Here is a 54729-nt window from a genome sequence, read left to right as displayed (position 1 = left end):
TCGAAGGCGCATCGCAGACCATCGGTGCGCTTGCCGAGGAAACCGCCAGCATCGGCGCGGTGCTCGAAGTGATTCGCGGCATCGCCGAGCAGACCAATCTGCTCGCGCTCAACGCCGCCATCGAGGCCGCGCGCGCCGGTGAGCAGGGCCGCGGTTTCGCCGTGGTGGCCGACGAGGTACGGGCGCTGGCCGCGCGCACACAGGATTCGACCAAGGATATCCAAGCGCGCATCGAGCGCCTGCAGAGCGGCGTAGACAAGGCCGTACAGGCCATGCAGACCGGCAGTGACAAGGCGCGAGACAGTGTCGAGCGGGCATCCGGCGTCGATCAGGTGCTGGCGGAAACCTCCGTGTCGGTGCAGCGCATCAACGATATGGCCGCCCAGATCGCCACCGCGTGCGAGGAGCAGAGCAGCGTTACCGAGGAAATCGCGCGCAACATCACCGATATCCGTGACCTGTCCAACGAGGCGGCCACTTATTCCTCGCAGAGCATGCTCGCCAGTCAACAGCTGTCCGGGCTGTCGAAGACGCTGGCGGAACTGGTTGGCCGTTTCCGCACCTGAGGCCGGGCGCGCTGCCGTTACAGCGAGCCCCACAGCAGCCGACCCAGACCGCTGTCGTTCGGCAGCAGAAGCAGGCTGAGAATGAACACCAGCAGCAGTCCGGCGGCATAGCACAAGCTGCTCAGCCGGGAGCGTGCACGGGGCGGGCGCGACGCGGCAGGTGCTTTGCGGCCGGGGCTCGGCTGGCGCGACTGGGGTAGGTTGCAGGACATGCTCGGCTCGACAGTTATCTACCCACCGTCAACGCAGCAGGCATCGGAAGCGGCGCAGTAAAGCGCAAATAAAGGCATATTGCCACTATTGCGGCATCGTTATCGTACGCTTCGGCGCCACATGAAACATCAGGAAAAGCTCCGTACGTCGCCGGGCCGGTATCGCGAAATGACTCGACCATACTCAGAGGTCGATACCGCAAACGACCGGAGACCCCACCATGCCGACGCGCCGCCAGATCATTCAACGTACAGCCGTGGCCGCAGCGCTGCTGGCGCTCGGTCCGCTGGTGCCGTCGCTGGTGCGGGCAGCCGAGGCGCTGCGTCGACGCGAGATTCCCGCCACCGGCGAGATGCTGCCCGTTATCGGCCTTGGCACTTCGCGGACACATGACATAGGCCTGGATGATCCCGAGATGACGCGGCTGCTCGAGGTGCTGCGCGTGCTGCTCGATGGCCGCGCATCGCTGATCGATACCGCGCCGAGCTACGGCAATGCCGAGCGCGTCGTCGGTGAGCTGGTCGAGCGCCACGGCCAGCGCGACAAGGTCTTCATCGCCAGCAAGGTGTCCTCCAGCGGTCGCGGACGCGGCATGGCGCAGATCGAAGCGAGCTTCAAGGCGCTGCAGACCGACACCATCGACCTGATCCAGGTGCACAACCTGCAGGACACCCGCACCCAGCTCGGCCTGCTGCGCGAACTCAAGCAGGAGGGGCGGGTGCGCTACATCGGCGTGACCCATTATCTGGAGTCGGCCCACGACCGCCTGCTGGAGACGCTGAAGCAGGAGAAGGTCGACTTCGTGCAGTTCAACTATTCGGTGGGCGAGCGCAACGCCGAGAAGCAGCTGCTGCCGTACTGCGCCGACCACGGCATCGCCACGCTGATCAACCGGCCGTTTACCCGTGGCAACCTGCTGTCCAGGGTCAAGGACAAGCCGCTGCCGGCCTGGGCGGTGGAGATCGATGCCAGCTCCTGGGCGCAGCTGCTGCTCAAGTTCATCCTTGCCGAGCCGGCTGTAACTGCGGTCATACCGGCGACTTCCAACCCGCGCTACATGGCCGACAACCTGCTCGCCGGGCAGGGGCGGCTGCCGGATGCGCGACAGCGGCAGATGATCGTCGACGCCTTCCGCTGAGCGCCGAATGCCGACTTCGCTAGCCGCTCGCGGGGCCGCTCTGATCAATGCCCGCCCCGGGGAACTGCGTGCCGCGCTGGCCGGGTTCAGCCTGTTCTTCTGCCTGTTCTCTGGCTACTTCATGCTGCGGCCGATTCGCGAGTCTATGGGCATTCAGGGCGGCGTCGAGAACCTGCAGTGGCTGTTTACCGCGACCTTCATCGCCATGCTGGTGGCGGTGCCACTGTTCGCCTGGCTCAACTCGCGGGTCGCGCGCATCCATTACATCGACTGGGTGTACGGCTTCTTCTGCGTCAACCTGCTCGTGTTCGCGGGGCTGTTCTTCCTGCTCGGAGACAGCGTCTGGCTGGCGCGGGTGTTCTACGTGTGGATCTCGGTCTACAACCTGTTCGTGGTCTCGGTCGCCTGGAGCCTGATGGCCGATGTGTTCGACGCGCCACAGGCGCGCCGGCTGTTCGCCTTCATCGCTGCTGGTGCCAGCGTGGGCGGTCTGGTCGGACCGGCGACGAGCGCGCTGTTGGTCGGCGTACTCGGTCAGTTCGGGCTGATGCTGCTGGCGGCGCTTTTGCTGGTCGCCGCGGTCGCGCTCAAGCACTACCTGATGGTCTGGCGCGAGGAACGGGGTGCCGGCCGTCCCGGCGCCGAACATGCCGAAAGTCCACGGCGACCGGTAGCGGGCAATCCATTCAGTGGCCTGACGCGGGTGCTGGGCTCGGGCTATCTGCTCGGCATCGCGGCGTTCGTGCTGCTGCTGACGTCCGCCAGCACCTTTCTCTACTTCGAACAGGCAAGGCTGGTCGCCGAGCTGTTTCCGGATCGTGCCGAGCAGGTGCGGGTGTTCGGTGCGATCGATTTCGTGGTGCAGGCGGGCGCCTTGCTGTCGCAGCTGTTCATCACCGGGCGCATCGCGCAGCGGCTCGGCGTGCGGATTCTGCTGGCCGCCGTACCGGCGCTGGTCTGCCTCGGGTTCGTCGGCCTGGCCCTGGCGCCGACCTTTGCCGTGCTGGCCGCCGTGATGATCGTGCGTCGCGTCGGCGAATACGCCTTCGTCCGCCCGGGCCGCGAGATGCTCTTCGCGCCGCTGGATGCCGAGAGCAAGTACAAGGCGAAGAACTTCATCGACACCGTGGTCTATCGCGGCGGCGATGCCCTGAGCGGCTGGGCCAAGAGCCTGCTCGACAGTCTCGGACAGGGCGTCTGGCTGATCGCCCTGGTCGGCGCCGTGTGCGCGGCGGTCTGGGGTGTGCTTGGTTGGCTGCTCGGTGGTCGGGCTGACCGTGCTGGCGTCACACCAGAGCCCGCAACCGGACGAAGCAGCTGAACCTCGCCGACGCGCACGCCTCGAACCCTAGTAGGTACGTCATCTATCAGGAGTAGTCGTATGCAAGTGCAGGTCAATAGCAACCACATCCCTGGCAGCGTCGAGCTGCACGAGTGGGTCGGTACGACCGTTGAGGATCGGCTCGAGCGTTTCGACGACTTCCTCACTCGAGTGGAAGTCCATGTCAGCGATGAAAATGCGCAGAAGGCCGGCGCCGATGACAAGCGTTGCCAGATCGAGGCGCGGCCCAAGGGGCATCAGGCGGTGTCGGTGACGCACAAGGCCGAGTCGCTGCAGCTGGCGGTCGATGGCGCGGCGGACAAGATGCAGCACGCGCTGGAGCATCTGATGGGCAAGCTGGACACCCGCGTACTGTCCAGCGGCGAGTTGAATGATCCGCTGCTCGACGAGCAGCCTCAGGCCGTCAAGGATGCGATGCTCGAAGAGGAATTCCTGGAAAAGCAGGACGAGCTCGACAAGTGACCCCGTCGCCCCGGCCGCGGGTCGGGGCGTTTCCACCCGCTTCATTCTCTTTCTATCCCCCTGCTGCCAGGCATGCGTCTTGGCGGCCGGGCCCGTGTATCCGGTAGCCAGATGCAGATCATCCTCGTGCGGCACGGTAGACCCGACCACGGCGCAGCGCGCTGGAGCACGCCGGTTGGCATGAAAACCTGGGTCGAGCGCTACAACGCTGCCGAGGTCGTCGCCGCCGAGCGCCCGGACAGTCTGGTCGCGCTGGCAGGCTCGGTCGGCATCGTGGTTTGCAGCTCCCTGCAGCGCTGCATCGAATCGCGCTCGCATCTGGAATGCGACTGCTGTGAACTGCCTGATCCGCTGTTCGTCGAGCCGCACCTGCCGTATCCCGATTGGGGCCTGCCGCTGTTGCCGTCGCGCTTCTGGCGCCTGGCGTTTCGCACCGCCTGGTTTCTCGGCTTCGCCAGCCATACCGAGCACATCCGCGAATCCACCAGGCGTGCCAGCGCAGCGGCCGATCGGTTGATCGAGCTGGCCGAGGCCAATGAAAGCGTGTTGCTGATGGGGCACAAGATCATGAATGCGCTGATCGCCCGGCAACTTCGTCAGCGCGGCTGGCGTGGCCCCGCACTGCCGCTGCTCACCGGCTACTGGCAGCCGAGTCGCTACAGCAAGGGCTGAAGCCAAGCTAGAGCACTCCGTCCAGCTGCGTTCTGCCTCCCTTCGGTCGTTCGGCAACCGCTTTGGCTTGCCAGATGAAACGTTTCAGCTACCTTGAGCAGGAGTCATAACAACAAAGGGAACCCCCATGACCTGTTTGCAGCTTCTCCTCGGCCTGGGCATCTGCCTGGCCACCCCTGCCATGGCCTGGGAACAGGTGCTGATCGACCACGACAAGCCGGCGAAGAACTGGCGCATCACCAGCGAAGAGCTGGGCATCGACGCCCCGACGCCATTCTCGGTCAGCGTGCGTACCTTGCATGGCGGCCGGCAGGAAGGCGTCAGCCTGATCGAGATCGACAACGGCAGCATGCGCATGACCGTTGTGCCCACGCGCGGCATGAACGTGCTGGAAGCGGTGGCCGGCGAGGTACGCCTGGGCTGGGATTCGCCGGTGGATGAAGTGGTCAACCCGGCCTTTATCGAGCTCAACGGGCGCGGCGGGCTGGGCTGGCTCGAGGGCTTCAACGAGCTGGTCACCCGTTGCGGCTTCGAGTGGGTCGGCCACCCCGGCGAAGACAACGGCGAACTGCTCACGCTGCATGGCCGTGCGGCGAACATTCCGGCCTCGCGCGTGGTGCTGCAGATCGACGAGAAGCCGCCCTATGCCATTCGCTTGCGTGGCGAGCTGCAGGAGAAGGCCTTCAAGAAACTCGACTTCGCAATCCTCACCGAGCTCAGCACAGAGCCCGGCCGCACCGGATTCTCGTTGCACGACACGCTGACCAATCAGGGCGACTACGCAAAGGAATACCAGGTGCTGTACCACACCAATTTTGGCACGCCGCTGCTGGAGGAGGGCGCGCGCTTCGTGGCGCCGGTCAAGCAGGTCTCACCGTTCAACCCCCGCGCGGCGAAGGAGCTGAGCGACTGGCAGCGCTATCGCCGCCCGACCAGGGACTACGACGAGACGGTGTTCAACGTGGTGCCCTATGCGGACGAACAGGGCCAGACCCTGACCATGCTGCACAACCGCGCCGGCAATCTCGGCGTCAGTGTCGGCTTCAATACCGTCGAGCTACCGGTGTTCTCGCTGTGGAAGAACACCGATACCGAGAAGCAGGGCTACGTGACCGGCCTCGAACCGGGTACCAGCTTTTCCTACAATCGCCGCTATCAACGGCCGTTGGGATTGGTGCCGAAGATCGAGCCGGGTGAGCAGAAGCATTTTCGCGTGAGTTACGAGCTGCTGGTCAATAGCGCCGCAGTCGACGCCGCGCGCAAACGGATCGAAGCGGTACAGGCCGGTCGCGACACTGAAATTCGTGACGAGCCGCTGGTTGACCTGTCCAAGGACTAATACGTCTGCTGGACAGGTTTCGCGCGTTTTGGATCTCGTCGCAGCGATGCACCGTCGATACGGTGCCTCGCTTGCTCAGGATGGCTCTACGTCGGGCCTTTCAGGGCGACTGCGAGGCGTTCCTTGGGTCTGAAAGTTCCCTGGCTCCTGCAGCTATAGCAAAAGGCTTACAAGAGGCTGCGGCGTTCGACCCTTTTACCTACCAAGGCGTGTAATTAATCTATACCCACTCTGAAGCGCAGGACGCGCTCAGGATCAGGAAGATCGACCATCGCCAGGACGGCAATCGAAGGGAATTCGGAAAGGTCAGAAAAAACCCGCTTCGGCGGGTTTTTGCTTTTCTGACGGTTTCATATGCCGCTGGCGCTGAACGTCGACCGCGTATTTGCGACATTCAGAATTCGCACCATTATTTCCCGATCATGGGAAAAAGCCATCGCGTCAGATATTACGGACGAAAAAAGCCCCGCCGAAGCGGGGCTTTTTTGTATCAGGCGTCTTAGGAGACTTGAACCTGATCAGCCTGCATCCCTTTCTGGCCTTTGGTAGCCATGAAAGAGACCGCTTGGCCTTCGCTCAGGCTTTTGAAGCCTGTGCTTTCGATTGAACGATAATGAACGAACAGATCTTCGCTGCCATCGGTCGGCGTAATAAAGCCGAAACCTTTTTCATCGTTGAACCATTTGACTGTGCCATTTTGACGAGTAGACATGAGTATCTCCCAAGGTGTTTTAAGGCTGCAGCACTGAAGCATTCGGTGCCGAGACTGAGAAGCGAGAAGCAAAACGAACCGAGGAGATGAAACAGAGAAACATCATGCCGGGTGTCGAAGTGTTAATTGCGAAGCAGTGGGGGCGAATATACGTAGATTTAAATATATGTACAGCTTTTATTTGCGATTTAAATAAATTGGCTTCTTTAAGTAAGCCCGCGAACTCAAATATTTTGGGTTTAACTAGTTGTTAATCATCAATATTGTATGAGCTATGGGATCAAGAGAAATAATTCAACAAATGTTCCACGCTAATAATTCGTAGCGGGAGCATCGCTTGCCGACAAGCAGCGGGGGTGCGTGGCCGCGCAAAGGCGCCTTCTGTCCCGCCAGGCTGGTAAGCGCGACAGTGAAACGACACGTTCGTTTTAGCTATAGCGAAAGGCTTACAAGAATTCCGGTTTTTGGCTCTTCATTGCCTGCGGCCTGATGATTAATCTAAGCCCACTCTGAAGCGCAGGACGCGCTCAGGATCAGGATGATCGACCACCGCCAGGAAGGCAGCCGGAAGGATTCGGATAGGTCAGAAAGAACCCGCTTCGGCGGGTTTTTTGTTGCCCGCGCCATGCGCATCAAGCGCAGATCGGTGATTTTTAAGCGGCGGTGGATGGCCGGTCGGCAACGTCAGGCTTCGTCGAGCAGGCCGCGGATCTTGATCAGCAGGTCTGCACCTTCGAACGGCTTGAGTACCAGCTCCATGCGCTCATCGACAAAGCCTTCGCGACTGGATGCGCTCTCCGCATAGCCGGTCATCAGCACCACCGGCAGTGTCGGACGCTCGCGGCGTGCCCATTCCGCCAGCTGGCGACCGGAAAGACGGGGTAGCCCGACATCGCTCAGCAGCAGGTCAATCGACGGGTCGGCCTCGAGCAGAGACTGGGCGGTTTCCACGTCGCCCGCCTGGCTGCAGCGGTAGCCGGCTTCGATCAGCGTCTCGGCGATCAGCATGCGCACGCTGGGCATGTCTTCCACCACCAGCACGTGCTCGTGGCCGACCAGCCGCATCGAACTATCCGGCGCTGCGGCAGGCGTCGCTGCCTGTTCGCCGTTGGCGGCGGGCAGCAGGAGGGTGACTTCGGTTCCGGCGCCGAGCGTGCTGCGAATGCTCGCATCGCCACCCGACTGCAGGGCAAACCCGTAGATGCTCGATAGCCCCAGCCCTGTGCCGCGGCCCTGCGGCTTGGTGGTGAAAAAGGGATCGAAGACCTTGTCCAGCACGCCGGGATCGATACCCGTTCCGTCATCGCTCACGCACAGGCCGATGTAACGACCTGCGGCGAGTTCCGCCTTCTGGCCGCCATCCGAAGGGAACGTACTGATGCGGATATGCCCGCCTTCGGGCAACGCATCGCGGGCGTTGATCACCAGATTGAGCAGGGCGCTCTCGAACTGGCTGACGTCCACGCGCGCCACCGCGGGCTCGGCGGTGAAGTCGAAGGTCAGCGTGATGCGTTCGCCGATGGTGCGCCGCAGCAGGTCTTCCAGCGAGCGGATGCGTTCGTTGATATCCAGCGCCCGTGCATCCAGCGGCTGTTTGCGAGCGAATGCCAGCAGGCGATTGGTCAGCGACGCTGCGCTGCGCGCCGAGCTGAGCGAGGCATCGGCAAAGCGCAGCACGCTGTCGGCGCGGCCTTCGATGATGCGCTGCTTCATCAGCTCGATGCCGGTGATGATGCCGGTGAGCAGGTTGTTGAAGTCGTGTGCGATACCGCCAGTGAGTTTGCCCAGGGCGTCCATCTTCTGCGCCTGCAGCAGCTGCTCTTCGGTGCGCGCTCGCTCGGCGACCTCGTGGGCGAGCTGACTGGTGGTAGTCGCGATTTCCTGGCGCTGTGCGCGTTCACGCAGACGCTGTTCGGTTACATCCTCGACGAACACCAGGCCCAGGCCCTGTGCGCGGTACGGGGAAATCTGCCACTCGGTCTCGCGGGTATCGCCGTTGACCTGCATTTGCAGCGGCGTTTGCCAGCGCTCGCCGGCCTGAAGATGTGCGCTCAGCTCGGCGAGAATCGCGTCTTGGCCGGCGGCGAAACGTTGCGACAGGGGAGCCGTCGGGCCGACGGCTCCCACCAGCAGTTCAAACGCATGGTTGCACTCGTGCAGCTGCAGTTCGGCGTCGAGCACCGCGATGGGCGCGGCGACATGGAAGAAGATTTCCCGGAAGCGCGCCTCGCTGTCACGCAGTGCGCGCTCGGTATCGCGCACCCGCAGCAGGGTGCGCAGCGTCGCCAGCAGCACGTCGGGATCGACCGGGTGGATCAGGTAGGCATCGCCGCCGGCATCGAGGCCGGTGATGATGTCGTTGGTCTCGATGGAGGCGGCGGACACGTGAATCAGCGGCAGCAGGGCGGTGTTCGCATCGGCGCGCAGCTGGCGGGCGATGTCGAAGCCGCTCATGTCCGGCAGGTTGACGTCGAGGATCAGCGCGTCCGGCGCTGCGTTGGCCACCAGTTCCAGGCCTTCGCTGCCGGTGCCGGCTTCCAGCACCTGATAGCCATGGCGTTCCAGTACCCGGCGCATCGCATAGCGCGTCGGCGCGTTGTCGTCGACGATCAACAGACGGCTGTCACGCTCCATCGGAAGGCTCCGTATCAATCGCCAGAGGCAGAACTACATAGAACTCCGAGCCCTTGCCTGGTTCGCTTTCCACACCGACACGGCCGCCGAGCAGTTCGGCGAAACGCTTGCATAACGCCAGGCCGAGGCCGGTGCCGCGCAGGCGCTTCTGCAGCGGCGAGTCGACCTGGGCGAAATCTTCGAAAAGCCGGTCGTGCAGCTCGGGGGCAATGCCGATACCGGTGTCGCTGACGGCGAAGCGGACCTGCTGCGGGTTTTCCATCCGTGCCGACACGCGCACCACCCCCTGGGGCGTGAACTTTACCGCGTTGGAGATGAAGTTGCGCAGGATCTGCGCCAGCTTCTTGTCATCGGTATAGAGCCGCGGAATGCCTTCGGGCTCTTCGAAGATGAGGTCGATCGGCGAGCCCTCGACGATGGGGCGGAACATGCCGCGCAACGCCGAGAACAGGTCGAGCATGTCGAACCAGGCCGGGGAAATGCTGACGCGGCCGGCTTCGATCTTGGCCAGGTCGAGCAGATCATCGACCATCTCGCTCAGCTCGCTGGCGGCCGAGCTGACGAAACGCACCTGCGTGTGCTGTTCCGGGCTCAACGGGCCGTCCAGTTCGTCGCTGAGCAGGCGGGTGATGCTGAGGATCGAGCCGAGCGGCGTACGGAACTCGTGGCTCATGTACGACAGAAAGCGACTCTTCAGGTCCGAGGCCTGGCGCAGCTGCTCGGCCTGGGTGTCCAGCTCGGCATACAGCGCCAGTACACCCTGATTGGTTTCTTCCAGTTCGGCGCGCAGCGATTCATTCGCCCGGCGCAGCTGTTCGAGCTGGCCGGCGTCGCCGGTCTCGGGGGACGTCGGATCAGCCACGGGGAGCCTCCAGATTGAGTGCCAGCACGGTCACGTCGTCGCGACCGCGGCAGAAGTCGCGATGCAACAGTGCGGCGATGATGGCCGGGTGACGGTGAACGAGACCGGGGTAGTCGCGCAGATTCCAGCGTGTTTGCAGGCCATCGCTATAGAGCACCAGAAGCCGCGCCTCACCCAGCGGATAGTCGAAGACATGCGCCTTGCGAAAGCGCACGCCGACGATGCCAGGATGTGAGGCCAGGCCACGCGAGCCCTCGCTAGCGATCAGGCTGGCGCCGATATTGCCGATGCCGGCGAAATCCAGCGTCTGACGCTGGCCGTCGAAGTGCGCGATGGCTGCGGCGCCGCCACGAGTGCCGTTCATCGCCTGGTGCATATTGCTGAACAGGGCAAAGGGGGAATCCAGTGGGGATTCTGCAAACGCCACCGCGCCTGCCAGCGCGGCCTGTTGGGCAAGCTCGCCATGGCCGATGCCATCGATGACCAGGGCGCTGCAGCGCTGCCCATCGAAGGCCAGCTGCCAGGCGTCGCCGCAGGCTGTTTCGCCTGGATAGGGATGCTGGCTGACGCCGTAGCGCCACGGCGGCGGCTGCACGCCGCGAGGAAACAGCTGCGCCAGCACCACCGAGCCGCGGGCATCGGAATAGGCGTCGAACACCTGGGCCTGACGCGCCAGCGCGCCGAGCCCGATGCCCTGTGTGCCGCGGGTGGAAAAGCCGTCGGTCAGGCATTGATCGAGGTCGAAGCCCGGTCCGCGGTCGATCGCGATGATTTCGACGCCGCGCCCCTCTCGTCCAGGAATTACGCGCAGGTGCAGTTCGCCGCGCCCGGCGTGCTTGAGCAGGTTACTGCCCAGCTCGGTGGCGAGCAGGGCGACGCGCCCGGCATCGGTGGTGTCGAAGTCGTGCTGTTCGGCCAGCCGCTGGGCGACCCGGCGGGCGTGGCCGATCTGGCTGTTGTCTTCGATCAGCAGGACCTGGGTGACGCTTCCCTGAACGTTCATGTCCACCGCGTGATGGTGATTCGGGTGCCCGCGCCGACCGTGCTGTCGAGTTCGAACTCGTCAACCAGCCGCTTGGCGCCGGTCAGCCCCAGGCCGAGGCCGCTACCGGACGTCCAGCCGTCGGTCATGGCCAGCTTGATGTCGGCGATGCCCGGGCCTTCGTCGCGGAAGGTCAGGCGCACGCCGACCCGCGTGCCGTCCTCGATCAGCTGCCAATCCATGTCGCCACCGCCGCCGTAGACCACGGTGTTGCGCGCCAGCTCGCTGACCGCCGTGACCAGCTTGGTCTGGTCGATCAGGCGCATGGCGCATTCCTGGGTCAGCTTGCGTACGGTCTGCCGGGCCAGCACGACATCCTGCTCGAGGCGCACCGGCTGGCTGCCGCTGCTGCGCACGATCATTGCGCGGCCACGCGGGCGCGCAGCAGCTGCATGCCGCGCTCGACGTTCAGCGCGGTGCTGACGCCGGGCAGTTCGAGGCCGAGTTCGACCAGGGTGATGGCTACGGCGGGTTGCATGCCGACCACCACGGTCTCGGCATCCATGATCCGCGACAAGCCGGAGATGGTGCCGATCATGCGGCCGATGAAGGAGTCGACCATGTCCAGCGCGGAGATATCGATCAGCACGGCCTTTGCCGACGTCGCGCTGATGCGTTCGGCCAGGTCGTCCTGCAGGGTCATCGCCAGTTGGTCGTGCATGTCGACCTGGATGGTGACGAGCAGAAACTCGCCCATCCGCAGAATGGGTATGCGATCCATTAGACGGCCTTCGTCACGGTGAGGCCGGAACGGCGCAGGGCCAGGGCCAGGGCGTCGGCCAGGCTGGCCTTGGTGACGATGCCTTGCAGGTCCAGGCCCAGGTGCACGATGGTCTGCGCGATCTGTGGACGCACGCCGCTGATGATGCAGTCGGCACCCATCAGGCGAATCGCGGTGACCGTCTTCAGTAGATGCTGGGCAACCAGGGTGTCGACCGTCGGCACACCGGTGATATCGATGATGGCGATTTCCGAACCGGTATCGACGATGCGCTGCAGCAGCGATTCCATCACCACCTGGGTGCGCTGCGAGTCGAGGGTGCCGATCATCGGCAGGGCGAGCACGCCATCCCACAGTTTGACCACCGGAGTCGACAGCTCCAGCAGCTCTTCCTGCTGACGCTTGATCACCTCTTCGCGGGACTTCTGGAAGGTGCGTACGGTGTACAGCCCCAGGCTGTCGATCAGTTCGGATACCGCCCACAGCTGCTCGGCGAATACTGCCGGCTCATTGGCGTACTCGCTCTGCAGCAGGGCCATCAGCGGACGCTTGATGGCGAAGATGAAGCCCGCGGTCTGTTGCGAATCCATGCCAAGCAGTGCGCGGCTGCGCGAGAGTTTTTCCAGATACAGACGCATGCCGTCCCAGGCCGGACCGTTGATATCGGCCGAGCCGTCTGCCGTTCCGCTGATCAGCTGGCGGATGAAGTCGACGGTCTGCTGGGCCAGTTCTTCGGGCTTGACGTTGTGATAGCCGCCCAGATTCTGCAGGTCGGACTTCCAGCTGCTGAGCAGTTCGGCCTGATTGCGAGTGATGGTGTCGGTGGTACGTTGCAGCAGGGCCGCCATAGGTCTAGCTCCGGATTTGATTTGATCGTCCATGTTCACCATGGCGCATTAGCAAGAGTAGATATCCACCTTGCTGCGATGTTCCGCGCAGCCGGCCGCAGTCGCCTGCTTTCGGGAAATTCCCGACGGAAACGCTGGGAGATACTAGCAAATGGATATTAGCCAGGCGCGAGATTCGTTGCGCTCGATTCGCGCCTCAGCCAGGCGCCACGGCGTCGATCTGCTCGATCAGCCATTGCAGCGCCGAGTCGTTCTGTCGCTGTGCGACGCTGACGATATCCAGCGCGAAGGTGCCGAGATCGAACGGCAGATCGAAGGTTTGCAGCGGTAGCAGCGTGGCGAAATAGCGCGCCAACTGGGTCGGCAGTACGGCAGCGAGGTCGCTGCTGGCGACGATATGCGCGGCCTGCAGGTAGTTCGGCGTGGTGTAGACGACCTTGCGTTCAAGCCCTTGGGCTTCCAGCCACTGGTCGACCATGCCGCGGGTCTGGCCACCATGCACCCACAGGTGGCGCAGGCGCAGAAAGGCATCCAGATCCAGCCCCGCCGTCAGCAGCGGGTGGTCGCGCCGCACCGCCACCTGCAGCGTCTCGCTGGCCCAGCGACGTACGTGAAAGCGTGACGGCACCTCGAGAAAGCGCCCGAGCACCAGGTCGACCTCGCCGTTGTCCAGCGCTTCGACCGGCAGCGTCGGCGTCAGGTGCTGGATCGCCAGCTGGATGCCGGGTGCGTGCTCGGCCAGCCGCCGCATCAGCGCGGGCATGCAGATCAGCTCGACATAGTCGGTCACGGCGATGCGGAAACGCTGGTGGCTGCGCGCCGGATCGAAGGCTTCGCCGGCAATCAGGCTGTGCTCGATCTGCTGCAGCGCATGACGGATCGGTGCTTCCAGTGCCAGCGCCCTGGGTGTCGGCTGCATGGCTCGGCCGGCACGCACCAGCAGCGGGTCGTCTAGCAGTTCGCGCAGGCGGGCCAGGGCATTGCTGACCGCCGGCTGGCTTAACGACAGGCGTTCGGCGGCGCGCGAAACGTTGCGCTCGCGCAGCAGGGCATCCAGCACGCGGAGCAGGTTGAGGTCGAAGTTGTAGGTATTCATTTGGTGAATCCGAAACATCACAAGACTAAATTTCAAAAATAGTAGCGTCTTCGTCTATGGTTGGTCTCCAGTTTTTCCAGCCTTGCAACGAGGACAGCTGCAATGAGCCAAGACCGCTTCGATATCCAGACCGCCGCCGTGATCGGGGCGGGCACCATGGGCCGCGGCATCGTCATGAGCCTGGCCAACGCCGGCGTGCAGGTGCGCTGGCTGGACAACAACCCCGAGATGCTGGAACAGGCGCTGAGCGTGGTGGCTGACACCTACGCGCACAATGTGCGGCAGGGCCGGATCGACGAGACTCAAGCGGCGGCACGACGCGCCTGCGTCAGCAAGGCGGCCGGTTACCAGGCGCTGGCCGATGTGGATCTGGTGATCGAGGCGGTCTACGAGAATCTCGAACTCAAGCAGAACATCTTCCGCGAGTTGGACGGCATCGTGAAGCCGAGCGGCATTCTTGCCAGCAACACCTCGGCGCTGGATATCGACGCCATCGCTGCAGTCACCAATCGCCCCGAACAGGTCGTAGGCCTGCACTTTTTCAGCCCGGCGCACATCATGAAGCTGCTGGAGATCGTCCGCGGCGCGAAGACTTCCAAAGCGGTGCTCGAAGCATCCACCGCGCTCGGCAAGCGCATGGGCAAGGTCAGTGTGGTCGCCGGCAACTGCCCGGGCTTCATCGGCAACCGCATGCTCGCCACCTATGTGCGCGAGGCGCGGATGCTGCTGCTCGAAGGCGCCTATCCGCATCAGGTGGACGCCGCGCTGCAGGGCTTCGGTTTCGCCATGGGCCCGTTCCGCATGTACGACGTGGTCGGCATCGATCTGGAGTGGCGCGCCCGTGAACTGTCCGGCAAGGGCCAGGATGAGCCTGAGGTGCAGGTCGACAATCGTCTCTGCGAGCTGGGCCGCTTCGGGCAGAAATCGCGCATGGGCTACTACCGCTACGCCGAGGGCAGCCGTCAGGCCGAGCACGATCCGGAAGTGGATGCCCTGGTGCAGCGCGAGTCCGAGCGGCTCGGCTATGAGCGTCGTGAGATTGGCAGTGAGGAAATCCTCGAGCGCTGCCTGCTGGCACTCGTCAACGAAGGCGCGAAGATCCTCGAGGAAGGCATGGCCGAGTCCAGCGCCGATATCGACACCGTCTACCTCTACGGTTACGGCTTTCCTGCCGAAGTCGGTGGGCCGATGACCTGGGCCGATCGTCAGGGCCTGCCGGCCATTCGTGATCGCCTGAACGCCCTGGCTGAGCAGTACGGCGAGCACTGGAAGCCTGCCGAGCTGATCGACAGCCTGGCGACGCTCGGCGGCCGCTTCGTCGATTACAAGAAGGAGGCTTGAGCATGGAATACAAGGCCCCGCTGCGTGACATGCGCTTCGTGTTGCACGAACTGTTCGATGCCACCGGCCATTGTGAATTGCTGGGCAACGGCCTGGACCGCGAGCTGATCGACGGCGTACTGGAAGAGGCCGCCCGCTACACCGGCGGCGAAATCGCGCCGCTCAATCGCAACAGCGACGAAGAGGGCGTGACCCTGGAAAACGGCGAAGTCCGCACGCCACAGGGCTTCGTCGAGGCGTATCGACAGTACGTCGACAACGGCTGGGCGAGCATGACCGGGCCGACCGAATACGGTGGCCAGGGCTTCCCACAGCTGGTGGCCTGCAACTTCCACGAGATGCTGATGGGCGCTTCACTGTCCTTCCGCATCTATTCCGGCCTGACCGAAGGTGCGGTGCTCGCGCTGTACAAGCACGGCAGCGACGAGTTGAAAGATGCCTATCTGGAGAAGCTGGTCAGCGGCAGCTGGAGCGGCACCATGTGCCTGACCGAACCGCAGGCCGGCACCGATCTGGCGCTGTTGCGCACCCGCGCCGAACCCCAGGCGGACGGCAGCTACAAGGTCAGCGGCAGCAAGATCTTCATCTCCGGTGGTGAGCACGACATGAGCGAGAACATCGTGCACCTGGTGCTAGCGCGCCTGCCGGATGCGCCGGCCGGCGTGAAGGGCATCAGCCTGTTGCTTGTGCCCAAGTTCATCGCCAGCGCTGACGGTACGCCGGGCGAGCGTAACGCGCTGTCCTGCGGTGCCATCGAGCACAAGATGGGCATCAAGGGCGCCGCTACCTGCGTGATGAACTTCGATGACGCCACCGGTTGGATCGTTGGCGAGCCCAACCAGGGCCTGGCATGCATGTTCACCATGATGAACGACGCGCGGTTCCAGGTCGGTCTGCAGGGCCTGGGCATCGCCGAGCAGGCCTATCAGGGCTCGCTGGCCTATGCACGTGAGCGGCTGCAGTCGCGCGGTCTGGCCGGTGTTCAGCATCCGGACAAGGTGGCTGATCCGATCATTGTTCACCCGGATGTGCGGCGCATGCTGCTGACGCAGAAGACACTGGTCGAAGGCAGCCGGATGTTGGCGGCGTATTGCGCCCGGCAGCTGGACCTTGAACATGGCCATCCCGAACCGAGCTACCGCAAGGCCGCAAGCAAGCGCGCGGCGCTGCTGATTCCTATCGTCAAAGCCTTCTTCACTGACATGGGCCAGGAGGTCGCGAGCCTCGGCGTGCAGGTCTACGGCGGCCACGGTTATATCCGCGAGTGGGGCATGGAGCAGCTGATGCGCGACAGCCGCATCACTCAGCTGTACGAGGGCACCAACGGCATCCAGGCGCTCGACTACATCCGCCGCAAGTTGCTCGGCGATGGCGGCACTGAACTGTCAGCGCTGCAGGCCGAGTTCAGCGAGATTTGCGACCAGCAGGTTGACCGGCCAGCACTGCACGACATGGCCAGCAAGGTGCAGACACGTATCGGCGAATGGCGCGAGCTGACTGCCGAGATCATTGCTGCCACCGGGCGTGATCCGCAGGAGATTGGCGCGGTGTCGGTGGATTTCCTCCAGTACTCCGCCTATGTCTTGTTGGCCGGGTTGTGGCTGCAGGCCGCGGCGCGCGCGCAGGATGCGTTGGAGCAGGGTGCGGGTGAAGAGGCGTTCTATCAGGCCAAGCTGGCAAGTGCAGATTTCTACCTGCGCCGTGTACTGCCACGGGCGAGTGCGCATCGGGAAGCGATTCAGGGTGGGGCCGAATGTTTGATGGCGCTGCCGGAAAGCGACTTCGCGTTTTGAGCTAATCGATCACAGGAGGCACCGATGCATCCGTTCAGCTTTGCCACAACCGCTCAATTGATCTGCGAGCCTGGCTCGTCGCGCCGGCTGGCCAGCCTTTGCAAGGAGCGCGGGGCACGCTCGGTGCTGGTCGTGACTGATCCGGGCATCACCTGTTTCGGCCTGCTCAATGAGGTATTGCCGGGCTTCGAGGCGGAAGGGCTGCGAGTCGCCGTTTACGACCAGGTCATTGCTGATCCGCCAGAAAACATCGTGATGGCTGCGGTCGAGCAGGCTAAAGCGAGCGGTGCCGATCTGGTGATCGGCTTCGGCGGCGGCAGCTCGATGGATGTCGCCAAGCTGGTGGCATTGCTGGCGCATCCGGGCTGCGCGCAGTCGCTGCAGGACATCTACGGCGTCGGCAATGCCAAGGGCCAGCGCCTGCCGCTGATCCAGGTGCCGACCACTGCGGGCACCGGTTCCGAGGTTACGCAGATCGCGATCATCACCACTGGTGAGACGACCAAAATGGGCGTGGTCTCGCCCTTGCTGCTGCCTGATCTGGCGCTGCTCGATGCCGACCTCACCCTCGGCCTGCCTCCAGCGGTGACCGCGGCCACCGGTATCGACGCCATGGTGCACGCCATTGAGGCCTACACCAGCGCGCTCAAGAAAAACCCCATGTCCGACCTGCTGGCCCGCGAAGCGCTGCGCCTGCTGGCTGCTAACCTCGACGAGGCGGTGCACAACGGCAGCAACCGCGAGGCGCGCCAGGCCATGCTGCTCGGCGCGTGCCTGGCCGGGCAGGCGTTCGCCAATGCGCCAGTGGCGGCGGTGCATGCCTTGGCCTATCCGCTGGGAGGCAACTTTCATATTCCGCACGGGCTGTCGAATGCGCTGGTGCTGCCGCAGGTGCTGCGCTTCAACGTCAGCGCGGCGACCACTCATTACGGCGAGCTGGCGCCGATCATCCTCGGTGATCGTTTGCGCGCCGACGACCCGTCCACCTATGCCGAGCAGTTGATCGAGGAGTTCGAGCAGATGAGTGCGCGCGTTGGCCTGCCGACCCGGCTGCGCGATGCCGGCGTGCCGGAGGAGATGCTGCCGCAGCTGGCCAAGGAGGCGATGCTGCAGCAGCGCCTGCTGGTCAACAACCCGCGCGAAGTCACCGAAGCCGATGCGCTGGCGATCTATCAGGCGGCGTATTGAGCCCCCTTTTACTACTGCACGCGGAAACCACCCATGCCTGAGCAACCCAAGCACCTGCGCCACGATTACCGGCATTTTCAGCCGATCACCACGCGCTGGCACGACAACGATATCTATGGCCACGTGAACAACGTCGTCTATTACGGTTTCTTCGATACCGCGGTGAACAACTATCTGATCCAGCAGGGCGGGCTGGATATCCAGGGCGGTGAGATCGTCGGTTTCGTGGTCAGCTCCGCCTGCGACTACTTTGCGTCGATCGCTTATCCGGACGTCATCGAGGTCGGGCTGCGGGTGGCCAGGCTGGGCAACTCGTCGGTGCAATACGAGCTGGCAATCTTCCGCGAGGGTGAGCAGGAGGCCTGCGCCGCGGGTCGCTTCGTGCATGTCTTCGTTGAACGCGCAAGCAACCGTCCCACCGCCATTCCCGGGCGCTTGCGCGCCGCGCTGGAAGCCTTGAGTTAACCCGCTCGGCGCATCCAGCAGAAGCCCGTAAACGAGATCGCCCGAAGCGGCTGGGCTGGGCTGGGCCGGTCCGGGCGAGGCAGTGATGGCTGCGAGACGGCAATGCCTGCCGTCTGCGGCCCTCAGTGATGCTTGTGTTTGTGCTTGTAATGACCCTTGGCTTTGCCTGGATGGCCGTAGTAGCGGCGGTCATCCCGGTAGCGACGGTCACGCCGGTAGTCATCATCATCGTCGCCGTAGGCATTACCGATCGCGCCGCCAGCGCCGCCGCCCACGGCTGCGCCGATCAGCCCACCCGTGCTGCCACCGACCTGCTGGCCGATGACATTACCGCCAGCGGCGCCGAGGCCACCACCAATGGCCGCTTCGGTACGGCTGCGTTTGTCCGCACCGACCATGCCACCAGCCGCGCCGCCAACGCCGGCACCGATGGTGGCGCCGGTCGAGCCCCCCAGATGCTCTCCCACCACTGAACCCAGTGCACCGCCAAGCGCGCCGCCGACGGCGGCTTCGGTGTTGCTGCCGGCGAAGGCTGCCGCGCTGAGCAGACTGGTGGATAACAGGAAAATCGAGGCGTACTTCATGGTGTGATCCCGTATGTGGATTGCGCCGCGATCCTCACGCGCCGCTGCGCTTGCGGCAAGAGCGTTCCGATGAAATGCGTGATCCGGTTGGCGTTTGCTAACTATTTGATTTCGATAAGGAACAAGAGGATGTTTCGAATGGTCTCAAGTCGCTTGTGGGGCCTGAGCGCAGCGCCTTTACCCCCTCGGAATCAGCATCAGCCTTGCGCGCGCACCGCTGCGGCAGGGCTGTAGATCCGCGGCGGGCTGTGCTGTGGCAGGTGGATGAGGTTGAGGTTATGCCGCTGCGCCCACTGGGCGGCAAGGCCGGTGGGTGAAGACAGGCTTACCAGCGCTGGAATCCCGGCCCGCTGAACTTTCTGCACCAGCTCCAGGCTGCAGCGGCTGGTGACGATCGCCAGGCCGCCGGCCGCTGCACAGCCGGAGCGGGCCATGGCGCCGATCAGCTTGTCCAGCGCGTTATGCCGTCCGATATCCTCGCGGCCCAGGCGGATCTCGCCGTTGGCGTCCATGAACAATGCGGCGTGCACCGCCCCGCAGTCGCGCCCCAGCGGTTGAAACGCTTCGATTCGTTGACGCAGGTCCTGCAACCAGTGCGAGGGCGGCAGTGGTGCTGCCGGCATGATCGGCAGGCGCGGCAGTGCCTGCTCCAGCGCTTCGACCCCGCAGAGTCCGCAGCTGCTGTTGCCGGGTAGCTGGCGGCGTTGCTGCTTGAGGCGCCAGAACGCGCGGCTGGCGATGTCCAGCTCAGCGCGCCGGGCACTGCCGCTGCCGTGCAGGCGAATGTCGTAGATATCATCCAGCGACTCGACGAAGCCATTGGCCAGGCTGAAGCCAACCACGAAATCTTCCAGATCGGCCGGCGAGATCATCATCACCGCCTGGCTCAGCCCGTTGTAGGCGATCGCCAGCGCGCACTCCTCGGCAAGATCGACTGCGCATTGCGCGACATCGTCGATCGGCTGGTAGCAGTAGCGCTGGCTGGCGCCGGCAGGTGGTTGCGCGGCAGCGGCGACGCCGGCATTCAGGCGAGACGGGGCGTTCATCGGCAATTCGGTCCAGTTAGTCGCCTGTTTGGCAGGTTCGGTTGGTCAATTTCGGCGTCCATGGCCCCGATACTGGGTTGCTGCTCCTCGCCATAACCCGCTATGACTCGTCGCAGCGCCTTGTCTCGGCCATTTACATCCGAACCTGCCTCAACCCACTCACCGCACAGGCCACGAGGTCTGACGAGACCGGCGTTCTGCATCGCTGCAACTGCAGTGCATGCTCGCGGCCGGCGGATAGAGTTATGACCCCAGCCGGCCGCGGACGATTCACCGCTGGTCGCTATCCGCCAGCATGTCGCGTACGCGCTTGGCCAGCGCATCGAGGTTGAACGGCTTGCTGATCATGTCCATGCCCGGTTCGAGGAAGTCCGCGCTGGCGGCCTGCTTGGCATAGCCGGTCATGAACAGCACCGGCAGATCGGGGCGATGCTGGCGCGCAACATCCGCCAGTTGCCGGCCGTTCATGCCGGGCAGTCCGACATCGGTGACCAGCATGTCGATGGTGGGCGTGCTCTCAAGCAGGCGGATCGCCGCATTGCCGTCGGCGGCTTCCAGCGTCTGATAGCCGAGCATCTGTAGCACGTCGATGACTAGTAGGCGCACCGCCGGATCATCCTCGACCACCAGGACGGTTTCACCTTGCTGGGCCTGAAGCGGGCCGTCGTCTTCGCCGGCTGGCGCGACGCTGACGCCTTGGTCCTCGAATACGGGAAGGTACAGGCTGACCTGGGTGCCTTCGCCCGGTTCGCTGGCGATCTGGATATGGCCGCCGGCCTGCCGGGTGAAGCCGTAGACCATGGAAAGGCCGAGCCCGGTGCCCTGGCCGATGGGTTTGGTGGTGAAGAACGGTTCGAAGACGCTGGCCAGCACCTTGGGGCTCATGCCGCAGCCGCTGTCTGTCAGGCAGAGGATGACGTAGCGCCCGGCGGCCAGATCGCCCACATCGCCCTGCCTGTACAGTTCGACATTGCGAGTTTCCAGCAGCAGGGTGCCGCCGTCAGCCATGGCGTCGCGGGCGTTGATGACCAGGTTGAGCAGCGCGCTTTCCAGCTGGTTTTCGTCGCTGGAAACCGGCCACAGACCTTGCTGCAACTGATTGCGGATGTGGATGTGGCTGCCCAGCGTGCGGCTGAGCAGGTCGTGCATCGACTCGATCAGCTGGTTCAGCTCGACACGCTTGAGATTCAGCGGCTGGCGCCGGGCGAAGGCGAGCAGGCGGTGGGTCAGTGCCGCGGCGCGATTGGCCGAGGTGACCGCGGCATCGATGAAGCGCTGGGTTTCGCCGTGGCGGCCGGACTGGATGTAGCGCTGGATCAGGTCCAGGCCGCCGATGATGCCGGTCAGCATGTTGTTGAAGTCGTGGGCGATGCCGCCGGTCAGCTGGCCGACTGCTTCCATCTTCTGCGCCTGACGCAGCGCTTCCTGTGCCTGCTCGCGGCTGGCCATTTCCTTGAGCAGGCGTTCGTAGACTTCCGCCAGGGCCTGGGTGCGCTCCTGAATACGGCTTTCCAGTGTCTCGTTGAGTTCGCGCAGCGCCTGTTCGGCGCGCCAGCGCTCGGTGACATCCAGCGCCATGACGAAGAAGCCGAGCACGTTGCCCTGGCCGTCACGGCGCGGCAGGTAGTGCACCAGCATGCGTCGGGGCTGGCCGTCACGGTGCGGGCTATGGGCCTCGAAGGTCACGTCGCGGCCGGCGAGGGCATCACGGATGCTTGTCTGGCGCTCGGCATAGCCACGTTCACCGAGCACTTCGCGGGCAGTCTTGCCCAGCAGCCATTCGGTCGAGTGGCCGAACCAGTCGGAGTAGTAGCGGTTGTTGAAGCGAAAACGTTCCTCGGCGTCGACGTAGCCGATGAGCACCGGCAGTGCGTCGGTGACCATCTTCAACTCGGCTTCGCTCTGGCGCAGGGCATCTTCGCTGGCCTGCTGTCCGGTGATGTTCATCACTGCGCCGGGGAAGCGCTGTGGCCAGCCCTGCTCGTCGCAATGGCAGCGCCCGCGCGCCAGCGCCCAACGGGTGACGCCGTCGTCGCTGCGCAGCCTGTAGCGCTCGTCGAGCGTACCGCGCTCGACGATGCAGCGCTCCAGCGCGGCGCGCAGGCGTGGCACGTCGTCGGGATGGACATGATCGAAAAAGGCTTCGCTGCTCAGGCCGTTCGGCCCGGACTGGGCCACCGGCAGGATGCGGGAAAGCTCAGCTCCCGCCGGAATCTCGCTGGCCTGGATGGCCCAGTCCCAGATGCCGATCAGGTCGCTGGCCTCGAGTGCCAGCTGCAGGCGCTGTTCGCTGGCGCGGTGCACCTCGGCGCTGAGTTTGTAGTGCAGGGCGGTCTGCGACAGGCGGGTTTCGGTGCGCACGCGTTCGCTGGTCTCGCTGAGGCACAGCAGCAGACCGCCGATGCCGTGCGAGGCGTTGCGAATGGGGCTCAGGGCGAGGTCGAACCAGGCTTCCACCGGAGCGCCATCGCGTTCGATGACCAGTTGCTGATTGCGCAGTACCCGTGGCTCACCGCGGCGGGCAGTGTCGCAGGCCGGCTCCAGCAGGGCCCAGGTCGCGCCCCAGCGGTGGCAAGCGGGCTGGCCGAGTTCGGCCGGGTGGCGATCGCCGATCAGTGCGGCGTGGGCGTCGTTGTACAACTGCAGCGCCTGGTCGCCCCAGAGGATGCACATCGGCAGGGGTGCTTCGAGAATGGTGTCCAGCAGCAGCCGTAGCGAAGCCGGCCAGGCGTCAGGAGTTCCGAGCGCAGTCGCCCCCCAGTCATGCCGGCAGATTCGCTCACTCATCTCGCTGTGACTATGGGGCCAGAATTCGGCGCCTACTGCTGCCATGTTGCTTCCTATCGATCATCCGTGGGCGAACTACGAGCGGCAGGGCATGTGCTGCGCACCGCTGCGCTGTTTCGATGCGTGCCGGCCCGGGCTCGTCCTGAGCCGGTTCCCGCCGACGGCAACTGTTGCGTAGTGTAAAGCTTCCGGCTGCCCGAAGGCAGCGCCAGCCGTCACGCTGGACCGCCGTGCAGGCTGCGGATCAGGTCGAGGTAATCGTCAACCGCGGCGAATTCCTCGGTGTCCTTCGGTGCGCGGCGACTGTCCGGCTCGCGCACCGCCAGCAGATGCGCGATGCCGAAGCGCTGCGCACTACGCAGGATCGGCAGGCTATCGTCGATGAACAGTGCACGTGCGGGCTCGAACTCCAGATCCTGGCGCAGTGCGTGCCAGAACTGCGGCTCCTCCTTCGGATAGCCGTAGTCGTGGGAGCTGATCAGGCGGTCGAACCAGGGCGCCAGTTCGATCTTCTCCAGCTTCAGCGACAACGAGTCGCGGTGCGCATTGGTGATCAGCACCACGCGCTTGCCGGTCTGGCGCAACGCGGCGAGAAATTCGTCGGCATTTGGTCTAAGGGCGATCAGCTCGGCGATCTCGCGTTTCATGTCGCGGATCGGCAGGTTGAGTTCGCGGGTCCAGTAGTCCAGGCAATACCAGGTGAGTTTGCCGACGTGCTCGTTGAACAGTGGCGCCAGTTCCAGCTCGGCCATGGCGCGGCTGATGCCGTGCAGCTCGGCGTAGCGTTGCGGCAGCAGTTCGAGCCAGAAATGATTGTCGAAGTGGAGATCCAGCAGCGTGCCGTCCATGTCGAGCAGGACGGTATCGATGTCGGACCAGGGCAGGTTGGCGGTCATGTGCGGGCTCGCGTCAGCGGTGTATGGACGGGACGGCGTCGGTCAGCTGGTCGTAAAGCACTCACGGCCAGCGCAAAAAGCCGGGTTATGATAGCCGCTCGCGTTTCCAGGAGTTTCCCATGCGCCAGAAACCCACCGTGCTAGCCCGTGAGATCGTCGCCAGCAGCCGACTGTTCCGTGTCGAGGAGCTGCAGCTGCGTTTTTCCAATGGTGTCGAGCGCACCTATGAACGCCTGGTCGGCAAGGGCAGCGGTTACGGCGCGGTGATGATCGTGGCGCTGGCCGATGCGGAGAATGCACTGCTGGTCGAAGAATATTGCGGCGGCACCGACACCTATGAGCTGTCGCTGCCCAAGGGCCTGATCGAGCCGGGTGAAGACGTGCTCGAAGCGGCTAACCGCGAACTCAAGGAGGAGGCCGGCTTCGGCGCGCGCCGCCTGGAGCTGCTTACCGAGCTGTCGTTGTCGCCCGGTTACATGAGCCAGAAGATTCAGGTGGTGCTGGCGCGCGATCTGTATCCGGAGCAGCTGCCCGGCGACGAGCCGGAGCCGATGCGGCTCGACAAGGTCAACCTGCACGAACTGTCCAGTCTGGTGCAGCATCCGCAGTTCAGCGAGGGGCGCGCATTGGCCGCGTTGTACCTGGCCAAGGATCTGTTGACCCAGCGCGGAGAGTTCGGCCAATGAGTCATCCCTATCTGTCGTCGGTCATCGATCTGGTGCGTCAGGCGGGCGAGGCGATCCTGCCGCACTGGCGCAGCGAGCTGGATGTCCAGACCAAGACCGACGAATCGCCGGTGACCGTCGCTGATATGGCGGCGCATCAGGTGTTACTCGACGGCCTGCTGGCGCTGGATAGCGCCATCCCGGTGCTGTCCGAGGAGGATTGCGAGGTGCCGCTGAGCGAGCGCGCCGGCTGGACGCGCTGGTGGCTGGTTGACCCGCTGGATGGCACTAAGGAATTCATCGCCGGCAGCGAGGAGTTCACGGTCAACGTCGCGCTGATCGAAGCGGGTAAGGTGCGCTTCGGCGTGGTCGGCATTCCGGCATCCGGACGCTGTTACTACGGCGGCGAGGATTTCGGCGCCTGGCGCAGCGAAGTGTCCGGCGCGACTCAGCCGCTGCGCGTGCGCCAGCAGCCGGAGGAAGCGTTCACCGTGGTCGCCAGCCGGCGCCACAGCAGTCCGGCGCAGGAGCAGCTGTTGAGTCGTCTGGGCGAACGTTTCGGTGAGCTGGCGCTGGCGAATGTCGGCAGTTCGCTGAAATTCTGCCTGCTGGCCGAAGGTGCTGCGGATTGCTACCCGCGCCTGGCGCCGACCTCGCAGTGGGATACCGCTGCCGCGCAGGGGGTGCTGGAAGGTGCCGGTGGCGAGGTGCTGGATGTCAGTGGTGCGGCGCTGCGCTATGACGCGCGGGAAAGTTATCTGAACCCGTTTTTCCTGGCCCTGCCCAGAGGTGTCGACTGGCGCGAGTGGCTGATCGAGCTGGCCAACCGAGGCTGAATCCGAAGCGGCTGCCCAGCATCGCCTGATGCGGAACCGCCGCGGCAGCAGCGGTTGCAGGACTACTGCCTATTTGTGCAGAACGAACTGGCCGGTGAAGCGCACAGCGTCACGCCCGTCGGCGGCGAGGATGCGGCTTTGAAGTTCCAGGCGCGAACGGCCACGGCGGCGATAGATCGACTCGAAACGCTCCCAGGCTTCCGGAGTCGGCGCGGAGCAGATGGCCATGGCGTCGTCGACTACCGGTAGCGGGTACTCGATCTTGCCTTCGTGAATGACGATGTGCCCATCCTCAATTCCGGCTTCACGCAGTCGCAGATGCAGCCAACCCCAACCCGCCAGCACGGCAGCGCAGTACAGACTGCCGCCAAACATGCTGCTCTTGTGATTGATGTTCGGCTGCAGTGGTACCTGCAGGCGCAACTCGTGGTTTTCCCAGCGCTCGACACGCAGTCCCAGCGAGCGGGTCAGCGGAATGTCGTGGTGGAGGATGGCTTCCAGGTAGCGGCTATCGCGGCTCATGCCGGCAGGTTCCTAAACATTGCGAAGATACAGACAGACGCCAAGCATGACTCTTGAGTCACGGTTTGGCCAGTGCGTTCATGTCATTGCCCGGGCACGCCTAACCTCCGGCGAATCCGCGCCGGCATGGTCCGCATCGGTGCCGTATTGCCCCGAATCGATAGCAGTTGGTGCGCCGCTCAGCCTTAGGTTTTGCTGCGGTAGGCGCAATAGCCCGGGCGCGGGCCGATGCGCGGGTGGTTGCGGCAGGTGTCCGGACGCTTGGCATAGACCGTGCAAAGCCGGGTCTTGCGGTCCAGATAGAGACAGTCGCCATTGGCCAGGCGGGTCAGCGTGAAGATCTCGTGCTTGTGATTGAAGTGCTCGACGATGCCCGCCTTGCTCAGGCGCTTGGCGATGTTCTTTGCCGGCTCGTCACGCTCGAAGACATCGACCAGCTCCAGCCGGATCAGGTCGTCGATGCGTACCTCCACCGGCAGGGTGCAGCAGGTCGCATGGCAGTCGCGGCACAGGCCGGCGCTATAGCGCACCCAGGTTTCCAGGCGTTCCGGGTCGGCGGAGGCGATCAATCTTGTCTTCACGGGCAGTCTTCGGTGCGTTCGGGCGCGCGGATCATAACGAGTCGCGCGGCGATTGCCAGCGTCTTCCGACGGCGGCGACCGGACGGGCGGTAGCGCAGATGTAAAGGAAACCTGCAACGCTTTTTCTGGAATGTCGAATGGAGGTGAACGGGCATGGCTGCCGCGAGTCCCTCTTGTGTGTCTTCGCTAACCGAGGTCTGTCCATGACGCAGGAAACAGCCATTGCCACCGCCGAAGAAATTGCCGCTTTCCGTGAGCGAGTGTTGCGCAAGCTCACCTACTCGGTTGGCAAGGATCCGGAGAACGCCTCCGATTACGACTGGTTCCATGCGGTAGCCCTCGCTACCCGCGACAGCACCATCGACCGCTGGATGGATTGCACGCGCGAGGCTTACACCAGCGGGCAGAAGCGGGTGTATTACCTCTCTCTGGAGTTTCTCATCGGCCGCCTGCTGGTCGACAGCCTGAGCAACCTCGGCCTGTTCGACGTGGCGCGTGAAGCGCTCGCCGGGCTTGACGTGGATATCGAACGCATCCGCCTGCTGGAGCCTGACGCGGCGCTCGGCAATGGCGGCCTCGGCCGGCTCGCGGCCTGCTTCATGGAGAGCATGGCGACCCTCGGCGTGGTCTCCCATGGTTACGGCATCCGTTATGACCACGGCCTGTTCCGCCAGGCCATCGTCGATGGCTGGCAACACGAGCAGACCGAGACCTGGCTGGATTTCGGCAACCCCTGGGAGTTCGAGCGCTCCGAGGTGAAGTATCTGATCGGCTTCGGCGGCAACGTCACGGCGGCCACCAACGAGAAAGGCGAGGTCCAGCATTTCTGGCACTGGGCCGAAGGGGTACGGGCGATCGCCTATGACACCCCCATCGTCGGTTGGCGCGGCGCCGGGGTGAACACCCTGCGCCTGTGGCGTGCGCGGCCCGAGGCAGATTTCCATCTGGCGCGCTTCAACGCCGGTGACCATATCGGTGCAGCGGCCGAAGAGGCCCGCGCCGAAAGCATTTCACGGGTGCTCTATCCGGCCGACAGCACCGAGGCCGGGCAGGAGTTGCGCCTGCGCCAGGAGTATTTCTTCGTCGCCGCCTCGCTGCAGGACCTGCTGCGTCGCCACATCAAGCAGCGCGGTTCGCTGGACAGCCTGCCCGACTACACCGCCATCCAGCTCAACGACACCCACCCGGCGATTGCCGTGGCCGAGCTGATGCGCCTGCTGGTCGACGTCCATAGTTACGAGTGGCAGCACGCCTGGCGGCTGACCACGGCGACGCTGTCGTACACCAACCACACGCTGCTGCCAGAAGCGCTGGAAACCTGGCCGGTGGGCCTGATGGAGCGCCTGCTACCGCGGCACATGCAGATCATCTACCTGATCAATGCCTACCATCTCGACCAGCTGCGCGAGCGTGGCGTCCACGATGCCGAGCTGCTGCGCTCGGTATCGCTGATCGAGGAAGATCACGGTCGCCGGGTGCGCATGGGCAATCTGGCCTTCCTCGGTTCGCATAGCACCAATGGCGTATCCGGGCTGCACACCCAGCTGATGCGCAAGACCGTGTTCACCGATCTGCACAGCCTTTACCCGCAGCGGATCAACAGCAAGACCAACGGTATTACCTTCCGCCGCTGGCTCTACCAGGCCAATCCGCAGCTGACCCAGTTGCTGGTGGAGCATGTCGGCGAGGAGGTGCTCGATGAGCCGGAAACCCGCCTGCGCGAGCTCGAACCCTTTGCCGAACAGGCCGCGTTCCGCCAGCGTTTCGCCGAGCAGCGGCTGGCCAACAAGCGTCATCTGGCCAATGTGATCCAGGAGCGGCTGGGCATCAGCGTCGACCCGACCGCGCTGTTCGACGTGCACGTCAAACGCATCCACGAGTACAAGCGCCAGTTGCTCAACCTGCTGCACACCGTCGCGTTGTACCAGGCGATTCGCTCCGATCCGGGCGGCAACTGGGTGCCGCGGGTGAAGATCTTCGCCGGCAAGGCGGCGGCGAGCTATCACCAGGCCAAGCTGATCATCAAGCTGACCAACGACATCGCCAATACCATCAATGCCGACCCCACCGTGCGCGGCCTGCTCAAGGTGGTGTTCCTGCCCAACTACAACGTCAGCCTGGCCGAGGACATCATCCCGGCAGCGGACCTGTCGGAGCAGATTTCCACCGCCGGCCTGGAGGCTTCGGGTACCAGCAACATGAAGTTCGCCCTCAACGGGGCGCTGACCATCGGCACCCTGGACGGCGCCAATGTGGAGATGAGCGAGCAGATTGGCCTTGAGCACATGTTCATCTTCGGCCTCACCGCGCAACAGGTGAATGTGCGCAAGCAGGCCAACGAGTACAACGCCGAAGCCATCATCGGCGCGTCGCCGCGGCTCAGCGAAGTGCTCTCGGCGATTCGTGGCGGTGCCTTCTCGCCGGGTGATCCGGGCCGCTACACCGGGCTGGTGGATGGCATCAGCTGGCACGACACCTTCATGGTCTGCGCCGATTTCGAGGCTTACTGGCAGGCGCAGCTGGATGTCGAGGAGTGCTGGCGTGATCCGGCACGCTGGTGGCGTTCCTCCGTGCTGAACACCGCCCGCACCGGCTGGTTCTCGTCGGACCGCACCATTCGCGAGTACGCCCGGGAGATCTGGAAAGTGCTGTGATGGCCGGCGCGCCGGAGGGTCATCCGCCGGCGCGCAGCCACAAATGGCGAGGGTTGCCTACCGTGCTGGCAATCTGGCCGCCGCTTCGCTGAACTCTGCAGGGGGCGGACCTGTCTGAGGGGAGTTAGTTTTCCTACGGCCTGCTAAACTGCGCGGGTTTATCCTTCCTCCGGAGTCATTTCCATGTCACGCGTAACCCTCAGTCGCTACCTCATCGAGCAGACTCGCAGTAACAACACGCCTGCTGATCTGCGCTTTCTCATCGAGGTCGTGGCACGAGCGTGCAAGGAAATCAGCCACGCGGTATCCAAGGGCGCCCTCGGTGGCGTACTGGGTAGCGCCGACAGCGAGAACATCCAGGGAGAAGTGCAGAAGAAGCTCGACGTGCTCTCCAACGAAATCCTGCTGGAGGCCAACGAGTGGGGCGGTCACCTGGCCGGCATGGCGTCCGAGGAAATGGACAACGCCTACCAGATTCCCGGCAAGTACCCCAAGGGTGCCTATCTGCTGGTCTTCGATCCGCTGGATGGCTCGAGCAATATCGACGTCAACGTCTCGGTCGGCACCATCTTCTCCGTGCTGCGCTGCCCGGATGCCTGTTTCAGTCAGAACGACGCACTCGGCGAGGAAGCCTTCCTGCAGCCGGGGACCAAGCAGGTTGCCGCCGGCTACGCCATCTACGGCCCGCAGACCATGCTGATTCTGACTCTCGGCCACGGCGTGATGGGCTTCACCCTGGATCGTGAGCTGGGCAGCTTCGTGCTTACCCACGAGAACCTCAGCGTTCCGCAGAGCACCGCCGAATTCGCCATCAACATGTCCAACCAGCGCCACTGGGAAGAGCCGGTGCAGCGCTATGTCGGCGAGCTGCTGGCCGGCAAGGACGGCCCGCTGGGCAAGAACTACAACATGCGCTGGATCGCCTCGATGGTGGCCGACGTGCATCGCATCCTCACCCGCGGCGGCCTGTTCATGTACCCGCGTGACAACCGCGACCCTTCCATGGCCGGCAAGCTGCGCCTGATGTACGAGGCCAACCCGATGGCGATGATCGTCGAGCAGGCCGGCGGCGCCGCCACCAACGGTACGCAGCGCATCCTGGAAATTCAGCCGGAGTCCCTGCACCAGCGCGTGCCGGTGTTCCTCGGTTCGAAGGAAGAAGTCGAGCGCGTCACCGGCTACCACCAGGGCTGACCGATGCAGGCGCCCTGGCAGGACTTGCTCCACTGGTGGTTCGGCCAGGGCACCAGCGCCAGCGAGATCGCGGCTGAAAAGCAGCGACTCTGGTTTGGCTACCGCGCAGAACAGGACGACGAGGCGCGCCAGCGCTTCGGCGCACTGGTCGAACAGGCTCTGAACGGCGAGCTGCAGGGCTGGGCCGAATTGCCCGAGGGCTGGCTCGCACTGGTGCTGCTGCTCGATCAGCTGCCGCGCATGATCCATCGCAACACGCCGAAGGCTTTCGCCGGCGACGAGCGCGCCCAGCACCTGGTTCGCGATGGCCTGGCCCACGGCGGCGACATGCTGTTGGCGCCTATCCAGCGCGTGTTCATCTACCTGGTGCTGGAGCACGCGGAGAACCTGGCAACCCAGGATCTGGCCGTCGCGCAGTTCACTGCCTTGCGCGACATTGCCGACGAGTCGGAACAGCCGCTGTTCGTCGGCTTTCTCGACTATGCCGAGCGCCACCGCGAGGTGGTCTCCCGCTTCGGCCGCTTCCCGCATCGCAATGCAACTCTCGGCCGCGAAGCCAGCGACGCCGAGCGACTATTTCTGGAGCAGCCGGGCTCGTCCTTCTGAGCGCGGATGCCATTTCCGGCCAACGCTCCGCGGCACCGCTTCCGCGGGGCATTGAACCTTAGAACAAGCAAGGAGCTCGATATGCCATTGCGTACCCCATTGCTGATTGCCTGCGTCGTCCTGCTGGCTGCCTGCAGTCCGATCACCCAGGAAAACTTCGCCAAGCTCAAGCCCGGCATGGAACGGGTGGAAGTCGAGCAGTTGCTCGGCAAACCTTCCGAATGCGCCGGGGCGCTGGGGATGTCGAGCTGCACCTGGGGCGAGAAGAATCGCTTCATCAGCGTCCAGTTCGCGGGCGACAAGGTGATGATGTTTTCCGGCAAGGGGCTGAAATAACTGCTGATGTAACTCAGGAGATATCCCATGCGTGCGAGTGTCGTTGCCCTGCTGTGCCTGATGCTGTTGAGCGGCTGCGCAGGAGGTGGGCGCGAACAGCCCCCTGAAACGGTCGGCGAGGTCGACCTTCAACGCTATCAGGGGAGCTGGTACGAGCTGGCGCGCTTGCCGATGTTCTTTCAGCGCAATTGCATACGCTCCGAAGCGAATTACCAGTTGCAGGCCGATGGCAGCGTGGCGGTGACCAACCGTTGCCAAACAGAAGACGGCGACTGGCAGGAAGCCAAAGGCGAAGCGGTGCCGCAGGAAGCCGGTATTACCGATCGGCTGTGGGTGCGCTTCGACAACTGGTTCAGCCGGCTCTTTCCCGGTCTGACCAAGGGCCACTACTGGGTGCTCTATCTGGACGAGGGCTACAGCACTGCGCTGGTCGGCAGTCCAGATCGCAAGTATCTCTGGCTGCTTGCGCGGGACACCGAGGTCGACCAGGCGACCCGCGATCGCCTGCTCTCCGAGGCCGAGCGGCGCGGTTACGACACCAGCGAACTGATCTGGCGCCAGTAATCGTTTGGCCTGCTCAGTCCCATTCCAGACGCGCCAGCTGCCATTCGCCTCGCTCCTGGCGCCAGTCGAGTCTGACCTGATAATGCCCCGCCTGCTGCGGCAGGAGTGATTCGGCGCCAGCGAGCGTCACCTGTGCCTCGGTATGGCCGCGATCGGGATAGGTCGGATCGACCCAGCTGCGCTGGCTGAGGGCGATTACCCGGACATTGCGATGGCGCAGGAACATCAGCGTTGCCGTGCGCCGCGCCCATTCCTGATGGTACTGTCGCTGCGCCTGGAAATCTGCGTGCAGCAGTTCCATCAGGTCGCCGACCTGCTTGTTCTCCAGGGTCGTCTGCAACTGCTCGGCGGCCTGCTGCAGCGCCGCTTCCGGGTCGTCCCGGCCGCAGCCGGCCAGGGTCATTAATAGCGCCAGTGCCGCTATTTTCCATGCTGACATGCTCAACTCCGTGAACCTCGTTATGATGCCGCTAACGTCATGGGGGCCAGCCGGCCCGCCGCAGATCAGGAGTGTGCCATGCAGACCTTGTATCCGGAGATCAAACCCTACGCCCGACACGAGCTGGCGGTGGAAGAACCGCATGTGCTCTATGTCGACGAGAGTGGGTCGCCGGATGGTCTGCCCGTATTGTTCGTCCATGGTGGTCCCGGCGGCGGCTGCGATGCCCTCAGCCGCCGCTTCTTCGATCCGACCCTGTACCGCATCATCACCTTCGATCAGCGTGGCTGCGGACGTTCGACGCCCCATGCCAGCCTGGAGAACAACACCACCGCACATCTGATCGCCGACATGCAGCGCATCCGCGAGCATCTGGGCATCGACAAGTGGGTGCTGTTTGGTGGTTCCTGGGGCTCGACGCTCTCCCTGGCCTACGCGCAGCGCTATCCCGAGCATGTGCATGCGCTGATCCTGCGAGGGATATTCCTCTGCCGTCCGCAGGACCTCGCCTGGTTCTATCAGGAAGGCGCCAGCCGGCTCTTCCCGGACTACTGGCAGGACTTCCTCTCGCCGATTCCGCTGGAGGAACGCGACGACCTGATGCAAGCGTTCTACCGCCGTCTCACCGGCAACGACCAGATCGCCCAGATGCACGCCGCCAAGGCGTGGTCCTGCTGGGAAGGTCGCACCGCCACGCTGCGGCCGAATCACAACGTGGTCGAGCGGTTTGCCGATGCGCACCGGGCGCTGTCGATGGCGCGGATCGAATGCCACTACTTCGTCAATCAGGCCTTTCTCGAGCCGGATCAGCTCTTGCGCGACATGCCGAAGATCGCCCACCTGCCGGGCATCATCGTGCACGGCCGTTACGATGCCATCTGCCCGCTGGACAATGCCTGGGCGCTGCATCAGGCGTGGCCGAACAGCGAGCTGCAGATCATTCGCGACGCCGGGCATTCGGCGGCGGAGCTAGGCATTACCGATGCGCTGATACGGGCGACCGGTGAGATCGCCCACCGCTTGCTCGATCTGCCTCCGACAGACGCCTGACGGGGCCGCCCAGCGATGAAAGCATTGATCCAGCGTGTCCGTCAGGCACGGGTCGAGGTCGCAGGCGAGGTGGTCGGTGCCATCGATCAGGGCTTGCTGGTGCTGGTGGGCGTCGAGCGCGAGGACGATCATGCCCGTGCCGACAAGCTGTTGCACAAGCTGCTCAACTACCGCGTCTTCAGCGACGAGCAGGGCAAGATGAATCGCTCGCTGAAGGACATCGGTGGTGGGCTGTTGCTGGTATCGCAGTTCACCCTGGCGGCCGATACCCGTAGCGGGCTGCGGCCGAGTTTCTCCAGCGCCGCCCCACCAGCGCACGGCGAAGCGCTCTACGACTACCTGCTGGCCCAGGCGCGCCAGCAGCATCCACAGGTGGCCTGCGGGCGTTTCGGCGCCGAGATGCAGGTGCATCTGGTCAACGACGGTCCGGTGACCTTTCTCCTCGAAAGCTGACGCGCGTGAATCAGTGCCGGACCGGTTCCAGGTCGTTCTCGCGCAGCCAGGTGATCGCGTACTCGCGCAGCTGCACGGTCTGGTAGTCCAGCCAGGCCTCTCTCACCGCAGGGAAATCCTCCAGCTTGAAGTCGAAGGTGCGCAGCGGCTTGCGGCCGTTCAGCGCACTGCTCAGCACCGCGTGGGCGATCGGGTCGTGTTGGGTGAAGAGGAAGGCCTCACGCATCGCCATGGATTGCGCGAGCTCCAGCGGTTCGATGTGCAGATAGCGATCCTGCTGTACGTCGTATTTCTCCATGACGCCAGGGGCTGGCTCGCTGGGAAAAACGGCGCGGATGGCACCGCTTTCCAGGTCCAGGTAGTACTCGGCGCTGTCGCGTCCATCCAGAGCGTACTCCAGACGGTGCATGTCGATGGTCAATGGTCGCATGGCAAGAACGGCTCTTTTAGGGATTCGTTGGAGTGTCGAGGCCGCAGCGCAGACGCACTGAAGCGTGAGCAGTCCTAATCTGTGACTCCCTTGCACCGGGTGGGTGCGTTACGTTCATCGGGGCGCATCGGTCAGGCGGCGAACGGTGACGGTGGTGAGTCAGCCGTTCAGGCTCAGAACAGTCGGGCCAGCAGCGCGCTGACCGCCGTTTCCACGCGCAGAATGCGCTCGCCCAACTGAACCGGCTGCAGACCGGCGGCAGCCAGTTTGTCTACCTCGTAGGGGATCCAGCCGCCTTCCGGGCCGATCGCCAGGGTGACAGGCTGCGTTATGGCACGGGGGCAATTGGGAAAATCGCCGGGATGGCCGACTAGCCCCAGGGTGTCTGCGGCAAGCTGAGGCAGGCGATCCTCGACGAAGGGCTTGAAGCGCTTCTCGATAATGACCTCCGGCAGGACGGTGTCACGCGCCTGTTCCAGGCCGAGGATCAGCTGCTCGTGGATGGCGGCGGGCTCGAGGAATGGCGTTTGCCAGAAGCTTTTCTCGACGCGATAGCTGTTGAGCAATACCAGCCGCGGCACGCCCATGGCGGCCACGGTCTGCAGCACGCGGCGCAACATCTTAGGTCGTGGAAGCGCCAGTAGCAGGGTCACCGGCAGCTTCGCCGGCGGTGGTTGGTCGAAGCTGACCTGCAGCTCTGCCTCGTGAGCATCCAGGCGCAGGAGCTGTCCGCTGCCCATGTTGCCGCCCACGCGGCCAACTCTGAGCTGCTCGCCCGCCTCGGCGCGATGGACCTGCTGCAGATGAGTCAGGCGCCGGTCACGCAGCAGCACGCGGTTATCGGCGACGAAATCGGCCGCGTCGAGCAGCAGCAGGTTCACGGGCGCGGCGCGGGCGGCTGGTCGCCGGGTTCTGCCGCGTCCTGCTCGGCATCGCCACGGAAATCTTCGTCGCGCTTGTTGATCATGCTGCCGCAGATCACCCCGGCTTCAAACAGCAGCCACATGGGAACGGCCAGCAGCGTCTGCGAGAACACATCCGGTGGCGTCAGCACCATGCCGACGGCGAAGCAGCCGACGATCACATAGGGACGGCTCTTGCGTAGGGTGGCGACATCGACGATGCCCACCCAGATCAGCAGGAAGGTCGCTACCGGAATCTCGAATGCCACGCCGAAGGCGAAGAACAGCGTGAGCACGAAGTCCAGGTACTGGCCGATGTCCGTCATCATCGCCACGCCTTCCGGCGTCACGCTGGCGAAGAAGCCGAACATGATCGGGAACACGACGAAGTAGGCGAAGGCCATGCCGGCGTAAAACAGGAAGATGCTCGACACCAGCAGCGGCACGGCGATGCGTTTTTCGTGCTTGTACAGGCCGGGGGCGATGAAGCCCCAGATCTGGTGCAGGATGATCGGCATCGATAGGAACAGCGCGACCATCAGGGTCAGCTTGAACGGCGTCAGGAAGGGTGAGGCGACGCCGGTGGCGATCATAGTCGCGCCTTCCGGCAGATAGGCGCGCAGCGGTGCGGCGACCAGCGAGTAGATCTGCTGGGAGAAGTAGAACAGCCCGCCGAACAGCAGGCCGATGGCCACGACGCAGCGCAGCAGGCGCTTGCGCAGTTCGGTCAGATGAGCGATCAGGGGCATTTCCTGATCATCGATGGAAGACTGGCTCATGGTTCTGGCGATCTGTCGGGGCGAGGGGTAGGTGCGGGTTCAGCAACAGGTGCAGCTGGCGGCACTTCCGGGCTGGGGCTGGGCGTAACGGCGGCGCCGGTACTGTCCGCAGTTTCGCTCGCCGTGTTTTCGGTCGGCGATGGCGTGGCGGTGCCCGAGCTGGTGGTCGAAGTCGGCGGCATGATGCTTTGCTTCATTTCCCGCTCCAGGTCGAGGATGCGCTCGTTATGCAGCTGCCGACGGATCTCGTCGGCACCGATCTCGCGCTCCACCTCGGCCTTGATGTTGCTGAAGCTGCGTTTCAGTCGGCCAACCCACAGTCCCGTGGTGCGAACTGCACCGGGCAGGCGTTCCGGACCGAGCACCATCAATGCCACCAGGCCGACCAGTAGCAGTTCGGTGAAACCGATATCGAACATCAGGACGTGCTCACATCAATAGGGAGAGCGGCCGGGCAGCGAAGGTCGCCGCTCGACCGCATGGAACGTTATCACTGGTCTTTCTTGGTCGGTTCTTCGACCTTGCGCGCCTGCGCGTCAATGGTCTGGTTCTGCTTGTCTTCGACGCCGGGCTTTTCCTCGTCGGTGCCCATGGATTTGCGGAAGCCCTTGATCGCATCACCGAGGTCGGAGCCCAGGCCCTTGAGGCGCTTGGTGCCGAACAGCATGATGACGATGAGCAGAATGATCAGGAGTTGCCAGATGCTGATGCCGCCAAAACCCATGGTGATATCTCCGATGTGAATCAGGTTTGCGGACGCGCGGCTTTTTCCGCGTGTCCGGAGAGACCGAAGCGCCGGTCCAGTTCATCCAGCACGGCCTGCGGGTGCTGGCCGAGCGCGGCGAGCATGACCAGGCTGTGGAACCAGAGGTCAGCGGTTTCGTAGATCAGGTCGCTGGAGTCGCCACTGACGGCGGCGTCCTTGGCGGCGAGAATGGTTTCCACCGATTCCTCGCCGACCTTCTCGAGAATCTTGTTCAGGCCCTTGTGGTACAGGCTGGCAACGTAGGAGCTGTCCGGCGCCGCGCCTTTGCGGGCTTCCAGCACCTCGGCCAGACGGGTCAGGGTGTCACTCATGCTTGTGCTCCGCATAGATGGCGTGCGGGTCCTTGAGGACCGGCTCGACGACCTTCCAGGCGCCGTTTTCGAAAACGCGGTAGAAGCAGCTTTCCCGACCGGTGTGACAGGCGATGCCGCCGATCTGCTCGACCATCAGGATGATCACGTCGGCGTCACAGTCCAGGCGCAGCTCGTGCAGCTGCTGCACATGCCCGGACTCCTCGCCTTTGCGCCACAGCCGGTTACGCGAACGCGACCAGTAGATGGCGCGGTTTTCCTGCGCGGTCAACGCCAGGGCTTCGCGATTCATCCAGGCCATCATCAGCACGCGGCCGGTCTTGTGGTCCTGGGCGATCGCCGGCACCAGACCGTCGGCGTTCCAGTTGATTTCGTCCAGCCAGTTCATCGGATTCTCCGCTCAATGGGCCAAGTGTGCCAGCCTGCATCAGGGATGGCTATCGGCGCACCACGATGAAGATGCCGGCTACCAGCATCACCCACGCCGGCCAGGCGGTTACGGCGGTCAGGCTGTCGGCGCTGGCCGCCAGAGTCGCGCCGCTGCCGAGCAGTACGGCGCCGATCAGACGCAGCGGCCAGCCGTGGTGGCGCTCGCGCCAGGGCGGCGGTGGGTTGTTCGCGTGCGGGTGCGCCATGCGCTCGAGCAGCTCGCGGGTCATGTTGGCCAGGTGCGGCAGTTGTTCGATCTGCGCGTGCACGTTCTTGATCAGCTGCTTGGGGCTCATGCGCTCGCGCATCCAGCGCTCGAGGTACGGCTGGCCGGTGCTCCAGAGGTCGAGATCCGGGTACAGCTCACGGCCGAGCCCTTCGATGTTGAGCAGGGTCTTCTGCAGCAATACCAGCTGTGGCTGCACTTCCATGTTGAAGCGCCGCGCCACCTGGAACAGGCGCACCAGCAGCTGGCCGAAGGAGATGTCCTTCAGCGGCTTCTCGAAGATCGGCTCGCAGACGGTGCGGATCGCGGCCTCGAATTCGTTGACCTTGGTTTCCGCCGGCACCCAGCCCGAATCGATGTGCAGCTGCGCGACCTTGCGGTAGTCGCGCTTGAAGAAGGCCATCAGGTTGCGCGCCAGATAATCCTGGTCCTCGGGCGTCAGGCTGCCGACGATGCCGAAGTCCACCGCAATGTACTGCGGGCTCCAGGGCTGGTGGGTGCTGACGAAGATGTTGCCGGGGTGCATGTCGGCGTGGAAGAAGCTGTCGCGGAACACCTGGGTGAAGAAAATCTCCACCCCGCGCTCGGCCAGCTGGCGCATGTCGGTGTTCTGTCGTGCCAGCCCAGCCATGTCGGTCACCGGTACGCCGTAGATGCGTTCCATCACCAGCACCTGCGGGCGGCAGTAGTCCCAGTACACCTGCGGCACGTAAAGCAGCGCCGAGCCCTCGAAATTGCGCTTGAGTTGGCTGGCGTTGGCCGCTTCGCGCAGCAGGTCGAGCTCGTCGTAGATGGTCTTGGCGTAGTCGTCGACCACTTCCACCAGGTGCAGGCGGCGCGCGTCGATGGAAATACGCTCGGCGCTGTTGGCCAGCATGAACAGCCAGGCCAGATCCTGGCTGATGATCGGCCGGAGGTTCGGGCGCACCACCTTGACCACCACTTCCTCGCCGGAACGCAGCTTGGCTGCGTGCACCTGCGCCACCGACGCGGAGGCCAGCGGTTTGCTGTCGAAACGGGCGAAGATTTCCCCTACCGGAGCGCCCAGCTGGCGCTCGATGAGTGCCGTGGCGACGGCTGAATCGAAGGGCGGCACGCGGTCCTGCAGCATCGCCAGCTCTTCGGCGATATCCGGCGGCAGCAGATCGCGGCGGGTGGAGAGGATCTGCCCGAACTTGATGAAGATCGGCCCCAGGCCCTCCAGTGCCAGGCGCAGGCGTGCGCCGCGCGACAGCTCGCTGTGGCGTCGCGGAATCCAGCGCCAGGGCAGCAGGTAGCTGGTGGCACGCAACCACCAGGGCATCGGCAGGTCGAGGATGATGTCATCGAGGCGGTAGCGGATCACCACCAGCAGGATGCGAAACAGGCGGCGTGCGGCGGCGAACAGCTTCATTCGGGGCGATCTGGATTCAGGTTGAGGGCGAGGCGCTCGATGCGGGCTTCGAGTCGGTCGAGGGCAAGTTTCATGTCATCCAGCTCGTCGAAACGCGCCTGGGCTTCGGCCTGGCCGACCAGCATCCGCGATTCCTCGCTGAGGTAGTCGGCAAGGTCCTGACGCAGCGAGTCGGCGCTGTCGCGCACCCAGTCCACTGGGCCGCGTAGGCTGGAGCCGAGCAGCTGTGCGCCGACCGGGCCGAGCCAGCGGGAAATTTCGTATTCCCAGTCCAGCTCCAGATCCTGCAGCACCTCAGCGAGGTTCATCAGCAGCCCACTGTCGCCGTCGATCTCGACCTCGGGGCCATGCAGCACGGCGGTCTTGTTGCGGCTGACGGCCAGGCGCAAGAGGCTGCTCGCAGGCGCGCGCAGGCGGCAATCGGCATCCGCGCCCCAGTTGCTGGCTAGGCGCAGGCCTTCGTCGTCGGCAAGGATGAACAGCCGCCAGGCCGGCGCCGTGCAGTCGATTTCGATGATCCGGCCGCTCAGGCGTGCCAGTCGCGGCAATGCCGTGGGGTCCAGGCGCAGGACGCGATTGATGCCACGCTCGGCACCGGCCAGCAGGGCAGCGCGCAACATCAGGGTTTGATGCCGCGGTGCAGGGCGACGATGCCGCCGGTCATGTTGTGATAGCTGACGCGCTCGAAACCGGCGGTCTCCATCATGCCTTTGAGCGTTTCCTGATCCGGATGCATGCGGATCGACTCGGCCAGGTAGCGATAGCTCTCGGCGTCGTTGGTGATCAGCTTGCCCATCATCGGCAGCAGGCTGAACGAGTAGGCGTCGTAGGCCTTGGAAAACAGCTGGTTGGTCGGCTTGGAGAATTCCAGTACCAGCAGGCGGCCGCCCGGCTTGAGCACGCGCAGCATCGACGCGATTGCGTCTTCCTTGTGCGTCACGTTGCGCAGGCCGAAGGCGATGGTGACCACGTCGAAGTGATTGTCCGGGAAGGGCAGCTTCTCGGCATCGGCCTGAACGAACCTGACGTTGCCGGCCACGCCCTTGTCCAGCAGCTTGTCGCGGCCGACCTTGAGCATCGAAGCATTGATGTCGGCCAGCACCACCTCGCCGGTGGGGCCGACGATGCGCGAGAACTGGCGGGTCAGGTCACCGGTGCCGCCGGCGATGTCCAGGATGCGATTGCCGTGGCGGGCGCCGGACAGCTCGATGGTGAAGCGCTTCCACAGGCGATGCACGCCACCGGACATCAGGTCGTTCATCAGGTCGTACTTGGCGGCCACGGAGTGGAACACCTCGGCCACCTTCTGCGCCTTCTGGCTTTCCGGCACGTTCTTGTAGCCGAAATGGGTGGTCGGTTCTGCGTCATGCGCTTTGCGAGGGTCGGTCATGTCACTTTCGCCGGAAAGAATGTGCCCGGCATTCTAAACCTAAATAGGCGGCTGATAAGCGTCGAGCTGGCGGTCGCGGGCAAAAGGGCTAGCGGCGACATGTCGCAGGATGGCGCTGGCGGCGACAGGCCTGTGGGACAGAGGGTTCACTGGCATGATCAGGCGGGGCGGCCAGGCGATCGACGGCGCCGCTTTGCTATAGTGCGCGCCTTTTCGGGCGCAGCCAGGAGTCCTCATGGCCCAGATCATCGTCGAACGTACCCACAATCTTGGCCGCGAGGCCGCACGCGAGAAGGCCGACGAGCTGGCTGCACGCCTAGCTCGCGAGTTCGGTGTGAGCTGTCAGTGGCAGGGCGATGTGCTGGCAGTCAAGCGCAGCGGCGCGGATGGGCGTATCGAAGTCTACGAGGACAGCGTGAAGGTTCTGCTCAACCTCGGCCTGCTGCTCTCGGCCATGGGTAGCAGCATTCAGGGTCAGATCGAGCGGGCGCTGGACAAGGCGCTGACCTGAGAGGCGGCGCAGGACGCTGCGGCCCTGCGCCTGGCCGTCAGAGGCGGAAGCGGCCGATCTGCTGCTGAAGCGCGTTGCCGAGCTGGGCCAGTTCGGTACTGGCGCGTGCCGTTTCGTCGCTGGCGGTAGCGGTCTGCAGGGAAATGTCGCGCACGCTGACCACGCTGCGGTTGATCTCTTCGGCCACCGCGCTCTGCTGTTCGGCCGCCGCTGCGATCTGCTGGTTCATGCTCTGGATGGTCGACACGGTCCGGGCGATGACGCTCAGGGCGTCGCCGGCACGGCGGGTCAGTTCGACCGTGCTGTCGCTCAGCTGCTGGTTGTCGCGCATCAGCTGGCTGGCGCTCTGGGCACTGTTCTGTAGGGTGCCGATCAGTTTCTCGATCTCCTCGGTCGATTGCTGGGTGCGTTGCGCCAGGCCACGCACCTCGTCTGCTACCACGGCGAAGCCACGGCCCGCTTCACCAGCCCGCGCCGCCTCGATGGCGGCATTGAGCGCCAGCAGATTGGTCTGCTCGGCGACTGCCTTGATCACGTCCAGCACGCTGCCGATGGCATTGCTGTCGCGGCGTAAATGCTCCATTGCCTCGCCGGTGTTGGCGACCTGCATCGCCATGCGCTCGATCTGGGCGACAGCGTCCCCAGCTAGCTTCTCGCCCTGTACCGCCTGCTGGTCGGCCTCGGCAGTGGCCTGTGCGGCATCGATCGCGTTGCGCGCCACCTCCTGAACGGTGGCGGCCATCTCGTTTACCGCCGTGGCCACCTGATCGGTCTCCTGGCGCTGATCGTTGACCCCGGCGCTGGTCTGCTCCGTGACCGCGGAGAGCTCCTCGGCAGCCGCCGCGATCTGCGTCGAGCTGTCGCCGATGCTGCCGATCAGCTTGCGCAGACTCTGGCGCATCTCCTGCATCGCGCTTTCCAGCTGTCCCAGTTCGTCGCGTCGCGGCGCGCTGTCCTGACCAGAGAGGTCGCCGTCGGCGATGCGCCGGGCCATGGCCAGGGTGTGGCGCAGCGGCAGAATGATCTGGCGGGCGATGAACCAGGCCGCGAGCAGGCCGAGCAGTGCACTGGCGAGGGCGGTCAGCATGGTCTGGATGCGTGCCTGCTGCGTTTCGCCGAGCATCTTGTTCTGCTGGTTGCGGTACAGGTTGCCGTTAATTTCCAGCAGCCCGCCGATCTCCTTGGCCAGCGCCGTGCGTGCCTGGATGGTTGCGTCCATGCCAACCTTGAAGGTTTCAATCGCCGCTCGGTAGCGTTGCAGGGCGCTGGCCATGCGATCGAGATGACTGTGCTGGTCGGATGGCAGCAGGCCGCGCAGCAGGTCGGCCTGTTGGCGGGAGCGATCAAGGCCGGCGTAGGCGAGCTGCGCAGACTCCTCAGTGTGCTGGAAGATGTAGCCACGCACCAGATAACGGCTCTCCAGCACACGCCGGGTGAGTTCGGCGAGGGCGCGGGCCTGCTGCACGACGAGCGGGTCGTCGGCGGATTGTTCGAGCGCCTGGTAGATCTGTCCTTCCAGTTCACCGAGTGCCTTGAGCGCCTCGCCGGCGCTGCTGACCATAACGCCCCGGCTCTGCTCGCGGCTTTCGCGGGCCTGCTTCAGCTCCTGAAAGCTGCGCTCGATACGCTCGGCGTGCTGCAGCGCGGCGGCGATGTCACGTTGATCGTCAGCGGCAGTCAGGGTGGTGCGGATGTCCTGCAGGTGATAGCGAACTTCGCCGATCTTGCCGGTCACCTGCTGGGCGTGGGCGTCGCTGCCGCTCTGTTCGAACAGCGTGCGCGCGGTATCCACCGCGTAGGCGGCTTCCTGAACCTGCGAAAGGCGTGTCTGCTTCTGGTTGCGCTCCATCAGCCCGTTGAGACTGGTGACGGCGATGGCGGCGACCAGAAGTGTCAGTAGGACCATGAAGCCGAAGCCCAGGCCAAGCTTGCGCGTGACGGCCAGGTCGGTGAAAAAGCGCGAGAACATGTATGAACGCTCCAAAAGTCGAGGCGGGCGCAAGTTGCCGAGGCGCAGTGGCGAGGCGTCTTGTGCCGGGCTGCCGTGGCGGCGGCGTAAGTGTCACTGCACTTAGCGGCCGACTTCGGAGGTTTCTTAAGCAAATGCGCTGCACGCCGGTCGTTTTTTTGACTGCAGGGTCGCGCTATGGCGGTACGGGGCTGACCGTCGGAGCGCAGTTGGCGGGCCGGCAGCGCGGCACCGACCAGTTGCGCAGTCGGTCAGGCGCTGAGAGTTCGGGCAGAAAACGATGGCGAGATGTTGCCGAGCAAGGTCAGAGCATCAGCTTGACCACTGACTCATCCGGATCGCGCGACTTGCCGGCGGCCGCCAGTGCCGCGAGATAGTCCTCCCACAACGTTTGCTGATTCAGCGCCAGGCGCTCCAGGTAATCCCAGGTGAACAGGCCGCTGTCATGGCCGTCGCTGAAGGTCAGCTTCAGCGCGTACTGGCCGGCCGGTTCGATCTGCTCCAGGCCTACGTTCAGCTTGCCGGTCTGCAGCACCGGATTACCGTGGCCCTGCACCTCGGCCGAGGGTGAATGCACGCGCAGGAATTCGGCGGACAGCACATGGCGCTCGTCGCTGCCATATTCCAGCTCCAGGGTTTTCGACGCCTTGTGCAGCTTGATTGCGGTGGGGATGCGCATGCAACGCTCCGGAAGAACCGGCCGTGGCGATTGCCACGGCCGCGACGGTTAGAGGATGTAGCGCGACAGGTCTTCGTCCTGCGCCAGCTCGCCGAGATGCTCGTTGACGTAGGCAGCGTCGATGCGGATCGCCTCGCCGTCCTGCTTGGCGGCGATATCGGCAGCGCTGAAGGAAACCTCCTCCAGCAGGCGCTCGAGCAGCGTGTGCAGGCGACGCGCACCGATGTTCTCGGTCTTTTCGTTGACCTGCCAGGCGATCTCGGCGATGCGTTTGATGCCATCTTCGAGGAATTCGACGTGCAGGCCTTCGGTCTTCAGCAGCTCGCGGTACTGCTCGGTGAGCGCCGCGTGCGGCTCGGTGAGGATGCGCTCGAAGTCTTCCGGTGACAGCGCCTTGAGCTCGACACGGATCGGCAGGCGACCCTGCAGTTCCGGCACCAGGTCGCTGGGCTTGGACAGGTGGAAGGCGCCGGAGGCGATGAAGAGGATATGGTCGGTCTTGACCATGCCGAGTTTTGTGTTGACCGTGCAGCCTTCGATCAGCGGCAGCAGGTCGCGCTGCACGCCCTCGCGGGAGACGTCGGCGCCGCTGGTGTTGCCGCGCTTGGCGACCTTGTCGATCTCGTCGATAAAGACGATGCCGTGCTGCTCGACCGCTTCCAGGGCGCGGGCCTTGAGGTCTTCTTCGTTGACCAGGCGCGCGGCTTCTTCGTCGCGGATCAGCTTGAAGGCTTCCTTGATCTTCAGCTTGCGGCTCTTCTTCTTGCCCTTGCCCATGTTGGCGAAGAGGTTCTGCAGCTGGTTGGTCATCTCCTCCATCCCGGGCGGTGCCATGATTTCCACGCCGGCCGGGCTTTCGGCGACCTCGATGTCGATTTCCTTGTCATCCAGCTGGCCTTCGCGCAGGCGCTTGCGGAACAGCTGGCGGGTGTTGGAATCGCTCGGCTGCATTGGCTCCTCGGAGAAGCCCACCGGACGTGCCGGCGGCAGCAGGGCGTCGAGAATGCGTTCCTCGGCGGCGTCCTCGGCGCGGTGGCGCATCTTGTGCACCTCCTGTTCGCGCAGCATTTTCAAGGCTGCATCGGCCAGGTCGCGGATGATCGACTCGACGTCGCGGCCGACATAGCCGACCTCGGTGAACTTGGTCGCTTCCACTTTCAGGAATGGCGCATTGGCCAGCTTGGCCAGGCGGCGGGCGATCTCGGTCTTGCCGACACCGGTCGGGCCGATCATCAGGATGTTCTTCGGGGTGACTTCCTGGCGCAGCTCGGCCGGCAGCTGCATGCGCCGCCAGCGGTTGCGCAGGGCGATGGCCACGGCGCGCTTGGCGTCGTCCTGGCCGATGATGTGGCGGTTGAGTTCGTGGACGATCTCGCGGGGCGTCATGGACATTGTTTCGTTACTCCGGAAGGCTGGACGGGGTGCAAACAGGCGGCTTGAAAAACCCAGGCGAGGCAACGCAGCTGGTTTTTCATCGGCCTGTCAGATCGCGCTGTCCAGCTCCTCTATGGTCAGATTCTGGTTGGTGAACACGCAGATGCTGCCGGCGATGTTCAGCGCCGTCTCGGCGATTTCCTGGGCCGACATATCGGCGCCGGCCTTGAGTAGCAGGGCCTTGGCCGCGGCCTGGGCGAAGCCGCCGCCGGAGCCCATGGCGATCAGGTCGTCCTCGGGCTGCACCACGTCGCCATTGCCGGTGATGATCAGCGAGGCGTCCTTGTTGGCCACCGCCAGCATGGCTTCCAGGCGACTCAGGGAGCGGTCGGTACGCCAGTCCTTGGCCAGCTCGACGGCGGCGCGGACCAGGTGACCCTGATGTTTCTCCAGCTGCCCTTCGAAGCGTTCGAAGAGGGTGAAGGCGTCGGCGGTGGCGCCGGCGAAGCCCGCCAGAACCTGGCCGTGATAGAGGCGGCGGACCTTCTTGGCGTTGCCTTTCATGACGGTGTTGCCCAGGGAAACCTGGCCGTCGCCGCCCATGACGACTTTGCCGTTGCGGCGTACTGAAACGATGGTGGTCAAAGGAAAATCTCCACACTGCGGGGCGATGAATGCCCGAATGCGGTTGATATGGGGGACTGCTGCCGGCTTTTCAACGGCTGTCGGCGAGGTTCATCGACAGCCGTGGTTCTGCACGAGGCGCTAGGCCGGCCCAGGTTGTTCGCTGCGCTGCGGGCGACTGGGCTGGCGCGGTACGTCGCCGGCAACCGACGCGGCGATCAGCTTGCGCAGGCGCACCGGAATCGACTTGGCCGCCGGCACCTTGCTGCGTTCGGCATGGTGCCAGACCGGCAGCAGGGCATTGCATTCCGGGTAGTAACCGGCGCAGCAGCCTTCGGGGATATCGTACGGCGTGACCCGCAACGGGCTGACCGCGCGGTGCACGCCATCGTCGACCACGGTGATCGCCTCGATGCGGTCGCCTTCGGCCAGGCCGAGGCGGACGATGTCGTTGCGGTTCATCAGGATCACCGCGCGAGTGCCATGGATGCCGCGGAAGCGGTCGTCGTAGCCGTAGACGGTGGTGTTGAACTGGTCGTTGCTGCGCAGCGTCATCATCTGCAGCACGTCGTGCTGCTCGTGGCCGTCATCTTCGGTGTCGGGGTCGGCAACCAGCGATGGCGGGTTGATGAAGTTGGCCTTGCCGGACTCGGTATCCCAGCGTCGCTCGCTGGCGCCAAGCGGGCGATGAAAGCCGCCGGGCTCCATCATGCGCACGTTGAAGTCGTGGAAGATCTCCGGGTAGCTCTCGGCAATGGCGTCGCGTATCAGGCTGTAGTCCGCGACCCAGGCGTCCCAGTCCAGCATCGGGTTGGGTGTCAGTGTGGCCTTGGCCAGCCGCGCGATGATTGCCGGCTCCGACAGCAGCAGTTCGCCAGCGGGTTCTGCGGCGCCGCGCCAGGCGCGGATGCAGCCGGTGCTGTCCTCGGTGGTGTGACGCTGCTCGCCGGTGGCCTGACGGTCGATCTCGGTGCGCCCCAGGCAGGGCAGGATGTAGGACACCTCGCCGGTGATCAGGTGGTTGCGATTGAGCTTGGTCGACACCTGGACCGACAGCCGCAGCCTGCGCCAGGCCGGCTCCATCTGCAGGGTGTCGGGAATGGCGCGGACGAAGTTGCCGCCCAGGCCGATGAAACCGCGGATGCTGCCGTCGAGAATGCCCTCGCAAGCCTCCACGGTGTTCACGCCGTCATCGCTTGGCGGCTCGAAGCCGAACTGCCGGCGCAGGTTGTCCGCCGGCACCTTTGCCGCCTTTTCGGTGATGCCGACGGTGCGCTGGCCCTGCACGTTGGAGTGGCCGCGCACCGGCAGGATGCCTGCGCCTTCCTTGCCGATGTTGCCGCGCAACAGCAGCAGGTTGACCAGCATCTGGATGGTCTGCACGCCGTAGCGGTGCTGGGTCAGGCCCATGCCATAAGGGGCGATCACCCGTTCGCAGCGCGCATAGACGGTCGCTGCCGCTTCCAGCGCGGCGCGGCTGAGCCCCGAACGGCGTTCCAGCTGCGCCCAGCTGTAGCTGCGGATGCGCTGTTCGAAATCCTCGAAGCCATGGGTGTGCTGCTCGATGAAGTCCACGTCGAGCACGCGCTTGCGACCCTCGGCGACGGCCTGGTCGTCCATTTCGAACAGCGCCTTGCACATGCCGGCGATGGCGGCCATGTCGCCGCCGATGGCGAGCTGGTGATACTGGGTGCTGATCACCGTGCTGTCCGGTGTGAGCATTTCGCGCGGCGACTGTGGATTGACGAAGCGCTCCAGACCGCGCTCGCGCAGCGGGTTGAAGGTGACAATCTGCGCGCCGCGCTCACGGGCTTCCTGTAGCTGATGCAGCATCCGCGGGCTGGAGGTGCCGGTGTTGTGGCCGAAGAAGAACAGCCCGTCGGTGTGCTCGAAATCGTTCAGGGTGACGGTCGCCACCGGCACGCCGATGCTCTCCGGCAGCGCCACCGAGGTGCTCTCGTGGCACATGTTGGAGCTGTCCGGCAGGTTGTTGGTGCCGTACAGCCGCGCCAGCAGGCCATACATGTAGGCCGTTTCCAGCGCCGCGCGCCCGGACATGTAGAACACCACCTGATCGGGATCGGCCATGGCCTTGAGCTCGGCACCGATCTCGGCGAAGGCTTCATCCCAGCTGACCGGCTGATAGTGATCGCTGGCGGCGTCGTAGCGCAGCGGATGGGTCAGCCGGCCCTGCTGCTCGAGATCGTAGTCGCTCCAGTTGAGCAGCTCGCTGACGCTGTGCCTGGCAAAGAATTCCGGGCCGCAGCGCAGCGACGTAGTTTCCCACGCAGTCGCCTTGGCGCCGTTCTCGCAGAAGGACAGTGGTCGTGACGGATGCGGCTTGGCCCAGGCGCAACTGACACAGGCGAAACCGTCGATAGGTTTGTTCTGCTTGAGCAGCAGACCGATACCGGCCGGCGAAACGCGCTCACGCAGCAGGATGTTGGCGACGGAGTAGGCTGATCCCCAGCCGCCCGCGGGCGCGTGGTAGGGCCTGAACTTGGTCTGGGACACGTCGTTTCTCCTGCTGCCAAGGGAGCTTGTCTGTTTACGACGGGGACCGCGGCGGATCGTTCAGGACCCTTTGTCACAAGGTTGTACCGCTCACTCCATGGCGAAGCCGTGCTGGCGCCAGGCCTCGTACACCGCGACGGCCACGGTGTTGGACAGGTTCAGGCTGCGGCTGTCGGGGCGCATCGGCAGGCGCAGGCGTTGCTCGTTGGGCAGTGCGTCGCGGATCTCCGGCGGCAGGCCGCGGCTCTCCGGGCCGAACAGCAAGGCGTCGCCGCGCCGATAGCTGACTTCGTGAAAGGGCTGCGAACCCTTTGTGGTGAATGCGAAAAGCCGCGGGCCGTCCGCGTTTGCGGCGTCGATGCCGATCCGCGCCAGGCAGCTCGGCAGGTCGGCGTGGCGCTCCAGCGTGGCGTACTCGTGGTAGTCGAGGCCGGCGCGGCGCAGGCGCTTGTCGTCCAGCTCGTAACCCAGCGGCTCGATCAGGTGCAGGTGACAGCCGGTATTGGCGCAGAGCCTGATAATGTTGCCGGTATTGGGCGGAATTTCCGGTTGGAACAGGATCACGTGAAACATGCGCAGCACCGAGGTTGAAGACCGGCGGCATTCTACCGGGGCGCAGGACCCGATGCGCCGCATACGCCGGACCTTTTTCGGTTCGCTGGTGCTGATCGGGCTGCTGGTGGGGCTGATGATCGGCCGGCTCACCGCGCCCGGGCCGGTGCAACTGGAACTGGTGGAGGTGCAGCCGCAAGGCCTTTCGTTGCAGTTCGACCGCGAACCCGAGGTATATGACGAGCATCTAGAAGGGGCGTTCGCCCTGCTGTTCCAGGCCGAAGGCGAGCCGCAATCCGGACAACTGCAGATCGACGGCATGCCAGTGGCCTGGCGCGTGCAGCAGACCGGGAAAGGCCTGTTGCTGCATCTGGTGGCGGCGCGGCGACTGCAGGGGCAATGGCACGGCGAACGCCACGATGGTGGCTGGCGTATCGCCGTGCAGGTGGCGGCCGACAAGCAGCCATGATCCAGGTGACGCCCTTGGCAGGGCGCTAAAAACGATGAACCCCGCCAAGTGCGGGGTTCGTCGTTACGCTCGGTGTGGTGTCAGCCGCGCTCAGCTGTCGTCGCCGTCATCGTCATCGCTGCCATCGACGCGCATGCCCAGCTCCTTGATCTTGCGCGTCAGGGTGTTGCGTCCCCAGCCGAGCAGCAGCGCGGCGTCGCGGCGGCGACCGGCGGTGTGCTTGAGCGCCGTCTCGATCATGATGCGTTCGAAGGCTGGCACCGCCTCGTCGAGCAGGTTGCTCTGGCCGCGCGTCAGGGCCTGATCAGACCAGTTGCGCAGCGCCTGTTCCCAGTTGTGCGCCGGCTGTGCCTCGGCCTGCTGGTTGAGCAGCTCCGGCGGCAGGTCGTCGACATGCACTTCACGGCCGGATGCCATCACCGTGATCCAGCGGCAGGTGTTCTCCAGCTGGCGCACGTTGCCCGGCCAGGGCAGGTGCTGCAGGTATTCCTTGGTTTCCGGCTTGAGCACCTTGGTTTCCACCGAGAGCTCCTGCGCGGCGCTGGCGAGGAAGTGCTCGGCGAGTGCCGGGATGTCCTCGCGGCGATCGGACAGGCGCGGGATGTGGATGCGGATGACGTTCAGGCGGTGGAACAGGTCCTCACGGAACTTGCCGGCCTGCACCAGGGTTTCCAGGTCCTGATGCGTCGCGGCGATGATGCGCACATCGACCCGCACCGGCGTGTGGCCGCCGACCCGGTAGAATTCGCCATCGGCCAGCACGCGCAGCAGGCGGGTCTGCGTATCGGCCGGCATGTCGCCGATCTCGTCGAGAAACAGGGTGCCGCCGTCGGCCTGCTCGAAGCGGCCGCGGCGCTGATTGGCCGCACCGGTGAAGGCGCCTTTCTCGTGGCCGAACAGCTCCGACTCCATCAGATCCTTGGGGATAGCCGCCATGTTCAGCGCGATGAATGGCGACGCCGAGCGCGGGCTGTGGCGGTGCAGGGCATGGGCCACCAGCTCCTTGCCGGTGCCGGACTCGCCGTTGATCAGCACGGTGATGTTGGAATGGCTGAGCCGGCCGATGGCGCGGAACACCTCCTGCATCGCCGGCGCTTCGCCGATGATCTCCGGGGTGTGGTGGCGGTTGGCCGGTTCCTGCTGGTTCTGCTGCTCCTGGGCGTGCTGATTGGCTCGCTTGACCAGCGAGACGGCGTCGTCGACGTCGAACGGCTTGGGCAGGTATTCGAAGGCGCCGCCCTGGTAGGAGGCCACCGCGCTGTCCAGATCCGAATGCGCGGTCATGATGATCACCGGCAGGCGCGGGTACTGCTCGCGGATCTGCGAGAGCATGTCCAGACCGCTGAGGCCGGGCATGCGGATGTCGGAGATGATCACATCCGGCTGCTGGCGGGCGAGGCGGGCCAGCACACCGTCGGCGCTGTCGAAGCTCTGCGTGGCCATGCCTTCCTGTTGCAGGGCCTTTTCCAGGACCCAGCGGATGGAGCGGTCGTCGTCGACGATCCAGACGTTTTCGCTTCGGCTCATGCTGATGTGGCTCCTTGTTCCAGCGGTAGGAAGATCGAGAACACGGTGTGGCCAGGATGGCTCTCGCATTCGATCAGACCCTGGTGCTGACTGATGATGTTCTGGGTGATGGCAAGGCCCAGGCCGGTTCCGTCCGGGCGGCCGCTGACCATCGGGTAGAAGAGCGTGTTCTGCAGTTCGGCGGGAATCCCCGGGCCGTTGTCGATGATCTCGATGCGTGTCACCAGGCGATGACGAATATGGCCGATGGTGAACTGCCGCAGTGTGCGGGTGCGCAGGGTGAGACGGCCGAGGCCCAGCTCGTTCTGCCCGGCCAGTGCCTGCATGGCGTTGCGCATGATATTGAGCACGGCCTGGATCATCTGTTCGCGGTCCATCAGGACTTCGGGAATGCTTGGGTCGTAATCGCGCACCAAAATGATGCTTCCCTGGCATTCCGCCTCGATCAGGCTGGCGACATGTTCGAGCACTTCGTGAATGTTGGTCATCGACAGCGACGGCAGCTTGTTAGAGCCGAGCATGCGATCGACCAGATTACGCAGGCGGTCGGCCTCCTCGATGATGACTTCGGTGTAGTCCTTCAGGTGTTCTTCGGGCAGCTCGCGGGCCAGCAGTTGTGCCGCACCGCGAATGCCGCCCAGCGGATTCTTGATCTCGTGGGCCAGGCCGCGCACCAGCATCTTGGTGGTTTCCTGCTTGGACAGCTGGGCCTCTTCCTTGGTGATGCGCAGCAGGCGGTCGCGCGGCAGCACTTCCAGCAACAGCATGGTTTCCTGCCGGGTCAGTACCGGGGTCACCGCATAGTCCACGGTCAGTGTCTGGCCGGTGGCGGAGGTCAGGGTGGCTTCGCGCTTGGTGAACGGATGGGCTTCTTCAACCGCCTGGCGCAGAGCCGCCAGGGCTTCCGGCGACTCGGTGAACAGCTCGCTGATGAACTGTCCGTGGCTGCGTTGGCCGCTGACGGCCAGCAGCATTTCGGCAGCCGGGTTCATGTACTCCAGGCGCAGGCGCGAGTTGAGCAACAGCGTCGCGGTAGTCAGATTCTCGATCAGCAGGCGTTGCAGGGCTTCGTTGATCATGGCGGGTCTGCGTCCGGAAGTTCAGGCAGGAAATGCAAGAACCAAACCAAACGCGCCATTGCGGCGCGGATCGGCGTGATGCTGCAGCCCTACGGGCTGTCCGGTGACCCAAATTGGTGACGAGCGATCCGCTCACCTGATGGGCGCACCAAACAGGTGCACCCCATGATCATAGAAAGGGCACGAAGGGAATGTCGCGTTTTTCCACCGGCTTGTCCTTTAGCGGGCATTCCGGGCGAACGCCGTAATCGGCCTTCTGGCAAGGATTGACCATGCGCCGCTGGGCCAGCGAGGTGCGGATCAGGTGAAAGGGTTGATTCGCGGTGCGTTGCAGCACGCGCTCCTGTTCATCCACGACAGCCACCGCCAGCTGATGGGTGCCACGATCGACGTTACTCAAGGCGAAGGAAGTCTGTTCGCCGGGTGTGCCGAACGGCTGGTCATCGAGCAGTACCTGATAGGCATGGCCGGGGTGCAGCGTCGGTTCGGCCTGCAGCGTGACGCTGACATTGCCGGCATTGTTGCGGATCGCTTCGTCCGCCGTCGGGCTGAGGATGTGCAACTGATAGATGATGCTCGCGGCTTTCGGTGCTGCCGGCTCCGTAGGGCGTGCGGCCGGCATCGGCGGCGCAGGCATGCTGTTGGACCGCTTGAGGCGTATTTCTTCGGTCGCCTCGCCGGCCGGGCGATCGGTGAAGACCCGATTGCCCTCGGCGTCGACATAGGAGTAGACGCCGGCGAGGCAGGGCAGGGCGGCCGCCAGCAGTGCGACGGCCAGGGTCTGCCGCAGGATGATCAAGGAGCAGGCCTCGGAGGCTTCGGACGCAATGCCGGGCTGGAGGTATTCACCCGTTGCACGGTGAACAGCTCCGGCTGGCTGCGCTGGATGACCTTCTCGCCGCTCAGCACCTCGACGTGCAGGCGATGCTCGCCACGCTCGACATTGTTCAGTTGCAGCGAGGTTGCGGCACTGGCGGCAGCCTGGGGAATGCCGTCCAGCACGAAGCGCAAGCTGTGGCCGGATCGTAGTGGCGGCTCCAGCAGCGCGCTGACGACGAAGGTGCCGTTGTTGGCGCGCAGGGCTTCTTCATCGGGAATCCCGCTCAGCATCAGTGTCTGGTAAGGGGCCGACTGCGTCTGCTGGCTGTCCGGCAGCGGTGGCGGCGGTTCGGGCGTGCGGATATTTACCGTATTGGCTGGCGGCAGGTCGACGGTATCGGCCTGGACACCCTCCGGTGGCTGATTGGTGAACACCGTATTGCCTTGTGCATCGGTGTACTTGTAGATCTCGGCGAAGGCCGGAAGGCTGAGAATGAACAGCAGGCTGAACAGTGCGCTACGCATGGGAGGCTCCGCGGAGTTGGACTGCCGAAGCCTTGCACTGCGCCGAGTTGCAGGCAAGTGCGATCGGTGGGATTTGCGAGGCGTGACAAGCTGCACGAATCGCCGCCGGACTGCAGAAACGAAGAAGGCCACCCGAGGGTGGCCTTCCTGTCACGCGAGCTGGATCAGACGCTGTAGTACAGGTCGTATTCCAGCGGGTGCACGAAGGTGCGCACCTTGATCTCTTCCTCGGACTTCAGCTCGATGTACGCATCGATGAACTCGTCGGAGAACACGCCGCCCTTGGTCAGGAACGCGCGGCCCTTGTCCAGCTCTTCCAGGGCTTCCTTCAGGCTGCCGCAGACCTGCGGGATCAGCTTGCCTTCTTCCGGCGGCAGATCGTACAGGTTCTTGTCGGCGGCATCGCCAGGGTGGATCTTGTTCTGGATGCCGTCCAGACCAGCCATCAGCAGTGCAGCGAAGCACAGGTAGGGGTTGGCAGCCGGGTCCGGGAAGCGCGCTTCGATACGACGGGCTTTCGGGCTGGAAACGTACGGAATACGGATCGAGGCGGAACGGTTGCGGGCCGAGTAGGCCAGCATGACCGGCGCTTCGAAGCCCGGGACCAGACGCTTGTAGGAGTTGGTCGACGGGTTGGTGAAGCCGTTCAGTGCCTTGCCGTGCTTGATGATGCCGCCGATGAAGTACAGGGCGGTCTCGGACAGACCGGCATAGCCTTCGCCAGCGAAGGTGTTCTTGCCATCCTTGGAGATGGACATGTGTACGTGCATACCCGAGCCGTTGTCGCCGTACAGCGGCTTCGGCATGAAGGTCGCGGTCTTGCCGTAGGCGTCGGCGACGTTGTGTACGCAGTACTTCAGGGTCTGAACTTCGTCAGCCTTGGCCACCAGGGTGTTGAACTTCACGCCGATTTCGTTCTGACCGGCAGTGGCCACTTCGTGGTGGTGCACTTCGACGACCAGGCCCATCTCTTCCATGGCGTTGCACATGGCGGTACGGATTTCGTGGTCGTGGTCGCACGGCGGAACCGGGAAGTAACCGCCCTTGACGGCCGGGCGGTGGCCCTTGTTGCCGCCTTCGACGTCCTGGTCGGTCATCCAGGAGCCCTGCTCGGAGTAGATCTTGAACATCGAGCCGGAGATGTCCGACTTGAACTTGACTTGGTCGAAGATGAAGAACTCCGGCTCCGGGCCGACGAATACGGTGTCACCGATGCCGGTGCCTTTCAGGAACTCTTCGGCGCGCTTGGCGATGGAGCGCGGATCGCGATCGTAGCCCTGCATGGTGCTCGGCTCGACGATGTCGCAGACCAGGATCAGGGTCGGCTCTTCGGTGAACGGATCCAGCACGGCGGTTTCGTCGACCGGCATCAGGATCATGTCGGAGGCTTCGATGCCTTTCCAGCCATGGATGGAGGAGCCGTCGAACATCTTGCCGTGCTCGAAGAAGTCTTCATCCTGGGCATCACGAGCCGGAACGGTGACGTGGTGCTGCTTGCCTTTGGTATCGGTGAAGCGCAGATCAATCCACTTCACATCGTAATCTTTGATCAGTTGAAGCGACTTCGACATGGTGTTCTCCAAGTGGTGGAAGCGTGACAGTGAGCTTCCGAATCAGGGTGAAGCCGGGCGGCGATGTTCCGCCAAGGCGACCTGCCTCACAAGGGAGCAAATTGCATGCCAGTGCTCTTTCTTGGGACTGCAGGCCGCTGGCAGCGCTGCGGCAGCGTTTGCGCGTCTCAAAGCGTAGCTGCTGCACTGAATTGATGCGCGGTATTGGTGCGGCTCGCCGGTGATGTGCATTCTTTTGGTGCG

At 64.3% G+C, this 54729-nt stretch carries 58 protein-coding genes (1 of these 58 cut by a window edge); 21 read left to right on the top strand and 37 right to left on the bottom strand.

Features of this window, described 5'->3' with window-relative positions; genetic code table 11:
• Positions 1-566, top strand: partial view of a methyl-accepting chemotaxis protein gene (locus LLJ08_RS19135; RefSeq protein WP_228207697.1) — the 3' portion only. It extends 1069 nt beyond the left edge of the window; only the last 566 of its 1635 coding nucleotides appear in the window; its start codon lies beyond the left edge, outside the window; it ends in the stop codon at positions 564-566.
• A gap of 17 nt (positions 567-583) precedes the next feature.
• On the opposite strand, the gene LLJ08_RS19130 is transcribed toward LLJ08_RS19135, so the two are convergent.
• Positions 584-778, bottom strand: coding sequence for a hypothetical protein (locus tag LLJ08_RS19130; protein WP_228207696.1), 195 nt, complete (start codon positions 776-778; stop codon positions 584-586).
• A gap of 221 nt (positions 779-999) precedes the next feature.
• Here LLJ08_RS19130 and LLJ08_RS19125 point away from each other — a divergent pair, with 221 nt between their 5' ends.
• From LLJ08_RS19125 to LLJ08_RS19105, 5 genes are all read left to right on the top strand, one after another.
• Positions 1000-1917, top strand: coding sequence for an aldo/keto reductase (locus LLJ08_RS19125; RefSeq protein ID WP_228207695.1), 918 nt, complete (start codon positions 1000-1002; stop codon positions 1915-1917).
• 7 nt (positions 1918-1924) lie between these two features.
• On the top strand, positions 1925-3238 hold the full coding sequence (locus LLJ08_RS19120; protein ID WP_228207694.1) for an NTP/NDP exchange transporter: 1314 nt from the start codon (positions 1925-1927) through the stop codon (positions 3236-3238).
• Positions 3239-3298: 60 nt separating this feature from the next.
• The gene (locus tag LLJ08_RS19115; protein ID WP_014821952.1) at positions 3299-3721 is read left to right on the top strand and encodes an HPF/RaiA family ribosome-associated protein; all 423 of its coding nucleotides are present in this window, start codon (positions 3299-3301) and stop codon (positions 3719-3721) included.
• A gap of 111 nt (positions 3722-3832) precedes the next feature.
• Positions 3833-4393, top strand: a complete 561-nt coding sequence (locus LLJ08_RS19110) for a histidine phosphatase family protein (protein ID WP_228207693.1) — start codon at positions 3833-3835, stop codon at positions 4391-4393.
• A 127-nt stretch (positions 4394-4520) separates the two neighbouring features.
• A complete protein-coding gene (locus LLJ08_RS19105) occupies positions 4521-5732 on the top strand; it encodes an aldose 1-epimerase family protein (protein WP_102833484.1) in 1212 nt (403 codons plus the stop codon).
• Between the two features lie 499 nt (positions 5733-6231).
• Here LLJ08_RS19105 and LLJ08_RS19100 read toward each other — a convergent pair whose 3' ends face one another.
• From LLJ08_RS19100 to LLJ08_RS19065, 8 genes are all read right to left on the bottom strand, one after another.
• Entirely contained in the window at positions 6232-6444 is a 213-nt protein-coding gene (locus LLJ08_RS19100; RefSeq protein ID WP_014821949.1) for a cold-shock protein, read from the bottom strand.
• Positions 6445-7128: 684 nt separating this feature from the next.
• On the bottom strand, positions 7129-9078 hold the full coding sequence (locus LLJ08_RS19095) for a response regulator (protein WP_228207692.1): 1950 nt from the start codon (positions 9076-9078) through the stop codon (positions 7129-7131).
• A complete protein-coding gene (locus tag LLJ08_RS19090) occupies positions 9068-9940 on the bottom strand; it encodes a sensor histidine kinase (RefSeq protein ID WP_014821947.1) in 873 nt (290 codons plus the stop codon). Before LLJ08_RS19090 ends, LLJ08_RS19095 begins: the two co-directional genes overlap by 11 nt.
• Complete coding sequence (locus tag LLJ08_RS19085; RefSeq protein ID WP_125896612.1) at positions 9933-10943, bottom strand: ATP-binding protein; 1011 nt, start codon at positions 10941-10943, stop codon at positions 9933-9935. Before LLJ08_RS19085 ends, LLJ08_RS19090 begins: the two co-directional genes overlap by 8 nt.
• The gene (locus LLJ08_RS19080; protein ID WP_003281109.1) at positions 10940-11344 is read right to left on the bottom strand and encodes an ATP-binding protein; all 405 of its coding nucleotides are present in this window, start codon (positions 11342-11344) and stop codon (positions 10940-10942) included. The genes LLJ08_RS19085 and LLJ08_RS19080 overlap by 4 nt, the downstream gene beginning before the upstream one ends.
• On the bottom strand, positions 11341-11703 hold the full coding sequence (locus tag LLJ08_RS19075) for an STAS domain-containing protein (protein WP_041015300.1): 363 nt from the start codon (positions 11701-11703) through the stop codon (positions 11341-11343). The genes LLJ08_RS19080 and LLJ08_RS19075 overlap by 4 nt, the downstream gene beginning before the upstream one ends.
• On the bottom strand, positions 11703-12551 hold the full coding sequence (locus LLJ08_RS19070) for an STAS domain-containing protein (RefSeq protein WP_042922653.1): 849 nt from the start codon (positions 12549-12551) through the stop codon (positions 11703-11705). The genes LLJ08_RS19075 and LLJ08_RS19070 overlap by 1 nt, the downstream gene beginning before the upstream one ends.
• A 196-nt stretch (positions 12552-12747) precedes the next feature.
• Positions 12748-13647 carry a LysR family transcriptional regulator gene (locus LLJ08_RS19065; RefSeq protein WP_104098145.1) on the bottom strand — a complete coding sequence of 300 codons (900 nt, stop codon included), beginning with the start codon at positions 13645-13647 and terminating at the stop codon, positions 12748-12750.
• Between the two features lie 102 nt (positions 13648-13749).
• Here LLJ08_RS19065 and LLJ08_RS19060 point away from each other — a divergent pair, with 102 nt between their 5' ends.
• From LLJ08_RS19060 to LLJ08_RS19045, 4 genes are read left to right on the top strand one after another with little or no spacing between them, the layout of a single operon-like run.
• A complete protein-coding gene (locus LLJ08_RS19060) occupies positions 13750-14988 on the top strand; it encodes a 3-hydroxyacyl-CoA dehydrogenase (protein WP_228207691.1) in 1239 nt (412 codons plus the stop codon).
• Between the two features lie 2 nt (positions 14989-14990).
• Positions 14991-16781, top strand: coding sequence for an acyl-CoA dehydrogenase C-terminal domain-containing protein (locus tag LLJ08_RS19055; protein WP_228207690.1), 1791 nt, complete (start codon positions 14991-14993; stop codon positions 16779-16781).
• A gap of 24 nt (positions 16782-16805) precedes the next feature.
• Positions 16806-17969, top strand: coding sequence for an iron-containing alcohol dehydrogenase (locus LLJ08_RS19050; protein WP_228207689.1), 1164 nt, complete (start codon positions 16806-16808; stop codon positions 17967-17969).
• Between the two features lie 33 nt (positions 17970-18002).
• Positions 18003-18434 (top strand): acyl-CoA thioesterase, encoded by a 432-nt coding sequence (locus LLJ08_RS19045; RefSeq protein WP_044316037.1) that lies wholly within the window; start codon positions 18003-18005, stop codon positions 18432-18434.
• 122 nt (positions 18435-18556) lie between these two features.
• Here the strand turns inward: LLJ08_RS19045 and LLJ08_RS19040 are convergent, their stop codons facing one another.
• The 4 genes from LLJ08_RS19040 to yrfG all read right to left on the bottom strand — a co-directional run bounded on the left by LLJ08_RS19040 (position 18557) and on the right by yrfG (position 23747).
• Positions 18557-19018: a glycine zipper domain-containing protein gene (locus LLJ08_RS19040; RefSeq protein WP_003303059.1), complete on the bottom strand. Its 462-nt coding sequence runs from the start codon at positions 19016-19018 to the stop codon at positions 18557-18559.
• Positions 19019-19215: 197 nt separating this feature from the next.
• Positions 19216-20064 (bottom strand): formate dehydrogenase accessory sulfurtransferase FdhD, encoded by an 849-nt coding sequence (gene fdhD, locus LLJ08_RS19035; protein ID WP_228207688.1) that lies wholly within the window; start codon positions 20062-20064, stop codon positions 19216-19218.
• A 270-nt stretch (positions 20065-20334) separates the two neighbouring features.
• Positions 20335-22896, bottom strand: coding sequence for a PAS domain-containing hybrid sensor histidine kinase/response regulator (locus tag LLJ08_RS19030; protein ID WP_228207687.1), 2562 nt, complete (start codon positions 22894-22896; stop codon positions 20335-20337).
• A 170-nt stretch (positions 22897-23066) separates the two neighbouring features.
• The gene (gene yrfG / locus LLJ08_RS19025) at positions 23067-23747 is read right to left on the bottom strand and encodes a GMP/IMP nucleotidase (protein ID WP_125877213.1); all 681 of its coding nucleotides are present in this window, start codon (positions 23745-23747) and stop codon (positions 23067-23069) included.
• Between the two features lie 119 nt (positions 23748-23866).
• Between yrfG and nudE the strand changes: the two genes are divergently transcribed.
• Together nudE and cysQ are read left to right on the top strand one after the other, a co-directional pair.
• Entirely contained in the window at positions 23867-24433 is a 567-nt protein-coding gene (nudE, locus tag LLJ08_RS19020; protein ID WP_041015291.1) for an ADP compounds hydrolase NudE, read from the top strand.
• Entirely contained in the window at positions 24430-25248 is an 819-nt protein-coding gene (gene cysQ / locus LLJ08_RS19015; protein WP_228207686.1) for a 3'(2'),5'-bisphosphate nucleotidase CysQ, read from the top strand. Before nudE ends, cysQ begins: the two co-directional genes overlap by 4 nt.
• Positions 25249-25317: 69 nt before the next feature.
• Here cysQ and LLJ08_RS19010 read toward each other — a convergent pair whose 3' ends face one another.
• A complete protein-coding gene (locus LLJ08_RS19010; protein ID WP_038664240.1) occupies positions 25318-25770 on the bottom strand; it encodes a thioesterase domain-containing protein in 453 nt (150 codons plus the stop codon).
• 185 nt (positions 25771-25955) lie between these two features.
• Positions 25956-26357: a YkgJ family cysteine cluster protein gene (locus tag LLJ08_RS19005; RefSeq protein ID WP_228208962.1), complete on the bottom strand. Its 402-nt coding sequence runs from the start codon at positions 26355-26357 to the stop codon at positions 25956-25958.
• Between the two features lie 197 nt (positions 26358-26554).
• On the opposite strand from LLJ08_RS19005, the gene LLJ08_RS19000 reads away from it, so the two are divergent.
• The 5 genes from LLJ08_RS19000 to LLJ08_RS18980 all read left to right on the top strand — a co-directional run bounded on the left by LLJ08_RS19000 (position 26555) and on the right by LLJ08_RS18980 (position 31705).
• Positions 26555-29005: a glycogen/starch/alpha-glucan phosphorylase gene (locus LLJ08_RS19000; protein ID WP_228207685.1), complete on the top strand. Its 2451-nt coding sequence runs from the start codon at positions 26555-26557 to the stop codon at positions 29003-29005.
• 183 nt (positions 29006-29188) lie between these two features.
• A complete protein-coding gene (locus tag LLJ08_RS18995; RefSeq protein WP_014821930.1) occupies positions 29189-30199 on the top strand; it encodes a class 1 fructose-bisphosphatase in 1011 nt (336 codons plus the stop codon).
• Between the two features lie 3 nt (positions 30200-30202).
• The gene (locus tag LLJ08_RS18990) at positions 30203-30805 is read left to right on the top strand and encodes a DUF924 family protein (protein ID WP_228207684.1); all 603 of its coding nucleotides are present in this window, start codon (positions 30203-30205) and stop codon (positions 30803-30805) included.
• Between the two features lie 81 nt (positions 30806-30886).
• Positions 30887-31141 (top strand): outer membrane protein assembly factor BamE domain-containing protein, encoded by a 255-nt coding sequence (gene bamE / locus LLJ08_RS18985; RefSeq protein WP_014821928.1) that lies wholly within the window; start codon positions 30887-30889, stop codon positions 31139-31141.
• A 27-nt stretch (positions 31142-31168) separates the two neighbouring features.
• Positions 31169-31705, top strand: coding sequence for a lipocalin family protein (locus LLJ08_RS18980; protein WP_125896622.1), 537 nt, complete (start codon positions 31169-31171; stop codon positions 31703-31705).
• 13 nt (positions 31706-31718) lie between these two features.
• Here the strand turns inward: LLJ08_RS18980 and LLJ08_RS18975 are convergent, their stop codons facing one another.
• The gene (locus tag LLJ08_RS18975; protein WP_228207683.1) at positions 31719-32144 is read right to left on the bottom strand and encodes a hypothetical protein; all 426 of its coding nucleotides are present in this window, start codon (positions 32142-32144) and stop codon (positions 31719-31721) included.
• A gap of 78 nt (positions 32145-32222) precedes the next feature.
• On the opposite strand from LLJ08_RS18975, the gene pip reads away from it, so the two are divergent.
• The gene (pip, locus tag LLJ08_RS18970; protein WP_014821925.1) at positions 32223-33194 is read left to right on the top strand and encodes a prolyl aminopeptidase; all 972 of its coding nucleotides are present in this window, start codon (positions 32223-32225) and stop codon (positions 33192-33194) included.
• A 15-nt stretch (positions 33195-33209) separates the two neighbouring features.
• Positions 33210-33647, top strand: coding sequence for a D-aminoacyl-tRNA deacylase (dtd, locus tag LLJ08_RS18965; RefSeq protein WP_228207682.1), 438 nt, complete (start codon positions 33210-33212; stop codon positions 33645-33647).
• A gap of 10 nt (positions 33648-33657) precedes the next feature.
• Here dtd and LLJ08_RS18960 read toward each other — a convergent pair whose 3' ends face one another.
• The 10 genes from LLJ08_RS18960 to ubiE form a co-directional block, all read right to left on the bottom strand.
• On the bottom strand, positions 33658-34077 hold the full coding sequence (locus tag LLJ08_RS18960) for a UPF0158 family protein (protein WP_014821923.1): 420 nt from the start codon (positions 34075-34077) through the stop codon (positions 33658-33660).
• Between the two features lie 173 nt (positions 34078-34250).
• Positions 34251-34958, bottom strand: coding sequence for a 16S rRNA (uracil(1498)-N(3))-methyltransferase (locus tag LLJ08_RS18955; RefSeq protein WP_228207681.1), 708 nt, complete (start codon positions 34956-34958; stop codon positions 34251-34253).
• Positions 34955-35758 (bottom strand): twin-arginine translocase subunit TatC, encoded by an 804-nt coding sequence (gene tatC / locus LLJ08_RS18950; RefSeq protein ID WP_191121564.1) that lies wholly within the window; start codon positions 35756-35758, stop codon positions 34955-34957. Before tatC ends, LLJ08_RS18955 begins: the two co-directional genes overlap by 4 nt.
• The gene (gene tatB, locus LLJ08_RS18945) at positions 35755-36177 is read right to left on the bottom strand and encodes a Sec-independent protein translocase protein TatB (RefSeq protein ID WP_191121565.1); all 423 of its coding nucleotides are present in this window, start codon (positions 36175-36177) and stop codon (positions 35755-35757) included. The genes tatC and tatB overlap by 4 nt, the downstream gene beginning before the upstream one ends.
• Before the next feature lie 71 nt (positions 36178-36248).
• Positions 36249-36482: a twin-arginine translocase TatA/TatE family subunit gene (gene tatA, locus LLJ08_RS18940; protein ID WP_014821919.1), complete on the bottom strand. Its 234-nt coding sequence runs from the start codon at positions 36480-36482 to the stop codon at positions 36249-36251.
• A 20-nt stretch (positions 36483-36502) separates the two neighbouring features.
• Entirely contained in the window at positions 36503-36835 is a 333-nt protein-coding gene (locus tag LLJ08_RS18935) for a phosphoribosyl-ATP diphosphatase (protein ID WP_011911574.1), read from the bottom strand.
• Complete coding sequence (gene hisI / locus LLJ08_RS18930) at positions 36828-37223, bottom strand: phosphoribosyl-AMP cyclohydrolase (RefSeq protein ID WP_023447081.1); 396 nt, start codon at positions 37221-37223, stop codon at positions 36828-36830. Before hisI ends, LLJ08_RS18935 begins: the two co-directional genes overlap by 8 nt.
• A gap of 49 nt (positions 37224-37272) precedes the next feature.
• Positions 37273-38883, bottom strand: coding sequence for a ubiquinone biosynthesis regulatory protein kinase UbiB (gene ubiB / locus LLJ08_RS18925; protein ID WP_044315788.1), 1611 nt, complete (start codon positions 38881-38883; stop codon positions 37273-37275).
• Positions 38880-39503, bottom strand: a complete 624-nt coding sequence (locus LLJ08_RS18920) for a ubiquinone biosynthesis accessory factor UbiJ (protein ID WP_228207680.1) — start codon at positions 39501-39503, stop codon at positions 38880-38882. Before LLJ08_RS18920 ends, ubiB begins: the two co-directional genes overlap by 4 nt.
• Positions 39503-40273 (bottom strand): bifunctional demethylmenaquinone methyltransferase/2-methoxy-6-polyprenyl-1,4-benzoquinol methylase UbiE, encoded by a 771-nt coding sequence (ubiE, locus tag LLJ08_RS18915; protein WP_014821916.1) that lies wholly within the window; start codon positions 40271-40273, stop codon positions 39503-39505. Before ubiE ends, LLJ08_RS18920 begins: the two co-directional genes overlap by 1 nt.
• Positions 40274-40508: 235 nt before the next feature.
• On the opposite strand from ubiE, the gene LLJ08_RS18910 reads away from it, so the two are divergent.
• Complete coding sequence (locus tag LLJ08_RS18910; RefSeq protein ID WP_228207679.1) at positions 40509-40784, top strand: polyhydroxyalkanoic acid system family protein; 276 nt, start codon at positions 40509-40511, stop codon at positions 40782-40784.
• A 37-nt stretch (positions 40785-40821) separates the two neighbouring features.
• On the opposite strand, the gene LLJ08_RS18905 is transcribed toward LLJ08_RS18910, so the two are convergent.
• The 6 genes from LLJ08_RS18905 to LLJ08_RS18880 form a co-directional block, all read right to left on the bottom strand.
• Positions 40822-42753 carry a methyl-accepting chemotaxis protein gene (locus LLJ08_RS18905; protein ID WP_228207678.1) on the bottom strand — a complete coding sequence of 644 codons (1932 nt, stop codon included), beginning with the start codon at positions 42751-42753 and terminating at the stop codon, positions 40822-40824.
• 304 nt (positions 42754-43057) lie between these two features.
• Complete coding sequence (locus tag LLJ08_RS18900) at positions 43058-43432, bottom strand: gamma-butyrobetaine hydroxylase family protein (RefSeq protein ID WP_228207677.1); 375 nt, start codon at positions 43430-43432, stop codon at positions 43058-43060.
• A 48-nt stretch (positions 43433-43480) separates the two neighbouring features.
• Entirely contained in the window at positions 43481-44824 is a 1344-nt protein-coding gene (hslU, locus tag LLJ08_RS18895) for an ATP-dependent protease ATPase subunit HslU (protein ID WP_014821913.1), read from the bottom strand.
• Between the two features lie 90 nt (positions 44825-44914).
• Complete coding sequence (gene hslV / locus LLJ08_RS18890) at positions 44915-45451, bottom strand: ATP-dependent protease subunit HslV (RefSeq protein ID WP_014821912.1); 537 nt, start codon at positions 45449-45451, stop codon at positions 44915-44917.
• A 120-nt stretch (positions 45452-45571) separates the two neighbouring features.
• The gene (locus tag LLJ08_RS18885) at positions 45572-47944 is read right to left on the bottom strand and encodes an FdhF/YdeP family oxidoreductase (protein WP_228207676.1); all 2373 of its coding nucleotides are present in this window, start codon (positions 47942-47944) and stop codon (positions 45572-45574) included.
• A gap of 90 nt (positions 47945-48034) precedes the next feature.
• The gene (locus tag LLJ08_RS18880; RefSeq protein WP_023447088.1) at positions 48035-48517 is read right to left on the bottom strand and encodes a tRNA (cytidine(34)-2'-O)-methyltransferase; all 483 of its coding nucleotides are present in this window, start codon (positions 48515-48517) and stop codon (positions 48035-48037) included.
• Between LLJ08_RS18880 and LLJ08_RS18875 the strand changes: the two genes are divergently transcribed.
• On the top strand, positions 48516-48965 hold the full coding sequence (locus LLJ08_RS18875) for a hypothetical protein (protein ID WP_041015280.1): 450 nt from the start codon (positions 48516-48518) through the stop codon (positions 48963-48965). The two genes, LLJ08_RS18880 and LLJ08_RS18875, sit on opposite strands and share 2 nt — an antisense overlap.
• 90 nt (positions 48966-49055) lie before the next feature.
• Here LLJ08_RS18875 and ntrC read toward each other — a convergent pair whose 3' ends face one another.
• The 5 genes from ntrC to glnA all read right to left on the bottom strand — a co-directional run bounded on the left by ntrC (position 49056) and on the right by glnA (position 54486).
• A complete protein-coding gene (ntrC, locus tag LLJ08_RS18870) occupies positions 49056-50492 on the bottom strand; it encodes a nitrogen regulation protein NR(I) (RefSeq protein ID WP_228207675.1) in 1437 nt (478 codons plus the stop codon).
• Entirely contained in the window at positions 50489-51571 is a 1083-nt protein-coding gene (gene glnL, locus LLJ08_RS18865) for a nitrogen regulation protein NR(II) (RefSeq protein WP_014821907.1), read from the bottom strand. The genes ntrC and glnL overlap by 4 nt, the downstream gene beginning before the upstream one ends.
• Positions 51572-51740: 169 nt before the next feature.
• Positions 51741-52370 carry a DUF4124 domain-containing protein gene (locus LLJ08_RS18860; RefSeq protein WP_228207674.1) on the bottom strand — a complete coding sequence of 210 codons (630 nt, stop codon included), beginning with the start codon at positions 52368-52370 and terminating at the stop codon, positions 51741-51743.
• On the bottom strand, positions 52367-52915 hold the full coding sequence (locus tag LLJ08_RS18855) for a DUF4124 domain-containing protein (RefSeq protein ID WP_102832985.1): 549 nt from the start codon (positions 52913-52915) through the stop codon (positions 52367-52369). The genes LLJ08_RS18860 and LLJ08_RS18855 overlap by 4 nt, the downstream gene beginning before the upstream one ends.
• 164 nt (positions 52916-53079) lie before the next feature.
• On the bottom strand, positions 53080-54486 hold the full coding sequence (glnA, locus tag LLJ08_RS18850; protein ID WP_014821904.1) for a glutamate--ammonia ligase: 1407 nt from the start codon (positions 54484-54486) through the stop codon (positions 53080-53082).
• Positions 54487-54729 lie beyond the last annotated feature (243 nt).

The sequence above is a fragment of the Stutzerimonas chloritidismutans genome (assembly GCF_020783375.1).
Classification (GTDB): Bacteria; Pseudomonadota; Gammaproteobacteria; order Pseudomonadales; family Pseudomonadaceae; genus Stutzerimonas; species Stutzerimonas kunmingensis.
This window is presented reverse-complemented; position numbering and strand designations above follow the sequence as displayed.

Bases quoted from the DNA above. Each gene is read 5' to 3' on its own strand.
- LLJ08_RS18960 (WP_014821923.1), bottom strand. From the start codon at position 34,077: ATGCGACCATTGACCATCGACATGCACCGTCTGGAGTACGCTCTGGAT.
- fdhD (WP_228207688.1), bottom strand. From the start codon at position 20,064: ATGAACGCCCCGTCTCGCCTGAATGCCGGCGTCGCCGCTGCCGCGCAA.
- LLJ08_RS18935 (WP_011911574.1), bottom strand. From the start codon at position 36,835: ATGAGTGACACCCTGACCCGTCTGGCCGAGGTGCTGGAAGCCCGCAAA.
- LLJ08_RS19110 (WP_228207693.1), top strand. From the start codon at position 3,833: ATGCAGATCATCCTCGTGCGGCACGGTAGACCCGACCACGGCGCAGCG.
- LLJ08_RS19000 (WP_228207685.1), top strand. From the start codon at position 26,555: ATGACGCAGGAAACAGCCATTGCCACCGCCGAAGAAATTGCCGCTTTC.
- LLJ08_RS18900 (WP_228207677.1), bottom strand. From the start codon at position 43,432: ATGCGCATCCCCACCGCAATCAAGCTGCACAAGGCGTCGAAAACCCTG.
- hslU (WP_014821913.1), bottom strand. From the start codon at position 44,824: ATGTCCATGACGCCCCGCGAGATCGTCCACGAACTCAACCGCCACATC.
- glnA (WP_014821904.1), bottom strand. From the start codon at position 54,486: ATGTCGAAGTCGCTTCAACTGATCAAAGATTACGATGTGAAGTGGATT.
- ubiE (WP_014821916.1), bottom strand. From the start codon at position 40,273: ATGACCGACCCTCGCAAAGCGCATGACGCAGAACCGACCACCCATTTC.
- LLJ08_RS19060 (WP_228207691.1), top strand. From the start codon at position 13,750: ATGAGCCAAGACCGCTTCGATATCCAGACCGCCGCCGTGATCGGGGCG.
- LLJ08_RS18990 (WP_228207684.1), top strand. From the start codon at position 30,203: ATGCAGGCGCCCTGGCAGGACTTGCTCCACTGGTGGTTCGGCCAGGGC.
- LLJ08_RS18995 (WP_014821930.1), top strand. From the start codon at position 29,189: ATGTCACGCGTAACCCTCAGTCGCTACCTCATCGAGCAGACTCGCAGT.
- LLJ08_RS18880 (WP_023447088.1), bottom strand. From the start codon at position 48,517: ATGTTTCACGTGATCCTGTTCCAACCGGAAATTCCGCCCAATACCGGC.
- LLJ08_RS19075 (WP_041015300.1), bottom strand. From the start codon at position 11,703: ATGGATCGCATACCCATTCTGCGGATGGGCGAGTTTCTGCTCGTCACC.
- bamE (WP_014821928.1), top strand. From the start codon at position 30,887: ATGCCATTGCGTACCCCATTGCTGATTGCCTGCGTCGTCCTGCTGGCT.
- nudE (WP_041015291.1), top strand. From the start codon at position 23,867: ATGCGCCAGAAACCCACCGTGCTAGCCCGTGAGATCGTCGCCAGCAGC.
- LLJ08_RS19130 (WP_228207696.1), bottom strand. From the start codon at position 778: ATGTCCTGCAACCTACCCCAGTCGCGCCAGCCGAGCCCCGGCCGCAAA.
- LLJ08_RS18975 (WP_228207683.1), bottom strand. From the start codon at position 32,144: ATGTCAGCATGGAAAATAGCGGCACTGGCGCTATTAATGACCCTGGCC.
- LLJ08_RS19125 (WP_228207695.1), top strand. From the start codon at position 1,000: ATGCCGACGCGCCGCCAGATCATTCAACGTACAGCCGTGGCCGCAGCG.
- LLJ08_RS18980 (WP_125896622.1), top strand. From the start codon at position 31,169: ATGCGTGCGAGTGTCGTTGCCCTGCTGTGCCTGATGCTGTTGAGCGGC.
- glnL (WP_014821907.1), bottom strand. From the start codon at position 51,571: ATGATCAACGAAGCCCTGCAACGCCTGCTGATCGAGAATCTGACTACC.
- hisI (WP_023447081.1), bottom strand. From the start codon at position 37,223: ATGAACTGGCTGGACGAAATCAACTGGAACGCCGACGGTCTGGTGCCG.
- cysQ (WP_228207686.1), top strand. From the start codon at position 24,430: ATGAGTCATCCCTATCTGTCGTCGGTCATCGATCTGGTGCGTCAGGCG.
- LLJ08_RS19095 (WP_228207692.1), bottom strand. From the start codon at position 9,078: ATGGAGCGTGACAGCCGTCTGTTGATCGTCGACGACAACGCGCCGACG.
- LLJ08_RS18905 (WP_228207678.1), bottom strand. From the start codon at position 42,753: ATGTTCTCGCGCTTTTTCACCGACCTGGCCGTCACGCGCAAGCTTGGC.
- LLJ08_RS19040 (WP_003303059.1), bottom strand. From the start codon at position 19,018: ATGAAGTACGCCTCGATTTTCCTGTTATCCACCAGTCTGCTCAGCGCG.
- LLJ08_RS19085 (WP_125896612.1), bottom strand. From the start codon at position 10,943: ATGAACGTTCAGGGAAGCGTCACCCAGGTCCTGCTGATCGAAGACAAC.
- LLJ08_RS18875 (WP_041015280.1), top strand. From the start codon at position 48,516: ATGCGCAGCACCGAGGTTGAAGACCGGCGGCATTCTACCGGGGCGCAG.
- LLJ08_RS19045 (WP_044316037.1), top strand. From the start codon at position 18,003: ATGCCTGAGCAACCCAAGCACCTGCGCCACGATTACCGGCATTTTCAG.
- LLJ08_RS19070 (WP_042922653.1), bottom strand. From the start codon at position 12,551: ATGGCGGCCCTGCTGCAACGTACCACCGACACCATCACTCGCAATCAG.
- LLJ08_RS18855 (WP_102832985.1), bottom strand. From the start codon at position 52,915: ATGCGTAGCGCACTGTTCAGCCTGCTGTTCATTCTCAGCCTTCCGGCC.
- LLJ08_RS19080 (WP_003281109.1), bottom strand. From the start codon at position 11,344: ATGATCGTGCGCAGCAGCGGCAGCCAGCCGGTGCGCCTCGAGCAGGAT.
- LLJ08_RS19030 (WP_228207687.1), bottom strand. From the start codon at position 22,896: ATGGCAGCAGTAGGCGCCGAATTCTGGCCCCATAGTCACAGCGAGATG.
- tatC (WP_191121564.1), bottom strand. From the start codon at position 35,758: ATGAGCCAGTCTTCCATCGATGATCAGGAAATGCCCCTGATCGCTCAT.
- pip (WP_014821925.1), top strand. From the start codon at position 32,223: ATGCAGACCTTGTATCCGGAGATCAAACCCTACGCCCGACACGAGCTG.
- ubiB (WP_044315788.1), bottom strand. From the start codon at position 38,883: ATGAAGCTGTTCGCCGCCGCACGCCGCCTGTTTCGCATCCTGCTGGTG.
- tatA (WP_014821919.1), bottom strand. From the start codon at position 36,482: ATGGGTTTTGGCGGCATCAGCATCTGGCAACTCCTGATCATTCTGCTC.
- LLJ08_RS19010 (WP_038664240.1), bottom strand. From the start codon at position 25,770: ATGAGCCGCGATAGCCGCTACCTGGAAGCCATCCTCCACCACGACATT.
- LLJ08_RS19115 (WP_014821952.1), top strand. From the start codon at position 3,299: ATGCAAGTGCAGGTCAATAGCAACCACATCCCTGGCAGCGTCGAGCTG.
- dtd (WP_228207682.1), top strand. From the start codon at position 33,210: ATGAAAGCATTGATCCAGCGTGTCCGTCAGGCACGGGTCGAGGTCGCA.
- LLJ08_RS19105 (WP_102833484.1), top strand. From the start codon at position 4,521: ATGACCTGTTTGCAGCTTCTCCTCGGCCTGGGCATCTGCCTGGCCACC.
- LLJ08_RS18910 (WP_228207679.1), top strand. From the start codon at position 40,509: ATGGCCCAGATCATCGTCGAACGTACCCACAATCTTGGCCGCGAGGCC.
- LLJ08_RS19055 (WP_228207690.1), top strand. From the start codon at position 14,991: ATGGAATACAAGGCCCCGCTGCGTGACATGCGCTTCGTGTTGCACGAA.
- LLJ08_RS19100 (WP_014821949.1), bottom strand. From the start codon at position 6,444: ATGTCTACTCGTCAAAATGGCACAGTCAAATGGTTCAACGATGAAAAA.
- yrfG (WP_125877213.1), bottom strand. From the start codon at position 23,747: ATGACCGCCAACCTGCCCTGGTCCGACATCGATACCGTCCTGCTCGAC.
- LLJ08_RS19120 (WP_228207694.1), top strand. From the start codon at position 1,925: ATGCCGACTTCGCTAGCCGCTCGCGGGGCCGCTCTGATCAATGCCCGC.
- ntrC (WP_228207675.1), bottom strand. From the start codon at position 50,492: ATGAGCCGAAGCGAAAACGTCTGGATCGTCGACGACGACCGCTCCATC.
- LLJ08_RS19065 (WP_104098145.1), bottom strand. From the start codon at position 13,647: ATGAATACCTACAACTTCGACCTCAACCTGCTCCGCGTGCTGGATGCC.
- LLJ08_RS18920 (WP_228207680.1), bottom strand. From the start codon at position 39,503: ATGTTGCGCGCTGCCCTGCTGGCCGGTGCCGAGCGTGGCATCAATCGC.
- tatB (WP_191121565.1), bottom strand. From the start codon at position 36,177: ATGTTCGATATCGGTTTCACCGAACTGCTACTGGTCGGCCTGGTGGCA.
- LLJ08_RS19050 (WP_228207689.1), top strand. From the start codon at position 16,806: ATGCATCCGTTCAGCTTTGCCACAACCGCTCAATTGATCTGCGAGCCT.